This window comes from Noviherbaspirillum album (assembly GCF_035916955.1).
GTDB classification, from domain to species: Bacteria; Pseudomonadota; Gammaproteobacteria; order Burkholderiales; family Burkholderiaceae_D; genus Noviherbaspirillum; species Noviherbaspirillum album.
Genome location: NZ_JAWIIV010000029.1, coordinates 1 through 56,781 on the forward strand (window position 1 = coordinate 1; position 56,781 = coordinate 56,781).

53 protein-coding genes, 1 tRNA gene and 1 pseudogene (1 of these 55 only partly in view) are annotated in these 56,781 nt (G+C 59.1%); 37 read left to right on the forward strand and 18 right to left on the reverse strand.

What is annotated here, in order from left to right; genetic code table 11:
• Positions 1 to 79 precede the first annotated feature (79 nt).
• Together RY831_RS24640 and RY831_RS24645 are read right to left on the reverse strand one after the other, a co-directional pair.
• Positions 80 to 505, reverse strand: a pseudogene (locus RY831_RS24640) (response regulator); the annotation flags it as partial.
• Positions 502 to 1,668: a sensor histidine kinase gene (locus RY831_RS24645; RefSeq protein WP_326509026.1), complete on the reverse strand. Its 1,167-nt coding sequence runs from the start codon at positions 1,666 to 1,668 to the stop codon at positions 502 to 504. The gene RY831_RS24645 and the pseudogene RY831_RS24640, both read right to left, overlap by 4 nt.
• Before the next feature lie 441 nt (positions 1,669 to 2,109).
• Here RY831_RS24645 and RY831_RS24650 point away from each other — a divergent pair, with 441 nt between their 5' ends.
• Positions 2,110 to 2,568: a DUF2721 domain-containing protein gene (locus tag RY831_RS24650; protein WP_326509027.1), complete on the forward strand. Its 459-nt coding sequence runs from the start codon at positions 2,110 to 2,112 to the stop codon at positions 2,566 to 2,568.
• Positions 2,569 to 2,608: 40 nt separating this feature from the next.
• Here the strand turns inward: RY831_RS24650 and RY831_RS24655 are convergent, their stop codons facing one another.
• The 3 genes from RY831_RS24655 to RY831_RS24665 form a co-directional block, all read right to left on the reverse strand.
• Positions 2,609 to 3,583 carry a peptidase U32 family protein gene (locus tag RY831_RS24655; protein WP_326509028.1) on the reverse strand — a complete coding sequence of 325 codons (975 nt, stop codon included), beginning with the start codon at positions 3,581 to 3,583 and terminating at the stop codon, positions 2,609 to 2,611.
• An 857-nt stretch (positions 3,584 to 4,440) separates the two neighbouring features.
• Positions 4,441 to 4,516: transfer RNA gene (locus RY831_RS24660), tRNA-Asn, on the reverse strand.
• Between the two features lie 204 nt (positions 4,517 to 4,720).
• Positions 4,721 to 5,935 (reverse strand): amino acid aminotransferase, encoded by a 1,215-nt coding sequence (locus tag RY831_RS24665; protein WP_326509029.1) that lies wholly within the window; start codon positions 5,933 to 5,935, stop codon positions 4,721 to 4,723.
• Positions 5,936 to 6,052: 117 nt separating this feature from the next.
• On the opposite strand from RY831_RS24665, the gene uvrB reads away from it, so the two are divergent.
• From uvrB to iscX, 12 genes are all read left to right on the forward strand, one after another.
• A complete protein-coding gene (gene uvrB, locus RY831_RS24670; RefSeq protein WP_326509030.1) occupies positions 6,053 to 8,146 on the forward strand; it encodes an excinuclease ABC subunit UvrB in 2,094 nt (697 codons plus the stop codon).
• 94 nt (positions 8,147 to 8,240) lie between these two features.
• Positions 8,241 to 9,032, forward strand: a complete 792-nt coding sequence (locus RY831_RS24675) for a uracil-DNA glycosylase family protein (protein WP_326509031.1) — start codon at positions 8,241 to 8,243, stop codon at positions 9,030 to 9,032.
• A 195-nt stretch (positions 9,033 to 9,227) separates the two neighbouring features.
• The gene (locus tag RY831_RS24680; RefSeq protein WP_326509089.1) at positions 9,228 to 9,761 is read left to right on the forward strand and encodes a low molecular weight protein-tyrosine-phosphatase; all 534 of its coding nucleotides are present in this window, start codon (positions 9,228 to 9,230) and stop codon (positions 9,759 to 9,761) included.
• A 287-nt stretch (positions 9,762 to 10,048) separates the two neighbouring features.
• Positions 10,049 to 11,032, forward strand: coding sequence for a hypothetical protein (locus RY831_RS24685; protein WP_326509032.1), 984 nt, complete (start codon positions 10,049 to 10,051; stop codon positions 11,030 to 11,032).
• Positions 11,033 to 11,358: 326 nt separating this feature from the next.
• Positions 11,359 to 11,832: a Fe-S cluster assembly transcriptional regulator IscR gene (gene iscR / locus RY831_RS24690; RefSeq protein ID WP_326509033.1), complete on the forward strand. Its 474-nt coding sequence runs from the start codon at positions 11,359 to 11,361 to the stop codon at positions 11,830 to 11,832.
• Between the two features lie 15 nt (positions 11,833 to 11,847).
• Complete coding sequence (locus tag RY831_RS24695) at positions 11,848 to 13,101, forward strand: IscS subfamily cysteine desulfurase (protein WP_326509034.1); 1,254 nt, start codon at positions 11,848 to 11,850, stop codon at positions 13,099 to 13,101.
• Positions 13,102 to 13,128: 27 nt separating this feature from the next.
• On the forward strand, positions 13,129 to 13,530 hold the full coding sequence (iscU, locus tag RY831_RS24700) for a Fe-S cluster assembly scaffold IscU (RefSeq protein WP_326509035.1): 402 nt from the start codon (positions 13,129 to 13,131) through the stop codon (positions 13,528 to 13,530).
• Positions 13,531 to 13,579: 49 nt separating this feature from the next.
• Complete coding sequence (gene iscA / locus RY831_RS24705) at positions 13,580 to 13,903, forward strand: iron-sulfur cluster assembly protein IscA (protein ID WP_326509036.1); 324 nt, start codon at positions 13,580 to 13,582, stop codon at positions 13,901 to 13,903.
• Positions 13,904 to 13,987: 84 nt separating this feature from the next.
• A complete protein-coding gene (gene hscB / locus RY831_RS24710; protein ID WP_326509037.1) occupies positions 13,988 to 14,503 on the forward strand; it encodes a Fe-S protein assembly co-chaperone HscB in 516 nt (171 codons plus the stop codon).
• 54 nt (positions 14,504 to 14,557) lie between these two features.
• Entirely contained in the window at positions 14,558 to 16,423 is a 1,866-nt protein-coding gene (hscA, locus tag RY831_RS24715; RefSeq protein ID WP_326509038.1) for a Fe-S protein assembly chaperone HscA, read from the forward strand.
• Positions 16,424 to 16,468: 45 nt separating this feature from the next.
• Positions 16,469 to 16,807 (forward strand): ISC system 2Fe-2S type ferredoxin, encoded by a 339-nt coding sequence (gene fdx / locus RY831_RS24720; RefSeq protein WP_326509039.1) that lies wholly within the window; start codon positions 16,469 to 16,471, stop codon positions 16,805 to 16,807.
• 14 nt (positions 16,808 to 16,821) lie between these two features.
• Positions 16,822 to 17,016 (forward strand): Fe-S cluster assembly protein IscX, encoded by a 195-nt coding sequence (gene iscX, locus RY831_RS24725; protein WP_326509040.1) that lies wholly within the window; start codon positions 16,822 to 16,824, stop codon positions 17,014 to 17,016.
• 70 nt (positions 17,017 to 17,086) lie between these two features.
• Here iscX and RY831_RS24730 read toward each other — a convergent pair whose 3' ends face one another.
• From RY831_RS24730 to RY831_RS24755, 6 genes are all read right to left on the reverse strand, one after another.
• A complete protein-coding gene (locus RY831_RS24730; protein WP_326509041.1) occupies positions 17,087 to 18,796 on the reverse strand; it encodes a PAS domain-containing sensor histidine kinase in 1,710 nt (569 codons plus the stop codon).
• A gap of 86 nt (positions 18,797 to 18,882) precedes the next feature.
• Complete coding sequence (locus RY831_RS24735) at positions 18,883 to 19,578, reverse strand: outer membrane lipoprotein (RefSeq protein WP_326509042.1); 696 nt, start codon at positions 19,576 to 19,578, stop codon at positions 18,883 to 18,885.
• Positions 19,579 to 19,903: 325 nt separating this feature from the next.
• Positions 19,904 to 21,430 carry a lysine--tRNA ligase gene (gene lysS / locus RY831_RS24740; RefSeq protein ID WP_326509043.1) on the reverse strand — a complete coding sequence of 509 codons (1,527 nt, stop codon included), beginning with the start codon at positions 21,428 to 21,430 and terminating at the stop codon, positions 19,904 to 19,906.
• 60 nt (positions 21,431 to 21,490) lie between these two features.
• A protein-coding gene (gene prfB / locus RY831_RS24745; RefSeq protein ID WP_326509044.1) for a peptide chain release factor 2 occupies positions 21,491 to 22,595 on the reverse strand; the annotation gives its coding sequence in 2 pieces (ribosomal slippage) (positions 21,491 to 22,513 and positions 22,515 to 22,595; 1,104 coding nt in all).
• A gap of 95 nt (positions 22,596 to 22,690) precedes the next feature.
• Positions 22,691 to 24,385, reverse strand: coding sequence for a single-stranded-DNA-specific exonuclease RecJ (recJ, locus tag RY831_RS24750; protein ID WP_326509045.1), 1,695 nt, complete (start codon positions 24,383 to 24,385; stop codon positions 22,691 to 22,693).
• A complete protein-coding gene (locus RY831_RS24755) occupies positions 24,382 to 25,503 on the reverse strand; it encodes a hypothetical protein (protein WP_326509046.1) in 1,122 nt (373 codons plus the stop codon). The genes recJ and RY831_RS24755 overlap by 4 nt, the downstream gene beginning before the upstream one ends.
• A gap of 71 nt (positions 25,504 to 25,574) precedes the next feature.
• Between RY831_RS24755 and RY831_RS24760 the strand changes: the two genes are divergently transcribed.
• The 10 genes from RY831_RS24760 (at position 25,575) to ftsB (ending at position 37,387) form a co-directional block, all read left to right on the forward strand.
• Positions 25,575 to 26,840: a lipoprotein-releasing ABC transporter permease subunit gene (locus RY831_RS24760; RefSeq protein WP_326509047.1), complete on the forward strand. Its 1,266-nt coding sequence runs from the start codon at positions 25,575 to 25,577 to the stop codon at positions 26,838 to 26,840.
• 16 nt (positions 26,841 to 26,856) lie between these two features.
• Complete coding sequence (lolD, locus tag RY831_RS24765; RefSeq protein ID WP_326509048.1) at positions 26,857 to 27,543, forward strand: lipoprotein-releasing ABC transporter ATP-binding protein LolD; 687 nt, start codon at positions 26,857 to 26,859, stop codon at positions 27,541 to 27,543.
• A complete protein-coding gene (locus RY831_RS24770) occupies positions 27,533 to 28,330 on the forward strand; it encodes a TatD family hydrolase (RefSeq protein ID WP_326509049.1) in 798 nt (265 codons plus the stop codon). The genes lolD and RY831_RS24770 overlap by 11 nt, the downstream gene beginning before the upstream one ends.
• 6 nt (positions 28,331 to 28,336) lie before the next feature.
• Entirely contained in the window at positions 28,337 to 30,832 is a 2,496-nt protein-coding gene (locus tag RY831_RS24775) for a DNA internalization-related competence protein ComEC/Rec2 (protein ID WP_326509050.1), read from the forward strand.
• Positions 30,833 to 30,924: 92 nt separating this feature from the next.
• Positions 30,925 to 31,731 carry an alpha/beta hydrolase gene (locus RY831_RS24780; RefSeq protein WP_326509051.1) on the forward strand — a complete coding sequence of 269 codons (807 nt, stop codon included), beginning with the start codon at positions 30,925 to 30,927 and terminating at the stop codon, positions 31,729 to 31,731.
• 40 nt (positions 31,732 to 31,771) lie between these two features.
• A complete protein-coding gene (locus RY831_RS24785) occupies positions 31,772 to 32,680 on the forward strand; it encodes a lipid A deacylase LpxR family protein (RefSeq protein WP_326509052.1) in 909 nt (302 codons plus the stop codon).
• Positions 32,681 to 32,828: 148 nt separating this feature from the next.
• Entirely contained in the window at positions 32,829 to 34,490 is a 1,662-nt protein-coding gene (pyrG, locus tag RY831_RS24790; protein ID WP_326509053.1) for a CTP synthase, read from the forward strand.
• Positions 34,487 to 35,341 carry a 3-deoxy-8-phosphooctulonate synthase gene (gene kdsA, locus RY831_RS24795; RefSeq protein WP_326509054.1) on the forward strand — a complete coding sequence of 285 codons (855 nt, stop codon included), beginning with the start codon at positions 34,487 to 34,489 and terminating at the stop codon, positions 35,339 to 35,341. The genes pyrG and kdsA overlap by 4 nt, the downstream gene beginning before the upstream one ends.
• Before the next feature lie 333 nt (positions 35,342 to 35,674).
• Entirely contained in the window at positions 35,675 to 36,958 is a 1,284-nt protein-coding gene (gene eno, locus RY831_RS24800; RefSeq protein ID WP_326509055.1) for a phosphopyruvate hydratase, read from the forward strand.
• Positions 36,959 to 37,063: 105 nt separating this feature from the next.
• Positions 37,064 to 37,387 carry a cell division protein FtsB gene (gene ftsB, locus RY831_RS24805; protein WP_326509056.1) on the forward strand — a complete coding sequence of 108 codons (324 nt, stop codon included), beginning with the start codon at positions 37,064 to 37,066 and terminating at the stop codon, positions 37,385 to 37,387.
• Positions 37,388 to 37,577: 190 nt separating this feature from the next.
• Here ftsB and hslO read toward each other — a convergent pair whose 3' ends face one another.
• Positions 37,578 to 38,501 carry an Hsp33 family molecular chaperone HslO gene (hslO, locus tag RY831_RS24810; RefSeq protein ID WP_326509057.1) on the reverse strand — a complete coding sequence of 308 codons (924 nt, stop codon included), beginning with the start codon at positions 38,499 to 38,501 and terminating at the stop codon, positions 37,578 to 37,580.
• Positions 38,501 to 39,025 carry a gamma carbonic anhydrase family protein gene (locus RY831_RS24815; protein WP_326509058.1) on the reverse strand — a complete coding sequence of 175 codons (525 nt, stop codon included), beginning with the start codon at positions 39,023 to 39,025 and terminating at the stop codon, positions 38,501 to 38,503. The genes hslO and RY831_RS24815 overlap by 1 nt, the downstream gene beginning before the upstream one ends.
• 54 nt (positions 39,026 to 39,079) lie before the next feature.
• Between RY831_RS24815 and RY831_RS24820 the strand changes: the two genes are divergently transcribed.
• The 3 genes from RY831_RS24820 (at position 39,080) to RY831_RS24830 (ending at position 41,655) form a co-directional block, all read left to right on the forward strand.
• Positions 39,080 to 39,907 carry a ferritin-like domain-containing protein gene (locus tag RY831_RS24820; protein WP_326509059.1) on the forward strand — a complete coding sequence of 276 codons (828 nt, stop codon included), beginning with the start codon at positions 39,080 to 39,082 and terminating at the stop codon, positions 39,905 to 39,907.
• A 217-nt stretch (positions 39,908 to 40,124) separates the two neighbouring features.
• Positions 40,125 to 40,379 (forward strand): hypothetical protein, encoded by a 255-nt coding sequence (locus RY831_RS24825; protein WP_326509060.1) that lies wholly within the window; start codon positions 40,125 to 40,127, stop codon positions 40,377 to 40,379.
• Positions 40,380 to 40,629: 250 nt separating this feature from the next.
• Complete coding sequence (locus tag RY831_RS24830; RefSeq protein ID WP_326509061.1) at positions 40,630 to 41,655, forward strand: patatin-like phospholipase family protein; 1,026 nt, start codon at positions 40,630 to 40,632, stop codon at positions 41,653 to 41,655.
• Between the two features lie 5 nt (positions 41,656 to 41,660).
• Here the strand turns inward: RY831_RS24830 and RY831_RS24835 are convergent, their stop codons facing one another.
• Positions 41,661 to 43,358, reverse strand: coding sequence for an acetate--CoA ligase (locus tag RY831_RS24835; protein ID WP_326509062.1), 1,698 nt, complete (start codon positions 43,356 to 43,358; stop codon positions 41,661 to 41,663).
• A gap of 114 nt (positions 43,359 to 43,472) precedes the next feature.
• Here RY831_RS24835 and RY831_RS24840 point away from each other — a divergent pair, with 114 nt between their 5' ends.
• The 10 genes from RY831_RS24840 (at position 43,473) to RY831_RS24885 (ending at position 52,599) form a co-directional block, all read left to right on the forward strand.
• A complete protein-coding gene (locus tag RY831_RS24840; RefSeq protein WP_326509063.1) occupies positions 43,473 to 44,351 on the forward strand; it encodes an alpha/beta fold hydrolase in 879 nt (292 codons plus the stop codon).
• 141 nt (positions 44,352 to 44,492) lie between these two features.
• The gene (locus RY831_RS24845; protein ID WP_326509090.1) at positions 44,493 to 45,332 is read left to right on the forward strand and encodes a 3',5'-nucleoside bisphosphate phosphatase; all 840 of its coding nucleotides are present in this window, start codon (positions 44,493 to 44,495) and stop codon (positions 45,330 to 45,332) included.
• A 139-nt stretch (positions 45,333 to 45,471) separates the two neighbouring features.
• A complete protein-coding gene (gene htpX / locus RY831_RS24850) occupies positions 45,472 to 46,353 on the forward strand; it encodes a protease HtpX (RefSeq protein WP_326509064.1) in 882 nt (293 codons plus the stop codon).
• Positions 46,354 to 46,401: 48 nt separating this feature from the next.
• Positions 46,402 to 47,025, forward strand: coding sequence for an L-threonylcarbamoyladenylate synthase (locus RY831_RS24855; protein ID WP_326509065.1), 624 nt, complete (start codon positions 46,402 to 46,404; stop codon positions 47,023 to 47,025).
• Between the two features lie 116 nt (positions 47,026 to 47,141).
• Entirely contained in the window at positions 47,142 to 47,798 is a 657-nt protein-coding gene (locus RY831_RS24860; protein WP_326509066.1) for a site-2 protease family protein, read from the forward strand.
• A 10-nt stretch (positions 47,799 to 47,808) separates the two neighbouring features.
• The gene (locus RY831_RS24865) at positions 47,809 to 49,017 is read left to right on the forward strand and encodes a tryptophan--tRNA ligase (protein ID WP_326509067.1); all 1,209 of its coding nucleotides are present in this window, start codon (positions 47,809 to 47,811) and stop codon (positions 49,015 to 49,017) included.
• Between the two features lie 43 nt (positions 49,018 to 49,060).
• Positions 49,061 to 49,645: a class I SAM-dependent methyltransferase gene (locus tag RY831_RS24870; RefSeq protein WP_326509068.1), complete on the forward strand. Its 585-nt coding sequence runs from the start codon at positions 49,061 to 49,063 to the stop codon at positions 49,643 to 49,645.
• Between the two features lie 79 nt (positions 49,646 to 49,724).
• Complete coding sequence (gene dapA / locus RY831_RS24875) at positions 49,725 to 50,603, forward strand: 4-hydroxy-tetrahydrodipicolinate synthase (protein ID WP_326509069.1); 879 nt, start codon at positions 49,725 to 49,727, stop codon at positions 50,601 to 50,603.
• 73 nt (positions 50,604 to 50,676) lie between these two features.
• Positions 50,677 to 51,801 (forward strand): NlpB/DapX family lipoprotein, encoded by a 1,125-nt coding sequence (bamC, locus tag RY831_RS24880; protein ID WP_326509070.1) that lies wholly within the window; start codon positions 50,677 to 50,679, stop codon positions 51,799 to 51,801.
• An 18-nt stretch (positions 51,802 to 51,819) separates the two neighbouring features.
• Positions 51,820 to 52,599: an MBL fold metallo-hydrolase gene (locus RY831_RS24885; RefSeq protein ID WP_326509071.1), complete on the forward strand. Its 780-nt coding sequence runs from the start codon at positions 51,820 to 51,822 to the stop codon at positions 52,597 to 52,599.
• Positions 52,600 to 52,703: 104 nt separating this feature from the next.
• On the opposite strand, the gene RY831_RS24890 is transcribed toward RY831_RS24885, so the two are convergent.
• Positions 52,704 to 52,985, reverse strand: coding sequence for a hypothetical protein (locus RY831_RS24890; RefSeq protein WP_326509072.1), 282 nt, complete (start codon positions 52,983 to 52,985; stop codon positions 52,704 to 52,706).
• 234 nt (positions 52,986 to 53,219) lie between these two features.
• Positions 53,220 to 54,341 (reverse strand): JmjC domain-containing protein, encoded by a 1,122-nt coding sequence (locus tag RY831_RS24895; protein WP_326509073.1) that lies wholly within the window; start codon positions 54,339 to 54,341, stop codon positions 53,220 to 53,222.
• An 86-nt stretch (positions 54,342 to 54,427) separates the two neighbouring features.
• On the opposite strand from RY831_RS24895, the gene RY831_RS24900 reads away from it, so the two are divergent.
• Complete coding sequence (locus RY831_RS24900) at positions 54,428 to 54,979, forward strand: FKBP-type peptidyl-prolyl cis-trans isomerase (protein WP_326509074.1); 552 nt, start codon at positions 54,428 to 54,430, stop codon at positions 54,977 to 54,979.
• 115 nt (positions 54,980 to 55,094) lie between these two features.
• Here the strand turns inward: RY831_RS24900 and RY831_RS24905 are convergent, their stop codons facing one another.
• Together RY831_RS24905 and mutS are read right to left on the reverse strand one after the other, a co-directional pair.
• Complete coding sequence (locus RY831_RS24905) at positions 55,095 to 56,036, reverse strand: hypothetical protein (RefSeq protein WP_326509075.1); 942 nt, start codon at positions 56,034 to 56,036, stop codon at positions 55,095 to 55,097.
• Positions 56,033 to 56,781: the 3' portion of a DNA mismatch repair protein MutS gene (gene mutS, locus RY831_RS24910; RefSeq protein WP_437126328.1), read on the reverse strand. It continues 1,948 nt past the right edge of the window; 749 of the gene's 2,697 nt are visible here — the last part of the coding sequence; its start codon lies off the right edge, out of view; it ends in the stop codon at positions 56,033 to 56,035. Before mutS ends, RY831_RS24905 begins: the two co-directional genes overlap by 4 nt.

Here is a 56,781-nt window from a genome sequence, read left to right on the forward strand (position 1 = left end):
TTCGCCATCATGTTCGGTGAGCGCTTTACCAACGCCATCAACTAAACCGACCTCGCACACAGAAATCCTGACACGTCCCTTCATTGGCCGGCATGACGTCCATCGCCAACTGCTCTGCAACTTCAAGGCTGATATAGGGACGTCCAGAAGCGACTTTGCGGATTGCGCTGACCAACTGCGTACCGGCACTCTCTTTGGTGAGGTAGCCGCGTGCGCCCGCACGGATGGCGCGGACTGCGTATTGCTCTTCTTCATGCATGGTCAGAATCAGGATAGGGAGTTTAGGAACTTCATCCTTGATCTGCCGAATCAATTCGACTCCGCTGCGTCCTGGCATTGACAGGTCCAGCATCAGCAAGTCGAACCCGCCTTTGCGCACATGTGCCAGTGCTTCGAAACCGTCGACGGCTTCACCGACTACCTCAATGTCGTCAGCTCCATCGAGAATGCGCTTCAGTCCTTCACGCATAATAGTGTGGTCGTCGGCGATTACAATTCGAATCATAGGCTGCTTGCGGGTGGTGTATTCGGTTGTTCTATGGGAAAAATAGGTTCAATGGGTATTGAAGCTTGGATTATTACCCCATGTGGCTCGGCATTACGTATGCTGATTGTACCTCCCAACACAAAGATGCGTTCTTGCATCGCAATCAAGCCATAGCAATCTGGTTTATGTTCGTTTCCAGGCTCCATGCCAATTCCATCATCCTGAATCATAACATTGAGTTGGTGGTCTGTATGTGCAAAAGCAATTTTTGCCGTCCCCGCATGGGAATGCCTTTCGATATTCGACAGGCTTTCCTGGATAACACGGAAAACAGCGGATTCGATTGCATCATCAAGTTTCTGAAACTTGCCTGTGGTTTCCACAGTGCAAGTAATCCCGCTTCTTTTCTGAAAACTATCTGCCATCCATTCGGCCGCTGCAAGTAGACCGAAGTCGTCAAGAAGAGGAGGGCGCAACGCAGACGCCATGCTCTTTGTCATCGTAATGACGTTGTCCAGCAATCCTTGCATTTGGGCTACCCGGGCGGGCAAGCCGCCATCGGTATCCGGAAGACTGTTTTCCAGCCAGTCGAGATCGAGCTTGAGTACGCTCAGGCGCTGACCGATATCATCATAGAGTTTCTTCGAGAACCGGCGCTTTTCCACCTCCGTCGCTTGCTGGCTCGAAGCCGCCCATTTCCTCAAGTCTGCTTGGCCGACGGGGCGCTGGTTGAGTTCATTCGGCGGGCGCCGGGCAGTTGCGGTGTGCAGGATCAGCGCAAGGTACACTTCTCCATGCACGGCCACTCGCGTAATGCTGGTATCCATGACCAGCTGCTCGCCATTCGCATGCACGCCCTTGAGCTCCACCCTGGCACGTCGCTCGTTGAATCGTGCAGACGACAGGCGATCAATGCGACGCTTCTGCTCGTTGCCGAGTCTGTGCGGCAGCAGGATGTCAAGGGATTTGTCCATTAGGTTGTCTGCGCTATAGCCAAAGATGCGTTCCGCTTTTTGATTCACCAATACGATATGGCGCTGTGCATCGACGACGATGACTCCGTCCATGGCTGATTCGATGATTGACAATAGCGATGGATCGACTTTATTTGCGGGGAAGCGGGCAAGAGTGGTTATGAAATTCGGTAGTTGCCCGGGATTGGATTCCAAGTAAGTTGTCATCACAATTTCTCTATTGCCTAGTAAATGTTTGCCAACTTTCGATGTCAGCAGTAGATGCCGGACGAAAGACTACGTGATAGGGACAGGCTAGCCGCGCTGAATTGCCCATCCGATCGATCGGCGCTTCTGCCCAAGTTACGGCACGACAAATCGGGAGATCTCTTCCTAACATTCAAATCGATCATATCGAGTGGAAGATTCAAAGGTTTGATGAAAACAATATCCTCGAACGGTGGGGTCTAGGATACGCAGGGTCGGACCGCGAAAAAAACGGATCGACTGATTAAAATCACATGAGGTTGAGGACGCACAATCCCGCGGTTGCTATATAGTAAGCGTCATCCTTCAACGGTTCCGCGAGGTACCAACCCGTTTGCGATCGCTCAATCCGTTCTGTACGGATCAAGGCTGCGGAGCTAAGGTTTTCTTTCGACCAACACCATGAACGTTGATATTCAACTGGGCGAGATCAGCCATATCATTCAACTGGCCATTGCGCCTGTTTTTCTCCTGACTGGCGTCGGCACGAAGCTGTCGGTGCTTACCAGCCGCCTGGCGCGCATTATCGACCGGTCGCGAATTCTTGAAGATAGGATCAATGCCACGACGGCGGCCGATCATGCGGATGCCTACGTGGAACTCGACTATCTGTACCGTAGGGCGCACCTGATCAATCGTGCCATCACGCTGAGTACTTCCTGCGGCTTGCTCGTCTGTATCGTGGTGGCTTCACTGTTTATCGGCGATGCGCTCAATCTGGGCCTTGCAGGTTTTATCGGTTTCTGTTTCGTGCTCGGAATGTTTGCCTTGATCGGCAGCTTCGTTTATCTTCTGCGTGAAATTTTCATCGCAACCAGAACCATCTCCATTCGCAATACGCGTATTGCAAAAAAGACGTAGCCTGCAAAAAAGCAGCCTCTATCAGGCAAGTCCTTCAGGCTCAATGCGAGGATGAAAGATTTCTGAGTTCGGCCAGCCATGCAGGACGCACATTGAAGTGCTGCGTATCATGCAGGCATTCATCGATAGCTTCCCGCCAAACACGTGTAAGCCGAGCGAGCTTGGAAGAGGAATGCTCCTGCAGTTCGATTCTCAAAGCCCGTACGTGGATGGCCGCCAATTGCGGCAGGACGTTCAGCGCGTGCCATTCGTCGGAATGCTCGAGGTGGAAAAGCTGATCGTTCATCGCCGGTCCGGGCAAACCGCAAGCTTCAGTGCCACCATCGAGCGGCGTGGCGGAATGGAAGGAACGTTGAGAAATCCTTTCAATCGCGGCAGGACACCCCGGCAGGGTCGGAGTGTCCGGAGTGTCATGTGGCGCGACCCGAGGCGTAAGGATGGTGCAGCCTTTACCGAACCCGACAAGTTCGACGCCGATGCCCGGTATCCTGGAAATTTCCTCGATCTGGGCCACGGAGACTACGCGCGGCAAGATTACGCGAGTAAATGGAATATTACGTTTCAAATGCCTGATTGCGTTCGCCTCAAGCATCGACTGGGGCGCCATGTAGTGCATGGCGAGTCCAGGGTAATGCGCTGCGGTGTACAGCATAAGTGCCGGATCCGACAGCGTAATTGCGTCAATACCCAGTTTCGACGCATCTCTTATCATCGCGATCGAGGCTGTCCAGGGGTCTGCATCCACATGGGGTTGAGACAGTGAAAGTACAACTTTGGCTTTATGGGCATGTGCATAGCGGATGCCTTTTCGTAGCGCTGCATCATGAGCGAGTAACGACCGCAAATGAGGATGCAAACCGGCGGGGCGATATTCGATATAAATTGAATTGGCCCCGTTTTCGACTGCCGCCTTCAAACTCGTTAAGTTATATGCCGGGCATGCCAGCTCAAGCCTTTCTGTTACTGGCTCCGATGCCCTCCGAAGTGAAAACACCTGTGCAGAAACTTTACCCATGTCTGCTCCTTTCGGAAATTACATCTTAGCATTAGGATCATTGAATTCAGGTAACTTGAATGCTGCCTGCCATACAGGTTCGCCTGACTCCGACCTTTATTTTCCTAATTGCAATGATTCCAATCTAGCAGACGATTCTTTGTGGAAATTGATATTACTCAAACTACATTGCGCATAGGAATCTTTGTTGCGAGTTTGAAGCAGGGACCAGGGCGAGTACTGCTGTTCGGATTTAACTAAACAAAAGTTTCTTCGCCATGCTTTGCGCTGGAATGATCCTGGGAAAAGCAATAAGAAAAGGTGCCGGACAGCAATAATGGACCCCGAAATCCTTTAGCACGCGAAGGATCAGTCGTAGCTCAAGAACATCGTCCTGGCGCCGACGGGTCTGCTCGACCAAGTCACTGATGATCGATGGAAGGCTCCATGTGCAGAATGACGTGGAAAGAGCTTGGCGAAAAAGGTCGAGTAAACGATATCGATACGATCCAGTGCCTTGTTAGTCATTTCTCATCCAATTCTTTGAATTAACTTTGAATTAACTTTGAATGAGTGGAATGCGCCTACATACGGTTCCGAAGACCTAGAGCGTTTTCGGCTTGACTGTACTGACGATGTCGGAATATTTGCCCGCAGTACTGCGTTATGTCTCCTTGCCTTGGCCCCGCCATGTCGCGTCATCACGCCTTGTCCTGCGGGCAAGTGTTCTCGGCCTCGCCTAATCCAGTCAAGCCGAAAACGCTCTAGCCGCAAGAATTTGCTTGTGGCGCTAGTTACATGCTCAGGGTAGTGAAGGGAAGGCTCAAAAACGGGAAAAGCCAGATAAGGCTGTGAAGACTTATCTGGCTTTTGAATTTTGGCTCCCCGACCTGGACTCGAACCAGGGACCTGCGGATTAACAGTCCGTCGCTCTACCGACTGAGCTATCAGGGAACAGAGCAGCTATTATAGGCCGATCTTTCCACAGATGTCAAAGACTTGAGCGGGCTTCGCGCAGATGGACTGTCCTGCTTCCATGCGCATCCACNCAGCTATTATAGGCCGATCTTTCCACAGATGTCAAAGACTTGAGCGGGCTTCGCGCAGATGGACTGTCCTGCTTCCATGCGCATCCACCCGCCCATAGCAAGAAGGTCTTTACAGCACCTTCGCTATCGCATCGACGACGGCGTCAATATTCTTCGAATTGAGCGCGGCTACGCAGATGCGACCGGTATCAACTGCATAAATCGAATACTCGTCCCGCAAACGTGCCACCTGCTCCTTGGTAAGGCCGGAATAGGAAAACATGCCACGCTGCTTGATGACGAAATCGAAATCCTGACCCGGCGCCTTGTCCTTCAGTTTCTCCACCAGGGCCTGGCGCATTTCGCGGATGCGTACGCGCATGCCTGCCAGTTCATCTTCCCAAAGCTTGCGCAATTCCGGGCTGGAAAGGGTGGAGGCAACCACTTGGCCGCCATGAATCGGCGGGTTCGAGTAGTTTGTCCGAACCACGCGTTTCAGTTGAGAGAGTACGCGACCGGCTTCCTCGGCGCTGACAGCGGCAATGCTCAGCGCGCCTACGCGTTCACCGTACAGCGAAAATGACTTGGAGAATGAATTGGAAACCAGCAGCGGGCCGCCTGCCTCAGCGAATCGGCGCACGACCTTGCCGTCTTCCTCGATGCCGTCGCCAAAGCCCTGATAGGCCATGTCGAGGAAAGGAACAAGTCCGCGCTGGGATACGACGCTGATGACCTCCGTCCACTGCTCCTGCGTCAGGTCGGCACCGGTCGGATTGTGGCAGCAAGCGTGAAGCAGCACGATGGAGCCGGCCGGCATTTCCTTGAGCGCATTGAGCATGCCGCTGAAGTTGACGCCGCGGGTCGCCGCATCGTAGTACGGATAGTTGTTGACCACGAAACCGGCGGCCTCGAACAGCGCACGATGATTTTCCCAGCTGGGATCGCTGATCCATACCTGCGAGTTCGGGGAGAAACGCTTGAGGAAATCGGCGCCGATCTTCAGTGCGCCTGTGCCACCGAGTGCCTGCACGGTCACTGCACGTTTTTCTTGAACTACCGCGCTGTCGGCCCCAAATACGAGTTCTTGCACCGCCTTGTCGTATGCGGCGAGACCGTCGATCGGCAGATAGCTGCGCGGCGTGGGCTTTTCCATCAGTTGTGCTTCTGCCTTGCGAACGCAATCGAGCAGCGGAACCTTGCCGTTGTCATCGTAATAAACGCCGACACCGAGATTGACTTTATTCGGGTTTTTGTCAGCGTTGAAAGCTTCGGTAATGCCGAGAATCGGGTCTCGCGGTGCCATTTCGATAGCGCTGAACAGAGATGCGGGATGGGATTGGCTCATCGTGATAACATGAAAAATTGGCTGCAGAAGTAAGCATGATGCAACCGGGTTGTAGTCATTTCGGGCAAGGCCTCGAATCAGGGTGCAACTTAATATTTTACCAAAGGTCGAACTGAGATGGCAGATTTATCCCAGGTTTCTAGTCCCGTTGACGAATCGAAAATCGTCACTTTTCCCGATTCGCCATACAGGCTCTTTCAGCCCTTTCCTCCCGCCGGCGATCAGCCAGCGGCAATTGCCAAACTGGTGGAAGGTATCGAGGACGGATTGTCGTTTCAGACCCTCCTTGGCGTAACCGGTTCGGGAAAAACGTACACGATGGCCAACGTGATTGCCCGGCTTGGACGGCCGGCAATCATTTTCGCACCCAACAAGACTCTGGCGGCGCAGCTTTACAGCGAATTCCGCGAATTCTTCCCGCAGAACGCGGTGGAATACTTCGTCAGCTACTACGATTACTATCAGCCGGAAGCCTACGTCCCGCAGCGGGACCTGTTCATCGAAAAGGATTCCTCGATCAACGAGCACATTGAGCAGATGCGGCTGTCGTGCACGAAATCTCTGATGGAGCGCCGGGACGTGGTGATCGTGGCAACCGTATCCGCGATTTACGGTATCGGTAACCCGAACGAATACCATAAGATGATCCTGACCTTGCGCGCCAAGGACAAGGTCAGTCAGCGCGACGTGATCGCGCGCCTCATCCAGATGCAATATTCGCGCAACGAAGTCGACTTCGGCCGCGGTACGTTCCGCGTGCGTGGCGATACGATCGATGTCTTCCCCGCCGAACATGCGGAGCTGGCCTTGCGTATCGAAACCTTCGATGACGAAATCGACAGCCTGCAGTTGTTCGATCCGCTCACCGGGCGCGTCAGGCAGAAAATTCCGCGTTTCACCATCTACCCCGGTTCGCATTACGTGACCCCTCGTTCCACAGTCCTGCGTGCGATAGAAAGCATCAAGGAAGAGCTTCGCGAGCGCCTCGACTTCTTCCGCAAGGAGAACAAGCTGATCGAGGAGCAGAGGCTCGAGCAGCGCACCCGCTTCGACCTGGAAATGATGCAGGAAATCGGATTTACCAAGGGTATCGAAAACTATTCGCGTCATTTGAGCGGCGCGAAACCGGGTGAGCCGCCGCCGACCCTGGTGGATTATCTGCCGCAGGACGCCCTGATGTTCCTCGACGAATCGCATGTGCTGCTCGGACAGCTTAACGGCATGTACAACGGCGACCGCGCTCGCAAGACCAACCTGGTGGACTACGGCTTCCGCCTGCCGTCCGCGCTTGACAACCGTCCGCTCAAGTTCCTGGAATTCGAGGCGAAGATGCGGCAGACGGTCTTCGTATCTGCAACTCCCGCCGAGTATGAAGGCCAGCATTCCGGGCAAGTCGTCGAGCAGGTGGTGCGGCCGACCGGACTGGTCGATCCGCAGATTTCCGTGCGTCCTGCAAGCACCCAGGTCGACGACCTGATGTCCGAAATCTCGGAGCGCATCAAGAAGAACGAGCGCGTGCTGGTCACTACGCTGACCAAACGCATGGCCGAGCAGCTGACGGAATTCCTGGGCGACAACGGGATCAAGGTCCGATATCTGCATAGCGATATCGATACGGTGGAGCGCGTCGAGATCATTCGCGATCTCCGCCTTGGCACGTTTGACGTCCTCGTCGGCATCAACCTGCTGCGTGAAGGACTGGACATTCCCGAAGTGTCGCTGGTTGCCATTCTGGATGCGGACAAGGAAGGCTTCCTGCGTTCGGAGCGCAGCCTGATCCAGACGATAGGACGGGCCGCCCGCAATCTGAACGGCACGGCGATTCTGTATGGTGACAAGATCACGGATTCCATGCGCCGCGCCATCGACGAAACGGACCGGCGCCGGACCAAGCAGATCGCTTTCAATACCGCGAACAACATAACACCGGCCGGCGTCAGGAAGGAAATCCGCGACCTGATCGACGGAGTCTACAGCCCGCAGGAGGCGCGTGGCGAATTGCTGGTCGCGCAGGAGCAGGCCAAGTACGAGTCCATGAGCGAAAAGCAGGTGAGCAAGGAAATCAAGCGCCTCGAAAAACTCATGGTGGACCACGCGAAGAATCTCGAGTTTGAAAAGGCCGCTAAAATTCGGGACCAGTTGCATCTTTTGAAAGAGCAGCTGTTCGGTGCTCCCGGCATGGATAACGTCATCCCTTTAATCAGCAAGTAAGCTTGCCGGCGGTGGCGTATGCCTCCGCCATTTCAGCTTTGGGCTGTTGATGGTGGCGGGAGCAATGGTCTTCAATTCCTGACGATTTTTGCCTATGCCTTCATTTCTGCCAGCTTCCCTGAGCCAAGCCTTGCAGCTTGCGCATGCATCATGGCAGCCGATTCTGACCGAAGGTTTGCAAGCGGTTGCTGCTGCGGACCCGGCCTACCTTCCATCGCTGGCCGAAAACAATTATCTGCCTACGCAGGGACGCATATTCGCCGCCTTTGCCAAGCCGCTTGACGAGGTCCGGTTCGTGCTGGTCGGGGAAGGGCCGTATCCGCGCGAGGAGAGTGCCACCGGCGTGTGTTTCATGGACGGCGCCGTGGAATCGCTTTGGTCGGAGAAAGGCTTGTCCAAGCCGGTCAATCGCGCCACTTCGCTGCGGAACTTCGTGAAAATGCTGCTGGTCGCGGATGGCTTGCTTGTCGCGGAAAACACGTCGGGCGAGGCCGTTGCCGAAATATCGGCGAAGGCGCGTGCGATCGGATCCCCATTCATACAGACGCTGACCGAATTGCAGGCCAATCTGATGCGGCACGGTTTCCTGCTGCTGAACGCAAGCCTGGTCTTCCGGTCGGAGGTTCCTCCACTGCGCGACGCAAGGGCTTGGCGGCCGTTCCTCGAAGTGGTCCTCAATGCCCTGCTGGCACATTTCAAGGACCGGAACCTGTCTCCGCCAACCCTTGTTCTCTGGGGGAAGATAGCCGAGCAACTGGGTGCGCTTGAGGCCACCCCGCTTTTTCCCCGCGCCGTTTCGGAGCATCCTTACAACCTTTCCTTTATCAATAACAAAACGATGCAGCACTTGTTCGCTCCCATGCGATTGCTGCAACAGCAAAAGTAGCTGTCCCGGCGCGGCCTGCTTTTGCCGAGCAGAATTATTGTGATTTCCATCAGAGCTTGGTCGCCTGCCCTGACGCCGGTAGAAAAATTTTGTCCAAAATCATGGCGTGGCAAATCCAATTCGCCAAGATTGGATTCATCTTTTCGTTCGGTCATGTTCGCCAAGTCAGGCGCAGCCATTGGTGGGGGCAGAAATATGGATACGACGCGCGTTCTCTTCGTTTGCATGGGCAATATCTGCCGCTCGCCGACTGCGGAAGGCGTATTGCGCCAAATGGCATTCGCTGCGGGCTTGCATCAGTACGTCCTGATCGATTCCGCCGGCACGCATGGCTACCATGTCGGCGAAGCGCCTGATCCGCGCGCCCAGGTTGCCGCCCGCAAGCGCGGTTACGACCTGAGCCGGCTGAGGGCAAGAAAGATCGAGGTCCGCGACTTCTCCCGCTTTGATTTAATTTTGGGCATGGATTTCAACAACCTGGAAATCTTGCAGAGCCAATGCGACCCCGAACATCACCACAAAATAAAGCTGCTGATGTCGTATGCGGAGGAGCATGCAGCGTCGATCGTGCATGATCCTTACTATCGAAGCGCAAAGGACTTCGAACTTGTGCTCGATTACATTGAAGATGGTTGCCGTGGCTTGCTTAAATCAATCCTGCAGGGCGGCAGCGCAAAGACATATCCGAATGGGATTGAATCGACCCGGCACATTTCGGGACATTTATAAACTTCGGGTCACTTCCTGCTAAAGCTGAAGCATTGCGTCCGAGCATTCGCGTAGCAAATGCGCATCGGAATAGGATAGGTATTACCAACCTAAATGCAAATTTGACAATTTCATAAAGAGTATAGCAGCGTGTAAAAACTTCAATGCAGAGCAAGTTTGTCAGTCTGGTATTGCAATTCGGCTCCTGTAATTACCAGCCTTTCCAGTTTTAAGGAAGTTATGATTAATGCAATAAACTGGTATAAAGATTGCTAGGGTTAAAGTACCTTCAGCAATGACATGACATCATGAAAATCTTCCTGCCGGTATTGATTTCGATGGGGTGCCTTGTATCAAGCGCGGTGACTGCCCACGCCGCGGTGGCCGAACGGGAAGACGAGCAAGGCTTGCATAATTTCTCCTCGCAGGATCAGGTATTAATAACGGCAATGCATGATCGACCTGGCGGCGGTCAATCTCCGAATCTGCAATCTTTGTCGGCTGATCAGGGCGCCGGTATAAAACCACCACATACGCCTGCCCCACAAGGATTTTATGTTGATGTGAAGAGGCCGGTCATGTCGGGTACGATTGACGATCGTACTCTCTGGCCCGATAGCGAACCGTTGCGACTGATGTCCCCGGTGGATGATCTCTATGCCAGTGGCCAGCGATTCATGCTGGGATATCGATGGAAGCGCTTGAGTATCGAAGGCACCGCGCTGCAGCCTTCAAGACAGTCTTATGAGAATGCAGCTCGACAGCAAGGCAGCGAATTGCGCGCTAACTGGCGGTCGACCCGCTTGTCTTTCAGCCCGGCGGAAAACTGGCTTATCAAGCTGAGCAGGGGAGCCGTCAGCAATCTCGACAATCTGGTTCCCGGCGAGCAGGTGCGGCGTACGGCCCTTGCCGCGACGTACAGCCGTCCATTTTCAACAGGGGGCTGGGAAACCACTTTCGCCTGGGGACGCAACGCGCGCAAGAATCGGGAAAGTCATTCCGGGTACCTGCTCGAATCGACGCTGCGGTTCGCCGGCGTCCATTCAATGTTCGGCCGCATCGAGCAGATCGGCAGCGACAGCCTGATGCGGGCGAACGAAGCCCTGCCGCGCCAATTGTTCACCTTGAATCGGGTCACTCTCGGCTATTACCAGGACCTCCGCATCAATGGTCCATTTGGAGTGGAGGTGGGCGCTTTCGTCAGCCGCCATCTTGTGCCCTCGGACATGATGCCTTCCTATGGCAAGGATCCTACTGCTTACATGATGTTCGTCCGGCTGAAGCTGCAGTAACCGGTCATTCCGGCTTCGACCCATCTTCAGGTGGTTTCCTTAACGCCCATGCCGGAACCGCATGGGCTGTCAGCACGTCCATGCAATTTGTGAAATAATTCCTTGCCTGAAACCTCCCCTCTGGAAGCTGTTGCTCTTGCCTGATTGTCTTTTCTTGTCTTTCGCACGGCTCCGGTAAAGATAAATACGGAGCAGCGAATACCAGCTGATCCCATCGTCCTCAATACCTGACAAATTTACTCAACTTTGATATACTTGACTAAATTCTTCGGGTACTAAGTTATTCGGTTTAACAGGTTCGAAGTTCTGCTCTGGAGTTGAGGGATATGCGTCTGACTACTAAAGGCCGTTTTGCAGTAACTGCAATGATCGATCTCGCGTTGCGCGACGACAAAGGGCCGGTGACATTGTCCGCAATTAGCCAGCGGCAAGAAATTTCGCTGTCCTATCTTGAGCAGCTGTTCGGCAAGCTGCGCCGTCATGAGATTGTCGAATCGGTGCGCGGTCCGGGCGGCGGTTACACACTGGCCCGCAAGCCGGAAGACGTCACCGTTGCCGACATCATCATCGCGGTCGATGAACCCATCGATGCGACACAGTGCGGCGGCAAGGAGAATTGCCACAGCCCTGGTCACGAACACGGTAGCCGCTGCATGACACATGATCTTTGGGCGACGCTCAATGCCAAGATGGTCGAATACCTGGATTCCGTGTCGCTGAAGGATCTGGTCGACCAGCAGCGCCAGAAGAATGCCGAACATAACGTGGTGCTGATGCCGCGCCCCCATATAGCCGCCTGATTGGAGTTAGCCAGTATGAACGCCCCTTTGGAAAAAAGCCTGATCGAAACCATCAAGGCACCGCACTTTCCGATCTACATGGATTACTCGGCGACGACGCCGATCGATCCCCGCGTTGCCGAAAAAATGATTCCCTACCTGCGCGAGCAGTTCGGCAATCCGGCATCGCGCAGCCACATGTACGGCTGGACTGCCGAGAAGGCGGTTGAAGAGGCGCGTGCCCATGTGGCGGCACTGGTCAATGCAGATCCGCGTGAAATTGTCTGGACTTCCGGCGCGACCGAGGGCAACAACCTTGCGCTCAAGGGCGCCGCGCATTTCTACAAGACCAAGGGCAAGCACATCATCACCGTCAAGACCGAACACAAGGCCGTGCTGGATACCGTGCGCGAGCTGGAGCGCCAGGGATTCGACGCGACTTACCTGCAGCCGCAGGACAACGGCTTGGTCACGCTGGAGCAACTGCAGGAAGCGATCCGTCCCGACACCATCCTTGTCTCGGTGATGCTGGTGAACAATGAAATCGGCGTGGTCCAGCCGATTCCGGAAATCGGTGAATTCTGCCGCTCCAAGGGCATCATCTTCCATTGCGATGCCGCCCAGGCGACAGGGAAGATGGAGATCGACCTCGAGAAGTGGAAGGTCGATCTGATGACCTTTACTGCCCACAAGACTTATGGACCGAAGGGTATTGGCGCCCTGTATGTCCGCCGCAAGCCGCGCGTGCGTATCGAAGCGCAAATGCACGGCGGTGGCCATGAGCGCGGCCTGCGCTCCGGCACGCTGCCCACGCACCAGATCGTCGGCATGGGTGAAGCATTCCGTATTGCCAAGGAAGAGATGGCTCAGGAAATTGCACGGATCAAGTCCTTGCGCGACCGCCTGGCAAAGGGACTGACCGAAATCGAAGAGGTGTATATCAACGGCGACATGGAACATCGTGTGCCGCACAACCTCAACGTCAGCTTCAACTATGTCGAAGGCGAATCCCTGATCATGGCGATCAAGGACATCGCTGTTTCCTCCGGTTCCGCTTGTACTTCAGCCAGTCTGGAACCATCTTATGTATTGCGGGCGCTCGGCCGCAGCGATGAACTGGCGCACAGCTCGATCCGCTTCACGATCGGCCGTTTCACCACGGAAGAAGATATTGATTTCACGATCAATCTGATCAAGACCAAGGTAGCGAAACTGCGCGAGCTGTCGCCGCTGTGGGATATGTACAAGGACGGGATCGACCTCAGCACGATCCAATGGGCTGCGCACTGACCTTTAAAAGATACAAGGAGCAAGAAAATGTCTTACTCGGAAAAAGTTCTCGATCATTATGAAAACCCGCGCAATGTCGGCGCATTCGACAAGGGCGATGACTCGGTCGGCACCGGCATGGTTGGCGCGCCCGCCTGCGGCGACGTCATGAAGCTCCAGATCAAGGTGGGTGCTGACGGCGTCATTGAAGATGCGAAATTCAAGACCTACGGCTGCGGTTCGGCGATCGCTTCGTCGTCGCTGGTGACCGAATGGGTCAAGGGCAAAACGCTGGACGAGGCAATGTCCATCAAGAATACGCAGATTGCGGAAGAACTGGCGCTGCCGCCGGTGAAGATCCACTGCTCGATCCTTGCCGAAGATGCAATCAAGGCGGCTGTGCTGGATTACAAGACCAAGCATGGCAGCGATGCCAAGGAAGCGGCCTGATCCGGTGCCGCTGTCTCGATAACGGATACGAGAAGGAAACTGAAGCGTTATGGCAATCACATTGACCGAAAAAGCTGCAAAGCACATCAATCGCTATATTGAACGGCGCGGCAAGGGCATTGGTTTGCGCTTCGGCGTACGCACGACCGGCTGCTCCGGTCTTGCGTACAAGCTGGAGTATGTGGACGAAAACGCGCCGGAAGACAGCGTGTTCGAATCGCATGGCGTGAAGGTTTTCGTCGATCCCAAGAGCCTGCCGTACATCGACGGCACCGAACTGGATTTCGCACGCGAGGGCTTGAACGAAGGCTTCAAGTTCAATAATCCGAATGTGAAGGACGAGTGCGGTTGCGGCGAAAGCTTCCGTATTTGATCGAACCGGATAACTTCTCCCGTCATGGAGAATAGCCCTGTCCAAGCCTGTTGAAGTACAAACAGGCTTTTCTTTTAGGCGGTCATGCAAAATCACTTTGAGCTTTTCCAGCTGCCGCAGCGCTTCGCGATAGACAGCGCGGCCCTCGATGCCGCGTATCGCGAAGTGCAGAATCGCGTGCATCCGGACAAGTTTTCCAATGCGAGCGGGTCCGAGAAGCGGGTGGCGATGCAATGGGCAACGCGCGCCAATGAGGCGTATCAGACCTTGAAGAATCCATTTAAGCGCGCTGCGTATCTGTGCGAATTGAATGGCGTCGATCTGCAGATCGAATCCAATACGGCAATGCCGACGGCGTTCCTGATGCAGCAGATGGAATGGCGGGAAGCGCTGGAAGACGCGAGGGCAGGGAAAGATCTGGCCGCGCTCGATCGCCTGGACCAGGAATTGCGCGCTGCACGCAAGGAAGAGCTCTCGGATATCGGGGTGATCCTGGAGGCGAAGAATTTCGCGGAGGCTGCGCAGCGCGTGCGGCAGTTGATGTTTCTCGAGAAGTTTGCGGAAGAAGTACAGGCAGTTTTTGAACAACTTGAAGGCTGACGATCGATAGTGACCGCATTGCGGACGTGACCGTGCCGATACCGAAAATCTACTATGGCTTTACTTCAAATCTCTGAACCGGGCATGTCCACCGCGCCGCACCAGCACAGGCTGGCTGTGGGAATCGATCTCGGCACCACCAATTCGCTGGTCGCAACGGTGCGCAGCAGCATTCCCGAAGTGCTCAGCGATGAAGAAGGGCATACCCTCCTGCCTTCCATCGTGCGCTATCTGCCCAATGGCCATGCCCACATCGGATACAAGGCGCAGGCCGCGCAAACCACGGATCCGAAAAATACGATCGTCTCCGTCAAGCGGTTCATGGGCCGCGGACTCAAGGATATCGCTTACGCCGAAAACCTGCCTTACGACTTCGTCGATGCGCCCGGCATGGTGCAGCTGAAGACCGTTGCCGGCATTAAAAGTCCGGTCGAGACGTCGGCGCAGATTCTTGCGACGCTGCGCCAGCGCGCCGAAGACGCGCTCGGCGACGAACTGGTCGGCGCAGTGATCACGGTGCCGGCCTATTTCGACGATGCGCAGCGCCAGGCTACCAAGGATGCGGCCAAGCTGGCCGGCCTTAACGTGCTTCGCCTGCTCAACGAGCCGACGGCCGCGGCGATCGCGTACGGTCTCGACAACAGTTCTGAAGGGGTATATGCGGTGTACGACCTCGGCGGCGGCACGTTCGACATCTCGATACTGAAGCTGACGAAGGGCGTGTTCGAAGTGCTCGCCACCGGCGGCGACTCCGCTCTTGGCGGCGACGACTTCGATCATCGCATCCTTTGCTGGATTGTCGAGCACGGCAATCTTGCGCCCCTGTCCGACAAGGATATGCGCATCCTGATGGTCAAGGCGCGCGAAGCCAAGGAGCTACTGTCGACCCAGGCGGAAACGCATATCGATGCCGTTCTCAATTCCGGGGAGGAAGTGCATCTGACCCTCTCGGCGGAAACCTTTACTCAGATTACCCAGCATCTCGTCGCCAAGACCATTACGCCGTGCCGCAAGGCCCTGCGCGATGCCGGCCTTGCCGTGGATGACGTCGACGGTGTCGTGCTGGTCGGCGGCGCAACCCGCATGCCGCACGTACGGAAAGCGGTTGGTGAGTTTTTCCAGACGACGCCGCTGGCCAACATCGATCCCGACAAGGTGGTCGCGCTGGGTGCCGCCATCCAGGCCAATCTGCTGGCCGGCAACCGCGCGCCGGGAGATGACTGGCTCCTGCTCGATGTGATCCCGCTGTCGCTGGGCATCGAGACCATGGGAGGACTGGTCGAGAAGGTTATCCCGCGCAACTCCACGATTCCTTGCGCACGCGCACAGGAATTCACGACATTCAAGGATGGCCAGACGGCGATGGCCATTCACGTAGTGCAGGGCGAGCGCGAACTGGTTGCGGACTGCAGGTCGCTCGCGCGCTTCGAACTGCGCGGCATTCCACCCATGGCGGCCGGCGCCGCGCGTATCCGCGTCACCTATCAGGTCGATGCCGACGGCTTGCTGTCGGTTTCAGCGAGAGAGCAGCATTCCGGCGTGGAGGCGTCGATTGCAGTCAAGCCATCCTATGGTCTCGGCGATGAGGACATCGCGAAGATGCTGCAGGATTCCTACAGTTCTGCCGACATCGACATGAAGCTGCGGGCATTGCGGGAAGAGCAGGTGGAGGCGGAGCGCATCCTGCTGGCAACCGGCTCCGCGCTGGATGCGGATGCCTCATTGCTGTCGGAGCAGGAGCGCGCGGACATCGCCGGCCTGATGGCGACGGTGCAGGAGTGCCTGCAGGGCGACGATCATGCTGCCATCAAGGCCGCCGTCGATGCGCTTGCCAGGGGCACTGAAGAATTCGCGGCCCGGCGCATGGATCGCAGCGTTCGTGCCGCGCTCGCCGGCAAAAAGCTCGACCAGATCGCATAGGCGTTTTTCATCGTATTGAATTCATATTTTTGCAAGGAATCCCAAGTGCCCCAAATCGTTGTACTCCCTCACGCAAGCTTGTGCCCGGAGGGCGCAGTCATCGAAGCACCGGCAGGCAAGTCCATCTGCGATGCCTTGCTCGAACACGACATCGACATCGAGCATGCCTGCGAAAAATCGTGTGCCTGCACCACCTGCCATGTCGTGGTGCGTGAAGGTTTCCAGTCGCTGAACGAGCTGGAGGAGAAGGAAGAAGATCTGCTAGACCGCGCCTGGGGCCTTGAAGCCACGTCCCGCCTTTCATGCCAGGCTATTTTGGCGGAAGAGAATGTGGTGGTCGAAATACCAAAATACACGATCAACCATGCGAGCGAAAATCACTGAACGGAAGCGCAGACATGAAGTGGACTGATACGACCCGCATCGCCGAAGAGCTGTACGACAAATTCCCCGATGTGGATCCGCTGACGGTGCGATTCACCGACCTGCACAAATGGGTGTGCGAGCTGGACGGTTTCGATGACGATCCGCAACGCTCGGGAGAAAAGATCCTGGAAGCGATCCAGATGGCGTGGATCGAGGAAGCCCAGTAGCTTCCCCATTGGGCAATTCCTGAACAGGCTTTTGTGACAGCGTCGCTTACACCGCGCGTTCATGCAGCGTTCATACCGCATTGAGCGGCAGCGACACGATCAGGGTCGTGCCGCGATCCGGTCTGCTATCGATGGTCATCTCGCCGCCGAGCGCGTTAATTCTTTCTTCAATGCCGACAAGTCCGAAAGAATTTGCCTTTCTCCTGCAATCCGGATAAATGCCGATGCCATTGTCCGCGACGCGCATGATCAGCTGCCCTGACTCCTTGTACAGTTCGATCTCGACCTGACTTGCCTGCGCATGTCGGATCACATTGTTCAGCGACTCCTGCAGGATGCGAAACAGCGCTGTCGCGCGGCTGTCGTCCAGGCTGATATCGTCTTCCATCGCCAGCTCGCAGGCAATGCTGCTGCGGCGCTGGAAATCCTGCACCTGCCATTCGATTGCCGCTGACAGTCCCAGGTCGAGGACGGTAGGCCGCAGGTTATTGATGGCCGCGCGCACTGCCTTCATGGTTGCGTCGATATGGTTGAGCGCGACGCTGACGCGTTCATTCAGTTTGGGGTGCGCTGAGCCGGTGCGGGTGTGCAGCATGGAGACGTCGATTCGCAACGCCAGCAGGTTCTGGCCGAGATCATCATGGATCTCACGCGCGATCCGCTTGCGCTCATCCTCCCGCACTCGTTCCTGGTAAGACACCAGATGCCGCAGCATCTGCCGCGAATGGCGCAACTGCTCTTCCGTTTTTTTGCGTTCGGAAATGTCGGTGCAGCTGCCGATATAACCGAGAAAGCGGCCTGAGGGCGAGCTGCGCGGAACCCCGTGCGCCAGCATGTAGTGATGATGTCCGTCGTGCCTGCGCAGCCGATACTCCACGGTGAATGGACGGCGCTCGGCAAACGCCGACGACTGCTCCGCGACGCAGGATTTCAGATCCTCGACATGAATGCCTTCGGTCCAGCCGTGTCCCAATTCCTGTTCTAGGGTCCGGCCGGTGAACTCCAGCCACATTTTATTGAACCACACATATTCCTGGTCCGGACCGGTGATCCAGATGAGCACCGGCGCGGAATCGGCCATCAGCCGGAATCGCTCTTCGCTTTCTATCAATGCCAGTTCAGCCTGCTTGCGTTCGCTGATGTCGCACAATACGATGCGACAGGATTTGCCGTCGGCATCGGCATTGGCTTCCACATGCGCGAAGAACGGCTTTTTCCGGACGTCGAGGAACGTCAGTTCGCAGGTAATCTTGTTGCTGCTAGGGAGGACTTGCCTGAGAAAATCATGAAAGACGTCGTGCATGTCCAGCGACACGAAATCGACCAGGCTTCTGCCGCGAAGCGTGTCACGTGAAATGCCCAGCAATCCCGCGCCGGTCAGGTTGACTTCCTGAATGGCGCCGCTCTGGTTCGTCAGGAAGTAGGCAACCGGAGCCAAGTCATATAGGTCTGCAAACAGGCTCTTTCGGGTATCCGTTCGCTTCTCGTTGAGGTATTGCGCAGACGCGTCAGAGCTGCGGCCTATGATGTTGGTTTCCGATAGGTAACAGTCCAGGCGAGTTTCATCCGTTAATTTTGCCCGATCGTTACGGCGGCGCATCAGCGGTCGTTGCATGGGTTGTTTGTCGTTGCCGTATTCCACAAGCAGTTCTCTCCGCGAGTCGAAAAGCAAATGAAAATGCCGAAAGCCAAATGTGCGGTCACAGAGAACTGCTGGCAAGCGAGCCGGCTTCGGGAACCTGCTTGGCCGGCTTGGTAACGCCTGCGCCAAAACGAGCATATTCTTGCGCCGACGAACGAGCCGAATCGTCTACCCGGAGGCAATGCTCCTGTCGCCCGGCAAACCAGTGACAGCGGTGCGGGTCATCACGCGCGTGCAGCAAGTCGTCCCTTGACGATGCGGACCCGGTCTCCCGCACTCCATGACGGCTGTTTGGTAAACGGAAAGGTGCGTACGGCACCGTTCTCCATCCGCACCCTGACGTGGTACGACGTGTTCGCCCGGGTGCGTTTTTCGACTTCGTTGCCAGCGTAGCCTCCACCGACCGCACCGGCGACGGTTGCAATCTTTCGGCCGCTGCCGTCTCCAATCTGGTTGCCGAGTACGCCGCCAAGTACGGCGCCGGCTAACATGCCGATGCCGCTGGATTCAGCCGCTTGCTTGATAATCTGAACCGATTCCACGTGTCCGCAGCTTCTACAGGCGGCTGGCGCCTTTGCGACGGTGGAGGGCTGAGCGGAATTCTGGCGTCGTGTTCCAGCCAGCGCACTGGACGGCGGAGCATCGCTGTCGTCCACGAGCCGTCCAGGCGCCTGAGGAAGGACGCTATCCGCCTGTTCCCGGTCCGGTTCGCCTTGCAGCAATGCTGCGGGCGACGTGGCCGCCGCCGCCTCGCCAATCGAACTGCCGAGGCTATTGCCCGATGGGGATGTGATGGAACCATGGGAGTTGGGAAGCATTCCCGTCATTGCCGCTACACCGGTCAGACTAACCACCATGACGGAAACGGCTGCTCCGGCGACGAGCGGGTGCATGCGGTTTGCTGTCTTGTTGCTTTCCATGCTGTCCTCCTTTGAAATGCGCTGCCCGATCCACTGATGGACGCGGCGGCAGCGTCAATTCATTATCCGAATTGGACGTTGGAAATAAAACAGTGCGTGTGTGTAAGCTGTAATGCTTTGTAAGCCGATTGATATGGGTCAATCGCGGGCGGGAATAAAGTCCCTGGCGTGTGTCATAGATGCAAAACCAACGACGATCGTGGAGAAAGGGGAGTGGTCTGGTGGCCCTGATGGGCAGGATCCGCAGGAAAAGCGAACGCAGGGCGTCCGTGATCTACCTGGGCAGGGCAACGGATTGCCCGGCGCCGGGCAATCCGTAATACGCTCAGTCTTCCTTGCGGAGATGCGGGAAAAGAATGACGTCGCGGATATTCGGGGAGTCGGTGATCAGCATCATCAGGCGATCGATGCCGATGCCGCAGCCGCCGGTGGGAGGCAGGCCGTATTCGAGCGCGCGGATATAGTCCGCGTCGTAATACATGGCCTCTTCATCGCCTGCATCCTTTGCCGCCACCTGTGCCTGGAATCGCGCCGCCTGGTCTTCCGGATCGTTGAGCTCAGAAAAGCCGTTGGCGATTTCGCGGCCGGTGATGAAAAGCTCGAAACGCTCGGTGATGCCGGGTACGGTATCGGACGCGCGGGCCAGGGGAGACACTTCAATCGGATAGTCGATGATGTAGGTCGGCTCCCATAACTGCGACTCGGCCGTCTCTTCAAAGAGGGCCAGTTGCAGCGCGCCCAGGCCTGCCGTGGCGAGCGGTTCCACGCCGAACTTCTTGAGTTCGGCCTTGACGAAGGCGGCATCCTGCAGCTGTGCATTGGTGTAATGCGGCGCATACTTGTTGATGGCCTCGACGATGGTCATCCGGTGGAAGGGCTTGCTGAGATCGAGCTCTTTTCCCTGGTAGGTGAGCTGGGCGGTGCCGTGCGCATCGATCGCCGCCTGGCGGATCACTGCTTCGGTAAAGTCCATCAGCCACTTGTAATCGACATAGGCGGCATAGAACTCCATCATCGTGAATTCGGGATTGTGCCGCGGCGACACGCCTTCGTTGCGGAAGTTGCGGTTGACCTCGAACACGCGGTCGAAGCCGCCCACCACCAGTCGTTTCAAGTAGAGCTCGGGCGCAATGCGCAGGAACATCTGCATGTCGAGTGCATTGTGATGCGTGATGAAAGGCTTGGCCGCGGCTCCGCCCGGGATCGGATGCAGCATCGGCGTTTCGACTTCCATGAAGTCGTGCTCGGACATGAAGCGGCGGATCGACGACATCGCGGCGGTACGGGCCTTGAAAGTGCGGCGCGTCTCTTCGCTGGTGATGAGATCGACGTAGCGCTGGCGATATTTAGTTTCTTGGTCCGACAGGCCGTGGAACTTGTCCGGCAGCGGGCGCAGCGATTTTGTCAGCAGGCGCAGCGCCGTCACCTTGACTGACAACTCGCCGGTCTTGGTCTTGAACAGCACGCCTTCGGCGCCAAGCAGATCGCCCAGGTCATAGTGCTTGAATGCCGTATGCGAGGCTTCACCAGCGTTGTCGTTCGTGATGTAGAGCTGGATGCGGCCTTCGGCATGGCGGCCTGAGCCGTCCTGGATCGTCGCGAACGAAGCCTTGCCCATGACGCGCTTGAGCATCATGCGTCCAGCAACGCTGACCCTGACCGGATTGGCTTCGAGCTGTTCGTTGGTCATTTCCCCATACTGCAAATGCAGCGCGGCGGCCTTATGTTCGGGGCGGAAGTCGTTCGGGAATGCAACGCCTTGTTCCCGCAAGGCGGCCAGCTTGGCGCGGCGCTCGGCGATGATGGAATTTTCATCCTGTGCCGGCGCGGCGTTTTCTATTTGATTGTTCATTTGAAGTTTGCGTGTTTGGACAAGTGGCTCGGACTCGGTGCACGGATTGGACGCGCGGCCTCAGACACCCTGTTTCAGAGATGCAGCGATGAAATCGTCCAGGTCTCCGTCGAGCACGGCCTTGGTATTGCCGACCTCGTGGTTGGTACGCAGATCCTTGATGCGCGACTGGTCCAGCACATACGAGCGAATCTGGTGCCCCCAGCCGATGTCGGTCTTGGACTCTTCCATCTTCTGCTGCTCGCTCATGCGCTTTCGCAATTCGAGCTCGTACAGGCGCGACTTCAGCATGGCCCATGCTTCGGCGCGGTTGCGATGCTGGCTGCGGTCGTTCTGGCACTGCACGACGATTCCTGAAGGAGCGTGCGTCAGCCGCACCGCGGAGTCGGTCTTGTTGATGTGCTGGCCGCCCGCGCCTGAGGCGCGGAAGGTGTCGATGCGCACGTCGGCCGGATTGATGTCGATCTCGATCGACTCGTCGACTTCCGGATAGACGAAGACGCTCGAGAACGAGGTATGGCGCCCGTTGGCCGAGTCGAACGGCGACTTGCGCACCAGGCGATGCACGCCGCTTTCGGTGCGCAGGAAGCCATAGGCATACTCGCCCTCGACCTTGATGGTGGCGGTCTTGATGCCGGCGACTTCGCCCTCCGATTCTTCGAGAAGCTCGGTCTTGAAGCCCTTGCGTTCGCAATAGCGCAGGTACTGGCGCAGCAGCATCGATGCCCAGTCCTGAGCTTCGGTTCCGCCGGCGCCGGCCTGGATGTCAATGAAGCAATTGTTGGGATCCATCGGATTGGAAAACATCCGGCGGAACTCCATGCCTTCGACCAGCTTGCGCAGTTCATCCGCATCTTGCTCGATGGCTTGCAGGGTGTCTTCGTCCTGCTCTTCCCTTGCCATCTCGAACAGGTCGCGCGCATCCGCGAGATCCGCGTTGATCTTGGTCAGGTTGAGGACGATGGCTTCCAGCGACTTCTTTTCCTTGCCGAGATCCTGCGCGCGCTTGGGATCGTTCCAGACGCTGGGATCTTCGAGTTCGGCATTGACTTGTTCGAGTTTCTCCGACTTCACATCGAAGTCAAAGATACCTCCGAAGTTCTGCTGCACGGGTGGACAGGTCCGCGAGCAGCGCGGAGAGGGAGTTGAGGCGTTCGGCTTCCATGGCAGTATCTCTTGCAATCAAACCTTACATTATACCCGAGCGGCAAGGCACCCAAGGCAAACGCAGCCTGATTTTTAAGTTGCATTCAATTGTCTTCAGGCTGCCTGGGCATGCTCGACCAGCAGTTGCACCCGCGTTATCCCATTGAATTCGTTCGCATCGAGGCGATAGGCGACAATTGCGCGTTCCGGCAGGTCGTCGGTGCGTCCGAACCAGATTGCGTCATAGCGCTGTCCGCCTTTCTCGAGCGTCAGCTTGAGATGTTTTTCTTTCAGGATACGCTGGCTGATGATACGGAACTCGTCGCAAAATACCGGCGGCGCAAATCCCTGGCCCCATACTTGGTCGTCAATGAGTTCGATGAACTGCGGCGTGAAATAAGCTTCTTCCAGCGGGCCGTCCGTTTCGATAATGCGTTCGAGCTGATGTTCGGTCAGCCAGTCGCGCCCGACCGCTTCGAAGGCGCGGGAAAAGGCGTCAAAGCTTTCCGCCGGAATGGTCAGGCCGGCCGCCATGGCATGGCCGCCGAATTTCTGGATCAGGCTGGGCGCTTGCTTGGATACAAGATCCAGCGCGTCGCGCAGGTGGAAACCGGCGATCGAACGCCCGGAGCCCTTGATCACACCCTCGCCACCCGGGGCGAAGGTAATGGTCGGCCGATAGAACTTGTCCTTGAGGCGCGAGGCGACGATGCCGATCACGCCCTGGTGCCAGGATTCGTCGAACACGCTGATGGTCGTGCTGTTCGCCGGCTCGAACGTGTCGAGCAGGCTCAGCGCGGTATCCTGCATGCCGGCTTCGATATCGCGCCGCTCGCGGTTGATGCTGTCGAGCTGCTGCGCAATGGCCCATGCCCGCCCTTCGTCGTCGGTGGTCAGGCATTCGATGCCCAGCGACATGTCGGCCAGGCGGCCGGCGGCATTCAGGCGCGGTCCCAGCGCGAAACCGAGATCGAAGGGCGTGGCCCGCCGGGCTTCGCGGGAGGCAGCGCGAAACAGCGCGGCGATGCCCGGCTGCATGCGGCCGGCGCGCATGCGCTTGAGGCCCTGGGCCACCAGGATGCGGTTGTTCGCGTCCAGCTTGACCACGTCGGCCACCGTGCCGAGCGCCACGAGGTCGAGCAGGCTGTCGAGCTTGGGCTGTGACTGGGCATCGAACAGGCCGCGCCTGCGCATTTCCGCGCGCAGGGCGAGCAATACATAAAACATCACGCCGACACCCGCCAGGTTCTTGCTCGGGAAACCGCAGGACGGCTGGTTGGGATTGACGATCACGCGCGCATCCGGCAAGCGGTCGCCGGGCAAGTGGTGATCGGTGACGACGACGTCAATGCCGCGCCGCTTGGCTTCCTCGACGCCGTCGATGCTGGCGATGCCGTTGTCTACGGTGATGATGACATCCGGCGATTTTTCTCGAATGGCAAGTTCGACGATCTCGGGCGTCAGCCCGTAACCGTATTCGAAACGGTTCGGTACGATGTAATCGATGCGCGCTCCGAGCGAGCGCAGGCCGCGCAGCGCTACTGCGCATGCGGTGGCGCCATCGCAGTCATAGTCGGCGACGACCACCATCTTCTTTCCTGCGCCGATGGCATCGGCCAGATAGCTTGCCGCCGCATCGATATGCAGCAGGCCGGAGGGCGTGATGAGCGAAGCGAGCTCGCTCGACAATTCTCGCGCGTCGAGCAGGCCGCGTGCTGCATACAGGCGCGCAAGCACCGGATGCACGCCTTGCTGGTGCAGCATTTCGGCGTGGCGGAAGGAATAATTGCGGGCTGCGATGCGGGTCATGTGCTCAATAAGGCAAGATTGGGTTTGATCCAGAATTTTCGCAGCGACGATCGGGATGCGGTAGACCGGAAAAGGCGAGCGTCATTGGTAAGTATCAAGGACAGCGCCTCCATTTTTCCGGATTTGAGGCACTCTTGCAATGGTGCGAACCAGTCATTTTCCAGGCGCTTGAAGACGGTTATCCATGCCGCCCAGTCATTCGACAGCACGGGTTCCACCAAGTCTTCCAGCACTAGCAGGGCCGGCTCGTTACCATGACCTGCCGCCAGGTCAGCCGCCGACGCCGCCTTCAAATGCCGCGGCGCACTTTCCGCGATGGCGGACATCCATCCGCCAAGATTGAATACGGCGCCGTATGGCGATGCGCCGTTGGACGGTGCGGCATCGGAACCGCCCCACAGCCACAGGGAATTGATCGGATTGAGGCCGCGTGCTTCGCGTTCATCGTTCAGAGGATGCTGGAACCAGTGCATCTGCACTTCGTTCTGCACCTTGCGCCAGTCGCGTTCGCCCGGCCCGCGCGGCATCCACAGATCGATATTGTGTCCGCCAGCAGCGTCGGGAGACGAGGTTTTCAGCTCCGCCCAATCATCGGATCGCAGCAACCAAGTGCCTGCATTGCAAAATCGCAAATCGCGGCCGTCTTCATCGAACAAGGGTTTTGCGATTTCAAACAGGTGGCGTGACTCCGTTTCCGTTAGCATTAAGCGGCGCGGGTCGGTGAGAACAAGGTGGTCGCGCGCGATGTGGATGTGCACTGGATGCATGACGAACCAGGTGCCTGTGCCGGCTGCCTCGTCCTTTATACCCGCTGCACGGAGCATCTGGGCACCAACCGGCGGGCTGCCGCCGCGCTCCAGCCGGTCGAGCAGCCCAAATCGGTGCGCCAGCCAGACTTCGTGAGGCAGCGCGCGCGAGTACTCGTCGAAGCGCTCATGCCGGACTGCCGCCGGCTCCGACTTCGAGCGCGCAAGCAGCATGGCGAGGGCGGGTGCATCGATCTCACGAAACAGGTCGGCGGCAAGTTCGGCTGGCGGCAGGGCGAAGGGGATCAGGATATCGAGGTGACTCATGCCTGAATTGTATGGCAAACTGCGCACTTCATCGGATGTTGCCATTCCATCTACACCGTTCCGGCGGTGCCGGGCGTGCAGCCCGCGATGAGCGACTTCTAACAGGGAGTAATTTTTTGAGCATTGTCAAGAATATGCCGTTCGAATGGTTGGTCGGCCTGCGCTACACGCGGGCCGGGCGGCGCAGCGGCCGCAACAGCTTCATTTCCTTCATTTCGCTGATCTCGATGGCGGGCATCGCGCTCGGCGTCGCTGCGCTCATCGTGGTTCTATCGGTGATGAACGGTTTTCAAAAGGAAGTGCGGGACCGCATGCTGTCGGTGCTGTCGCATATCGAAGTCTACGACGCCACCGGCAGCCTGCCCGACTGGCAGGTGACGGCGACGGAAGCGATGCAGGTGCCGGAGGTGAAGGGATCGGCTCCCTATGTCGCCGCGCAGGCCATGATGACGCGCGACGATACCGTGCGGGGCGTGATCATCCGCGGCGTGCTGCCGGAGGAAGAGCCGAAGGTGTCGGATGTCGCCTCGCAGGTGAAGGATGGCAGTTTCGGCAACCTGCGTTCGGGCGAATTCAACATCGTGCTGGGCCGCGAACTCGCGCGCGGCCTTCGCGTCAATGTCGGCGATAAGGTGACCATGATCGCGCCGCAGGGCCAGATCACGCCGGCCGGCGTACTGCCGCGGCTCAAGCAGTTCACGGTCGGCGGCATCTTCGAGGCCGGGCATCATGAGTACGACTCCGGGCTGGCTTTCATCCACATCGACGATGCGATGCGCATGTTCAAGCTGGAGGCGCCATCCGGCCTTCGCCTGCGCGTCGAGGACATGCAGCGCGCGCCGGAAGTAGCGCTGACGTTGTCGAAGGTCCTCAACGGCAATCTGTATATCCTCGACTGGTCCAAGCAGAACCGTACCTGGTTCGCGGCGGTGCAGACCGAAAAGCGAATGATGTTCATCATCCTGACGCTGATCATTGCAGTGGCCGCCTTCAACCTGGTTTCGACCCTGGTCATGACCGTGACCGACAAGCAGGCAGATATCGCCATCCTTCGCACGCTCGGCGCCTCGCCCGCATCCATCCTGAAGATATTCATGATCCAGGGGGCGATGGTCGGCCTGCTTGGCACGGCGATCGGCGTCGGTCTCGGGGTCCTGGTAGCGCTCAATATCGACGTCATCGTGCCGTTCATCGAACGCCTGCTCGGCGTGCAGTTCCTGTCGAAGGAAATCTACCTGATCACCGAACTGCCGTCGGATCTGCGCTGGCCGGACGTCTGGACCATCGGCGGCGTCGCCGTGGTACTTGCCTTCGTTGCCACCCTGTACCCAAGCTGGCGCGCGGCCAATGTACGCCCGGCCGAAGCGCTGCGTTACGAATGACGATAGGGCAATGAACATGGATCAAACAGTATTGTCTTGCCGCGGCCTCTCGAAAACCTATGCCCAGGGCAAGTACTCGGTGAGCGTGCTCAGGGATATCGACTTCAGCGTCTCCCGGGGAGAGCGTGTCGCCATCGTCGGCGCCTCCGGTTCGGGCAAGTCGACGCTGCTGCACCTGCTGGGCGGACTGGATACGCCCAGCAGCGGCAGCGTCACGCTGCTCGGAAAGGATTTTGCCGGCATGAGCGAAAGCGCACGCGGCGCAGTTCGCAACTCATCGCTCGGTTTCGTTTACCAGTTTCACCACCTGTTGCCGGAATTCTCCGCGCTCGACAATGTCGGCATGCCGCTCATGATCCGGCGTACCGCCCGCGCCGATGCGCACGAGGCAGCGCAGAAGGTGCTGGCGCGCGTCGGCCTGGCGGCGCGGGTGTCGCATGTGCCCGGCGAACTGTCCGGCGGCGAGCGGCAGCGCGTGGCGCTGGCGCGCGCACTGGTCACCCAGCCGGCCTGCGTGCTGGCCGACGAACCTACCGGCAATCTCGACCGCGCGACCGCGCACAAGACCTTCGACCTGATGCTGGAACTATCGCGCACGCTTGGAACCGCGTTCGTGATCGTCACGCATGACATCGAACTCGCGCGCCATTGCGATCGCGTGCTGCGCCTGTCGGATGATGGCTTGCATCCCTATGTGGATTGACACGCATTGCCACCTCGACGCTGCCGAATTCGCCGGCGATGCGGCCGGTGTTGCCTCGAGGGCAGGTGCGCAGGACGTATCGATGATCGTCATCCCCGCCATTGCCGTCGACAATTTCGAGACGGTGCGCAGACTTGCGGCGGATAACGCGAATTGCAGCTATGCGCTTGGCATCCATCCGATCTTCGTGCCCCAGGCCGAGGAGGGCGACCTTTTGAAACTGCGCAATGCGGTTGAGGCGGCGATGGATGATCCGCGCCTGGTAGCGATAGGCGAGATTGGACTGGACCTCTTCATTCCCGCGCTGACCCGAAGCCCGCTGCGCGAAAAGCAGGAGCATTTCTACAGCGAACAGCTGAAGATCGCGCGCGATTTCGATCTTCCGGTGCTGCTTCACGTACGTCGCTCGCAGGACCTCGTGCTCAAGTACCTGCGGCGGATCGCCGTGCAAGGCGGTATCGCCCACGCCTTCAACGGCAGCTTCCAGCAAGCGGAAGAGTTCATCCGGCGCGGCTTCAAGCTCGGCTTCGGAGGTGCGATGACCTTTACCCGTGCGCTGCAGATCCGACGGCTGGCGGCCGACCTTCCGGAAGATGCGCTGGTGCTCGAAACCGACGCGCCGGACATCTCGCCGGCCTGGCTGCATCCCGCGCGCAACAGCCCCGAGCAGTTGCCGGCGATCGGGCATGTGCTGGCGGAGCTGCGCGGCGTGGATGAGCGGCACATCGCCGGTGTGACCGCAAGGAACGCGCACGCCGCACTGCCCAGGTTGTCGGCGATTCACTGAGCCCGCATGCGCAGTTCGCTCCTCGGGTTCGCGGCCGGCGCTGCGTTGCTTCAGCACCAGGCATCGCTGGTTCGGCCGCAATGGCTGCTCCTCGCCATTGCCTTGGCTGTCGCCATTCTCTTCCTGGTTCGCATCGCAGGCCGCATAAATGCCGCTGGCAGGTGCCTACTGAAACTCGCATGCGGCGCTGCCATCGGATTCGCATGGGCCGGGCTGCTGGCGCATCACCATCTTTCCGACGAACTCGCAAGAGATTGGGAGGGACGGGATGTGACGGTGGTCGGCACGGTCGACAGCCTGCCTTATGCATTTGCGCAGGGCGTGCGCTTCAACCTGGCCGTGGAAAAGGTGGTGCAGCCCGAAGCCGCGGCGGGTGCCGTGCCGAAACGCCTGGCGCTGTCCTGGTATGCGGCATATCGCGCGGACGATGGACGGCGGATGACCCCATTGCAACCAGGAGAGCGCTGGCAGTTCACTGTGCGTCTTCGCCGGCCGCATGGCAATGCGAATCCATACGGATTTGAATACGAAGCGTGGCTGCTGGAGCAGGGCCTGCGCGCCACAGGTTACGTGAGGGATGACGCGAAATCATTAGTCAAAAACCAGCGCCTTGATAGTTTCGTGCCCGGCGCCGGGAATGCCATCGAGCGCAGCCGGGCATGGCTGCGTTCACGTATCGAGACGGCACTGGATGGCAGGGAATACGCGGGCGTGGTCGTCGCGCTTGTGATCGGGGACCAGCGGGCGGTGGCCCAGGATGACTGGCAGGTGTTCAACCGCACCGGCATCGGCCACCTGATCTCGATCTCCGGCCTGCACATCACCATGATTTCCGGCCTGGCGGCCGCGCTGTTCTCGGCGCTCTGGAGGCGCTCCTTCTTCATCGGAAACCGGCTGCCGTTGCTGCTTCCGGCGCAGAAGGCAGCCGCGCTGGCGGGGCTCGTGGTTGCCTTGCTGTACGTGCTTCTTGCCGGCTTCGGCGTGCCTGCGCAGCGCACCCTGTACATGCTGGCGGTCGTGGCGCTGGCGCTATGGTTGGGGCGCATCACCGATGTGTCGCATGTGCTGTGCATGGCCCTCGGCGTGGTCGTGCTGCTCGATCCCTGGGCTGTGCTTTGGCCCGGATTCTGGCTGTCGTTCTGCGCCGTGGCCATCCTGTTGTTCGCATCCACCGGAAGAGCGGCTTCAAGCCCCGGCTCCGCCGGCGATATCCACGCGCGGCTGGCAAGCGGATTGAAATCGGCGGGCCGGCTGCAATATGTCGTTACACTGGGACTGGTGCCGTTTACCTTGCTGCTGTTCGGCCAGATCTCGCTGGTGAGCCCGCTTGCCAATGCCATTGCGATTCCTCTCATCAGTTTCGTCGTGACGCCATTGTCGCTGGCGGGCGCGATAGTGCCCGCCGCGCCGGGCGACTGGATGCTGATCGTGGCGCACGCCTGCATCGCCTGGCTGGCGGAAATCCTGACATGGTTCAGTGCATCTTCCCTTGCCGTATGGAGCACGCCTTCGCCGCACTGGTGGGCGTTTGCCATCGCGCTTGCGGGCACCCTCTGGCTGCTCGCTCCGCGTGGCTGGCCGCTGCGCTGGATGGGGGCGATCTGCCTGCTTCCGGTGCTGCTGGCCGTGCCCGCGCGCCCGCGCGAGGGTCAGGTGTGGATCACGGCATTCGATGTCGGGCAGGGCACTGCGGTGCTCATCGAGACCCCGCGCCACCGCATGCTGTATGACACCGGACCAAGCTATTCCGCAGACTCCGACGGAGGTAATCGGGTCGTGCTTCCCTACCTGGCGAGCCGGGGCATCCGCCGCCTCGACATGATGATGGTCTCGCACAGCGACAACGATCATTCCGGCGGCGCACTATCCATACTCGATGAAATCGTTGTCGATAGGGTTTCCTCGTCGCTGCCGGCCGATCATCCCATCGCGCTGCGCAGCGGCCGTCACAGCCGCTGCGAGCAGGGCGACTCATGGACCTGGGACGGTGTCCGGTTCGAATTGCTGCACCCCGGTGAAGCCAGCTACAACTTCAGCAAGCTCAAGCCGAATGCCCGCAGCTGCACGCTCAAGATTAGCCTTGGCAAGCATGCGGTGCTGCTGCCTGGCGATATCGAGGCTGCTCAGGAACTTGCACTGGTCAGGCACGATCCAGAACGCCTTCGAGCATCGATCCTGCTGGCGCCGCATCATGGCAGCGGCACATCCTCGACGCCGCAATTCCTCGCAGCGGTCGATCCGGAACTTGCCTTGTTTCAGGTAGGTTACCGCAACCGATACCGCCATCCCAAGGCCGAAGTCTACGAACGCTACGGAGAACATGGCATACGGCGCCTGCGCAGCGATGAGTCGGGTGCGGTCAGAGTCGTGATCGACGATCGCATCCAGGTGGAGGAGTACCGTCGCGTACGTACCCGCTACTGGTACGATGCACCCGTGTCAAACCGAATTGCATCCCGCACGCTCGGGAGCGCCCCCAGGCAGGACGGTGAAACGGATTGACGTAACCGAATTACAATCGAAGTCTTTTCCGACGTCCGGCGCATCGGGCTTTTCGGACTGCGACTCCCGGATTTACCATATTGATTTTGCCGATGAAACAACGACCTTACCTGCATTTCGCTCACGCAAACAGTTATCCGGCAGGTACCTATCGCGTCTTCTTCGAGCATCTGCAGCAGCACTACGAGGTGCAGGCGCTCGACATGCATGCTCACAATCCGTCCTATCCGGTCACCAATGGCTGGCCTGCGCTGGTGGAGGAACTGATCGACGAACTCCAGTCCCGCTACGACGAGCCCGTGATCCTGGCAGGCCACTCCCTGGGCGGCATGCTGAGCCTGATGGCAGCCAAGGCGCGGCCGGACCTGGTGCGCTGCGTTGTGCTGCTCGACTCCCCGGTGGTCGCCGGCTGGCGGGCAATGTTGCTGCGTGTCGCCAAGAAGGTTGGCGTTGACAAGAAATTTTCCCCCGCCAGATTTTCCGAAAACCGGCGCAACCGCTGGGCGGATGCGGAAGCCGCCTATGAGCACTACGCCTCAAAGCCGATGTTCGCCGCATGGCCGGAAGCCGTCCTGCGCGACTATATTGCGCACGGTGTCAAGCCTCATGCGGAGGGCGGAGTCACGCTCAGGTTCACCCGCGAGGCCGAAACGGCGGTCTACCGCAGCCTGCCGCATCATCTCGGCCGTCTGGTTCGCCGGGGCTTTCCGGTGCCGGTCGGATTCATCGGAGGAAAAGAGTCGGTCGAGTGCCGGCAAGCCGGTTTGCAAGCGACGCGCCGCCTGGTGGGCCGGCATTTCCGCCAGATTCCCGGCGGTCACCTGTTCCCCATGGAGTCGCCCGCGCTGGCAGCTGGTACCTTGCATGAGATGATCAAAACCCTACTTCATTCATCCTGAGAGAACTATGCGCACCCAGTACATCAGGCGGTTGGTTGGAATGGCAGGACTTCTTGCGGCCGGTTTCGCACAGGCCGGCGCTTTGTCGGACTTTTTCGATGACTTCGCTAGAGCCCGGACGGAAGGCCGAACCTCGCATGTGGTCGGCATCGACAACGACACGCTGCTGCTGAACCGCGACGACGGCTTCTACTCCAGCGGCATGAGCTACGGCCAAGCTTCGACCTTGCGCGGTGCGGACGGCTCGGTCACTTATGGCTGGCGCGTCGCCCAGGAACTCTATACCGCCTCGGACATCAAGCTTCCGCCTGCCCAGGTCCGGCCGCCCGATCATCCGTACGCCGGCTGGCTGTACGGAGGCGTGTTCAGGGAGATGAACCGCAACGACGGCACATCCATGGGCTACGGCCTGGATCTCGGCTGCCTGGGCCCTTGCGCGGGCGGGCGCTGGACACAGACCAATTTCCACCGCGTGATCGACCAGCCGCTGCCGCAGGGCTGGTCGAGGCAGGTCAGAAACGAGGCGGGTGTCGTTTTGCATGGTGAAATCACGCCGGTGCGCTGGCAGGCCGGAAATGCCTTCGATCTGGCGCCCACGCTGCGAGGACGCCTGGGCAATATCTTTACCGATCTGGGTATCGGCCTGACTGCTCGCGCCGGAAGGCTGAACGTTCTGCCGCAGCAGCCGGCACTTTACGGATTCCTGCGCGCCGATGCACGCGCGGTCGGCTACAACGCCACGCTGCAGGGCGGACTTTTTTCGAACAACAATCCGCATACCGTGGATCCGAAGCGCATCGTCGGGGAGATGGAGGCCGGGCTTGTCTGGATCGGCCAGAGCTTCGGTGCCAGGCTGGGACTGGTTCGCAGGAGTAATGAAATCCGCGATCTGCCCGATTCGGCCGGCGCGCAAAACTTTTTACGGCTGCAATTCTCTTACACCCCGTAACTCGCCATGACATTGCCGCGGCGATGCCATGGCGGTGACCAATGTGGCCCGGTCCGGAAACATAAAATCCGGCAAAGAGCAGGATTGCAAAACCGGATTGGGGTATAATTTGAATTTCCCGCACGTGCCGTTCGGCACATCTCCAGCAATGACCAAGTTTGTATTCGTTACTGGCGGCGTTGTTTCATCCCTCGGTAAAGGGATTGCAGCCGCTTCTCTCGCTGCGATCCTCGAATCGCGCGGCCTCAAAGTCACCCTGATCAAGCTCGATCCCTACATCAACGTCGATCCCGGAACGATGAGCCCGTTCCAGCATGGCGAAGTATTCGTCACGGACGACGGAGCGGAAACCGACCTTGACCTTGGTCACTACGAGCGATTCATCACCGCGAAGATGAGGAAGCTCAACAATTTCACCACCGGCCAGATCTATGAATCCGTCATCCGCAAGGAGCGGCGCGGCGAATACCTGGGCAAGACGGTACAGGTGATTCCTCATATCACCAATGAAATCCAGGACTACATCCATCGCGGCGCGGAAGGCTTCGATGTGGCGCTCGTGGAAATCGGCGGCACCGTCGGCGACATCGAATCGCTGCCTTTCCTGGAAGCCGCCCGCCAGCTGAGCCTGCGCGCAGGCCGCAATGCAGCGGCGTTCGTGCACCTGACGCTGGTTCCCTACATAGCGTCTGCCGGCGAACTCAAGACCAAGCCGACCCAGCACAGCGTGCAAAAGTTGCGCGAGATCGGCATTTCGCCCGATGCGCTGCTTTGCCGCGCCGACCGCCGCATCCCTGACGACGAGCGGTCCAAGATCTCCCTGTTTTCCAATGTGCAGGAAGACGCGGTCATTTCGGTATGGGACGCGGACACTATCTACAAGATCCCCCAGATGCTGCATGACCAGGGGCTTGACCGCATCGTCTGCGAAAAGCTCGCGCTCGATCCCAAGCCGGCCGACTTGTCGGTCTGGAACAAGCTCGTCTTCGCGCTCGAGCATCCGAAGGCTGAAGTCACCATCGGCATGGTCGGCAAATACGTGGATCTGACCGAGTCCTACAAGTCGTTGACCGAGGCCTTGCGCCATGCCGGCATCCATACGGAAAGCCGCGTCAACATCGAATATATTGACTCGGAAGAGATCGAGGAACGCGGCACCGCGGCGCTGGAAAAGTACGACGCCATCCTGGTGCCGGGCGGTTTCGGCAAGCGCGGCGTGGAAGGCAAGATTGCCGCCGCCCGCTATGCACGCGAGAACAAGGTGCCTTATCTGGGCATCTGCCTCGGCATGCAGGTCGCGCTGATCGAATTTGCTCGCAACAAGGCCGGGCTCGCCAATTCGAACTCGACGGAATTCGATCCCAACACCGATCATCCCGTCGTGGCCCTGATCACCGAATGGCAAAACCATGACGGCAAGGTCGAGAAGCGGGATGCCAATTCCGACCTCGGCGGCACCATGCGCCTCGGCGCGCAGACCTGCGCCGTCAAGCCGGAAACCATCGCCGCCGAAATCTATGGCCGCGAAGTGACCGAGCGCCATCGTCATCGCTACGAAGCCAACAACCATTACCTCGGCCGCGTGGAAGAGGCCGGCCTGGTAGTGTCTGCCCGCACGCCGACGGAAAACCTGTGCGAGATCATGGAATTGCCGCGCGCCGGCGAGAATGGCCATCCCTGGTATGTCGGGGTTCAGTATCACCCGGAGTTCAAATCCACTCCCCGTGACGGCCATCCCCTGTTCATCTCCTACATCAAGGCAGCGCTGGCCCGCAAGCAGGCGTCAGCGGCGCAAAGGAAAGCAGCATGAAGCTATGCGGATTCGAGGTCGGCCTGGACCGGCCGTTCTTTCTAATTGCCGGTCCATGCGTGATCGAATCGCAGCAGATGGCAATCGACACGGCAGGACGCCTCAAGGAATTGACGGCCGAACTGGGCATTCCCTTCATCTACAAGTCTTCATTCGACAAGGCAAACCGGTCTTCGGGCACCTCGTTCCGAGGCCTGGGCATGGAAAAGGGTTTGGAAATCCTGGCGGAAGTGAAGCGCCAGCTTGGCGTTCCCGTGCTGACCGACATTCATGAAGTCGACGAGATCAAGCCGGTGTCGGAAGTGGTCGATGTCCTGCAGACGCCGGCATTTCTCTGCCGCCAGACCGATTTCATCCGCGCCTGTGCGCAGTCGGGCAAGCCGGTCAATATCAAGAAGGGCCAGTTCCTTGCGCCTGGCGACATGAAGAATGTCATCGACAAGGCACGGGCTGCCGCCAAGGAGTCAGGACTGGAGCAGGATAACTTCATGGCTTGCGAACGCGGTGTTTCCTTCGGCTACAACAACCTGGTTTCCGACATGCGCTCACTGGCGATCATGCGGGAAACGGGTTGCCCGGTCGTCTTCGATGCCACCCATTCGGTGCAGTTGCCGGGCGGGCAGGGCACTTCGTCCGGGGGGCAGCGCGAGTTCGTTCCCGTGCTGGCTCGTGCCGCAGTCGCCACCGGCATCGCGGGCCTGTTCATGGAAACGCATCCGAATCCGGCCGAAGCCATGTCCGACGGTCCGAACGCCGTGCCGCTCAACAGGATGAAAGACCTGTTGTCCACGTTGATGGAACTGGACCGCGTGGTCAAGAAGGCTGGCTTCATCGAAACCGACTTTTCTTGATCGGAATTTGCGATTTGCCGGGGTGCCGCTCGCCCATCGATGAATAATGCTGCTATCCCGGAAATTTCACCGGAATGCGGTCGCCGCGGACTGCATTGCATCCGCATGCAGCGCTATCCATGCAGCACATGCGCAGGCTTGTCCGCAACGGACAAGCCTGCCGTCCGTCCGATCCCTGGCAATGAACCCGTGCTCGCCGCATGGACTCCGCAGCCGTCGGACCGTCTGCGTACGATCCGGCCTGATAAATTGGCACGGTGACAGGTTAAGTGCAGTAATGAAGAAGGCGCGTACGCCGCGCCCTGATGAATTTTCTTTATTTGGGAGAATTGAATGAGTGCCATCGTAGATATCATCGGTCGCGAAGTCATCGACTCGCGCGGCAACCCGACCGTCGAGTGCGACGTCCTGCTGGAATCCGGCGTCATGGGCCGTGCGGCCGTGCCGTCGGGCGCATCGACCGGCTCCCGCGAAGCGATCGAGCTGCGTGACGGCGACAAGAATCGTTATTTCGGCAAGGGCGTGCTCAAGGCCTGCGAAAACATCAATACCGAAATCTCGGAAGCCATCATGGGCCTCGACGCCAATGAGCAGGCATTCCTGGACCGCACGCTGATCGACCTCGATGGCACCGAAAACAAGGCCCGTCTTGGCGCCAACGCAACGCTGGCCGTCTCGATGGCCGTCGCGAAAGCCGCTGCAGAGGAATCCGGCCTGCCGCTGTACCGCTACTTCGGCGGCTCCGCCGCGATGCAGATGCCGGTGCCGATGATGAATGTCATCAACGGCGGTGCGCATGCCGACAACAACCTCGACCTGCAGGAATTCATGATCATCCCGGTCGGCGCTCCGTCCTTCCGCGAAGCGATCCGCTACGGCGCCGAGGTATTCCACACCTTGAAGAAAATCCTGCACGACAAGCGCCTGACCACGGCCGTCGGCGACGAAGGCGGCTTCGCGCCGTCCGTCGACAACCATGAAGCCGCGATCAAGCTGATCCTGCAAGCGATCGAGCAAGCCGGCTACGAGCCCGGCACCCAGATCGCGCTCGGCCTGGACTGCGCCGCCTCCGAGTTCTACAAGGACGGCAAGTACCAGCTCGAAGGCGAAGGCCTGGCGTTGTCGTCGGCCGACTTCACCAACCTGCTGGCCACCTGGTGCGACAAGTACCCGATCATTTCGATCGAAGACGGCATGGCCGAGAACGACTGGGAAGGCTGGGCGACTCTTACCAATGCGCTGGGCAAGAAGGTGCAGCTGGTCGGCGACGACCTGTTCGTCACCAATACCCGCATCCTGCGCGAAGGCATCCAGAAAAATATCGCCAACTCGATCCTCATCAAGATCAACCAGATCGGCACGCTGACCGAGACCTTCGCCGCGATTGAAATGGCAAAGCGCGCCGGCTATACCGCGGTGATTTCGCACCGTTCTGGCGAAACCGAAGATGCAACGATCGCCGACATCGCCGTCGGCACCAATGCGCTGCAGATCAAGACCGGTTCGATGTCGCGTTCAGACCGGATGGCCAAGTACAACCAGCTGCTGCGCATCGAGGAAGACCTCGGCGACATCGCCAGCTATCCGGGCCGTGGCGCTTTCTACAATCTGCGTTGATAATTCAACCAGCAACGTAGCAGGCAAGCAGCATCCGCTTCGCATCGCAGCAAAAATTGGGGGCTCAGGCCCCCAATTTTTTGAGTACACCACTAGAATGTCGGCATGCGCCTAATAACCCTCAGCCTTGTTGCATTGCTATTCCTGATCCAGTTGCCATTGTGGCTGGGGAAGGGCGGCTGGCTGCGCGTGTGGGACCTCGACAAGCAGGTGACCGCTGCGCAGAAGAAGAACGAGGAACTCAAGGCGCGCAATGCCAAGCTCAATTCCGAAGTGCAGGATCTGCGCGAGGGTACAGGCGCGGTCGAGGAGCGTGCGCGCTATGAACTTGGCATGATCCGCGACGGGGAAATCTTCGTTCAGGTCCTCGATCCCAACGGGCAGGTGCCCCTCATCGTGGCCGATCCCAAGCAGAAAAGGCCAGACTGACGGACTGAGTTTCCGGTTCCGTGCCGTCCCCACTGCCGCGTTGCCACGCCAGCGCATCCACGGGTCGGCGGAATCGGCATGCATTGCAACCCCGGTCTCATCTGGGCTGTCCCCGCGTGAGACTGGACCCGGTGAGTCTCCGATATTCCCTGCAAGTCCCGCTTCCCCGAACTGCCGGCACATCCGCCAATCAATGCCGCACGCTGCCGGCAGGCTGGATGGCGTCACTGGTGTGTTCGGTTGCAAAAAGCTGTGCGCAGTCGACTTTGTCGAATTCGTAATGCTGGCCGCAGAAATCGCAGTTGATCGCCAGCTTGCCCAGGTCGGCGAGGGCGGAGTCGACTTCCTCCTTGCCCAGCATCTTCAGCATGTTGCCGACCTTTTCGCGGTTGCAGCTGCAGTGGAAGCTCGGATGCCGTGGCTCGAATACCCGGATCGTCTCTTCCCAGAACAAGCGCCGCATCAGCGTCGCGATGTCGGTCGTCAGAATTTCCTCGCGCTTCAGGGTCGAAGCCAGGATCACGCTATGGTTCCAGGCTTCGACCGAATCAACCTCGGTCCCGGTGCCGCCTTCACCGGGCAATTTCTGCAGCAGCAGGCCGCGCGAAACATTCCCGTCTGCCGCCAGCCATAGTTTCGTATCGAGCTGCTCGGAACGCAGCATGTAGTTCTCGATCACCACGGCTACGGAATCGCCGTCCAGCGGCACGATGCCCTGGTAGGGCTGCTGGCCCGGCAGTTTGTCCTTGGGGTCGAGCGTGATAACGAAACGGCCCTGGCCGTGCGCATTGACCAGTTCTTCAAGGCCGGCATCATCCGCGATGCTGACATCGTCGGCCAGCTTGGCAGTGGCGCGTATCTGCAGGTCGGAGTCGCATTCCACGACGAGGAGGCGCACCGGACCGTCGCCATGCATCTGCATCACGAGCATGCCGTTGAATTTGAGATTCGCCGACAGTAGCGCGGCGGCGGCCATCAATTCCCCGAGCAGGTTTCTCACCGCGGATGGATAGGTTTTGCGTGCCAGCACCTGGCGCCAGGCGTCGGAAATCTCGACGAGTTCGCCACGCACCGAGGCGTTCTCAAAAATAAATCGCTGCAAGGTATCCATCATTAACCAACTCTCTTTAATTCTTTCTTGAAAAGCTGACCGCGCTTGACATAGTTGCCGGTGTTGCGATGCATGCGTGCTATGTCTTCTTCGGTCAATGTACGCGCCACTTTGGCGGGTGAGCCGATGATCAGGGAGTTGTCCGGGAATTCCTTTCCTTCGGTCACGAGCGCGCCAGCGCCGACCAGGCAGTTCCTGCCGATTCTGGCGCCATTGAGCACGACAGCCTGGATGCCAATCAGCGAACCCTCGCCGATCGTGCAGCCATGCAGCATTGCCTGGTGACCCACGGTTACGTTTTTCTCCACGGTAAGCAGATAGCCGGGATCGGTATGAAGGATGCAGCCTTCCTGCACATTGCTGTTTTCCCCGACCGTGATCAATTCATTGTCGCCGCGTATGGTGACGTCGAACCAAATGCTCGCATTGGCTTCGATCTTCACTTTGCCGATTACGTTCGCGGTGTCGGCAACGTAGGACGATGGATCAATCTGCGGGACATGTTCGCCTAGTTGGTAGATAGCCATGGATTTTTCGTAGAATGTGAGGTTTGGTCGAGTCGACATTTTAACGCTGCTTGCATGAACCCATCATCCGCACCGAACCCGGACATTCCCAAGGAGTTGCGTCGAGCCGCGCTGCATTGGCTGCGGGAGACAGACGCAGGCATGAAGGCGGACGGCGTCCGAGCGCTGGCTCGGACATGGGCGGACGGTCGGATGATGCTTGATGTAAATAGCGGCATCGCGCCTGCCGGCGACATACCGGGACGTCCCCCGCGCCCGGCGCTAGTTGCTCCTCGCGAAGTGAAGCACCGCTCGATGCGCACGGTGGAAGGTCGCTCCGCGATGATCCATGCTCTTGCGCATATCGAATTCAATGCCATCAACCTGGCGCTAGATGCCCTGTGGCGTTTTCCTGGAATGCCCGCAGATTATTACGCGGACTGGTTGAAGGTGGCGTCGGAAGAAGCCTTGCATTACTCTCTGCTGGCTGCGCATCTCGCCACGCTCGGCCATGCCTATGGCGACTTCTCCGCTCACAATAGTCTATGGGACATGGCGGAGAAGACCAACGCCGACGTGCTTGCTCGCATGGCCCTGGTGCCGAGAACGCTGGAGGCGCGCGGCCTCGATGCGTCTCCAGCGGTACGGGCGAAGCTGGCCCAGGCTGGCGATGAGGCAGGCGCATCCATTCTGGACATCATCCTGCGCGACGAGATTGGTCACGTCGCCATCGGAAACCGCTGGTATGCATGGCTCTGCAGAGATCGCGGCCTGGAGCCCCTTGCCGCGTATGCCGAATTGGCGGCGCAGTACAAGGCGCCGCCGCTTCGCGGACCTTTCAATCTCGATGCGCGGAGAGCGGCAGGATTCACCGACGCGGAAATCGCCGCACTGCCGACCTGATCCTTCCCTGCCGGCGTCCAGGCAGCCGTTGCATGATGGCAGGAGTTGCTCTACTGCGCCGCATCAAAAACGGAAACTAACGCATGCTCGAACAGTCTTTGTGCGTAGGGGGTCAGCAAGGGCTGACATAAGACTGCATTGCCGCGAGACATGTCATAACAAGACTATGGCCCTTGTAGACCGCATGCAAATGGTTTCCTTGTAAAGGGAGTACGTCATGTTGGTTAGATTCAATTTCATACGCGCCGCGCTTGCCGCCGGCGTGCTGATCGCGGGCTTGTCTGCCTGCGAGAAACAGGAAACTGCGGCTGAAGGACCGGGTCCCGCGGAACGGGCCGGTCAACAGATCGACCAGGCAGCCAAGCGCGCCGGCGAAGAATTGAACAAGGTTGCTGAAAAAGCCGGCAAGGGGTTGCAGGAAGCCGGCGCCAAGCTGGAAGACAAGGCACAGGAAGCGCAGAAAAAGGAATAGCGCCTTCCATCTTCGCGCTCGCCTCACCGCGATGGCGGTCAAGCCGTGAGCTTTGTCGCCAAAGCACCTTCCACTCTCATCCAGCCCGTTTTCGCCAACGCCAGCGGGCGGCGCCGAACTCGTACCTGCATGCGCCTGATATGAGCTCATTCGCGCCCATCGCGCCTGCATGTCGGTCGTGATCCGGTGATATCTGGTGCTATCCGGCACTGTAGCGCAATAGACGCTGCTGACAACAACGGCGGGAGCCATGCATAAAAAGACTATTACTCTAGCCCTGCAGGGAGGTGGAGCCCATGGCGCATTTACCTGGGGAGTGCTCGACCGCCTGCTTGAAGAGGAGGCAATCGGCATCGAAGCACTCAGCGGCGCCAGCGCCGGCGCGATGAATGCGGTGGTGATGGCCCATGGGCTGACCACCGGCGGGCGTGACGGCGCGCGCCAGGCGCTGAAGGATTTCTGGGACAGCATCAGCTTGCGTTTGCCGTTCAGCATGGTTCAAGACCATCCTGGAGCCGCGAGCGACATCGCCGCCCATTCCGAACTGCCGGCAAGCTTGCGGCCGCTATTGGCACTGCCGCGCTTTTTCTCGCCTTACCAGCTCAACCCCTTCGATATCAATCCGCTGCGCGAGGTGCTGCTTCGCCAGGTCGACTTCGAACGCTTGCGCGCCGCGTGCCCGGTCCGGCTTTTCATCGCCACCACGCAGGTCAGCACCGGCACGCTGAAGCTGTTCCGCAACCGTCAGCTGTCCATTGACGTCCTGTTGGCATCGGCCTGCCTGCCGCTCCTGCACCACGCCATCGAAATCAACGGCGATGCCTACTGGGACGGAGGATTGACATCCAATCCTCCGTTGTTCCCCTTGATCAGCAAATGCGCCGCGCGCGACATGATGGTCGTTCTGCTCAATCCCGAACCGACACTCAAGGTGCCCAAAACCGCCGCCGAAATCCGGCATCGTCTCACCGAGATGGGATTCAGTTCCAGTTTCTTTACCGAGCTGCAGGCCTTGACGCTGGCGCAGCGTGAGGCCAGGCGTGGCTGGCTGGCCTTCGGCAGGGTCGAGCGCCGGTTGCGCCAGCTCAACCTGCATGTGATCGAATCACGGCAACTGATGAGCCAGCTCGACCGGCACAGCAAGATGAACGCAAAGCCGGCATTCCTGCTCGGGCTCCACGAGGAGGGCAGGGCTCGCGCCTCGCAATGGCTGGAGATCAACGCCCGCGCGCTCGGGGTGCGTTCCTCGTTTCGCCTGTCGAGGCTGCTTGCCTGACAAGCTCAAGCTGCTGCGCTGCGCTCCTGTTCGAGCAGGCGCAGCACGCGGCGCTGCACCTTGCCGGTGGTCGTCATGGGCAGCTCGTCGATGAATTCGATTTCCTTCGGATATTCGTAAGGCGCAAGCTTGCCGCGCACATGCTCCTGCAGTCTTGCAACGAGTTGCGCATCGCTCTCCGGCGCCCTCGGCGTATCGGGCGTGAGCACGATAAAGGCCTTCACGATATTGCCCCTTTCCTTATCCGGCTTGGGCACGACCGCAACATTGGCCACCGCGGGATGCTTGACGAGGCAGTTCTCGATTTCCGACGGGCCGATGCGGTAGCCGGCGGCCTTGAACATGTCGTCGGCGCGTCCCTGGTACCAGAGGTAGCCATCGTCGTCGACGGAGGCAAGGTCGCCGGTGCGGCACCAGTCGCCGGTGTACTTGCTGCGGGTTGCTTCGGGATTCTTCCAGTATCCGAGGAAAAAGATCGGATCCGGATCGCCATGGATATCGGTCCGGTTGAGCGCGACTTCGCCGGTTTCCCCGGCTTTCACCGGCCGGCCTTCGTCGTCGATCACGGCAACCCGATGACCGGGGTAAGGGCGGCCCATGCTGCCGGGTTTGGCCGGCCAGCGCTGTGAGCTGTTGCCGACGATGTAGTTCATCTCGGTTTGCCCGAACATTTCGTTCGGCGTGACACCCAGTGCGGATTCACACCAGTTGAATACCGCATCTCCCACCGCTTCGCCGGCACTCATGATCGCGCGCAGCTTCAGCGAAAACTGGCCGCGAGGTTCCGGAAAGGCTTTCATCATCATCTTCAGCGCGGTGGGGAAGAGGAAGGTGTTGGTGACGCCGTATTTCTGCAGAAGGCCGAACGCCGTCTCGGGCGAGAATCTGCCACGATAGCCGACGATGGGCATGCCGAAATACAGGCTGGGCAGCAGCGCATCCATCAGGCCGCCGGTCCAGGCCCAGTCAGCGGGTGACCAGAAGACGTCGCCCGGCTGGGGAAACCAGTTCTGCGATGCGACGAAACCGGTCAGGTTACCGATGATGGCGGAGTGGGGAATCAGCGCGCCCTTGGGTGCTCCGGTCGTTCCGCTCGTATAGATGAGCACCGCCGGGTCGCTTGCGGCAGTTTGCTCGGGAGTGAATTGATCGCTTGCGGAGGCCAATTCCGCGGGCCAGTCGAGCAGACCGGAGTCGGCAGAGCCGGCGGATGCGTTGCAATCGACACCGATCAGATGCTTGAGCGCCGGACAGTTCGGACGCGCGTCACGGAGATTTTGCAGCCCCGCCTGGTCGACGATCGCGACCGAAGCATCGCTGTGCTGCAAGCGATATTCCAGGGCTTCCGGCCCGAATAGGATGGAGAGCGGCATGGCGATGGCGCCAAGCCGGTAGCACGCCATGTGCGCAACCGCGGTTTCCGGCCGCTGGGGCAGCACGATGGCAACGCAATCTCCCTTGCCGACGCCGAGCGCGCGCAGCCGGTTCGCCAGGCGGTTTGCATCTTCATGCAGCTGCCGGTAGGTTACGCTGGCCGTGTGCCCGGCATCGTCCTCATAGTGGATCGCAATGCGCGCATCATCCTGTGCCCAGCGGGCGCAGCACAGCTCCGCGATATTCATCCGCTCCGGCACATGCCAACGGAACCTGGTGTAGAGCTCTTCGTAAAGATCAACCTGCGCTTGTCTTTGTGTTTGAGGCATGCAGTCTCCAGTATAATTATCGAACGATCGTGCTATTAACCGCTTTTCAGGTTTGGCTTTGCACGTAATTATGCCTTTAACAGCAGTATTTTCCATTGACGCCGGTGCACCGCCATGAAAACTTCCCGTTCCGAATTCATTCCCGTCCGCGGTCTTCAGTACCATGTAAGGCACTGGGGCGATGAGGATGCGCCTAAACTCTTCATGGTGCACGGCTGGATGGACGTGTCGGCCTCGTTCCAGTTTGTCGTCGACTGCCTGAAGCAGCGCTGGCATGTGATCGCTCCCGACTGGCGCGGCTTCGGGCCGACCAGGACCCCCGGTGCGGACTGCTACTGGTTTCCGGATTACATGGCCGATCTCGATGCCATCCTTGCCCATTATTCGCCCGATCAGCCGGTCGACCTGCTGGGGCATAGCATGGGCGGCAATGTGGTGATGCTGTACGCCGGCGTGCGGCCGGCGCGTATCCGCAGGTTGATCAATCTCGAAGGCTTCGGCCTGCCGTCCACCAAGCCGGAACAGGCCCCGGGGCGCTATGCAACCTGGCTGGACGAACTGCGCAATCCTCCGCGCATGCGCAGCTACTCAACGCGGGCCGAGGTGGCCGCGCGCCTGCAGAAAACCAATGCCCGCCTGAGCGACGAGCGCGCCGAATTCCTGTCGCATCACTGGTCGGAGCAGAATGAGCGCGGCGAATGGGCGATCCTGGGCGATCCTGCCCACAAGCTGGTGAGTCCGGTCCTGTATCGGGTCGATGAAGTCCTGGCGTGCTGGCAGGCGATTTCGGCGCCGGTGCTTTGGGTCGAAGCCGACGACACCGAAGCCTGGCGCTGGATGGGGCCGAAAGACACCGCCCGCATCGAAATCGACCGCCGAATCAAATTCATTCCCCGGGTAACGACGGCATTGATCAAGGATGCCGGCCATATGCTGCACCATGACCAGCCCGAGGAACTGGCCGCCCTGATTGAAGGATTCTTGCAGAACTGACAGGCATGGCGGAAATGCCGACGTGCCGGAATCCGCGGCCGGTAGCGCACATCTTCTGCGCTATGTCGGCGCAGCGTCAGTCCGCTTCGGCGTACAATGAATCAAATTGCATTCCCACACCGCGCACTTTCCAAGATTCCCATGCTTAACGTCGATCTGCACTGTCATTCCAACATCTCAGACGGCGCCTTGCCGCCAGCCGAAGTTGCCGCGCGTGCGCGCTCAAATGGCGTCGATGTCTGGGCTCTGACGGATCATGATGAAATCGACGGCATCCCGGAGGCAAGGGAGGCGGCACGTGCGCTCGGCATGCATTACATCACCGGAGTCGAGATCTCGGTGACCTGGGCGTCGCAGACAATTCATATCGTCGGCCTGCAGTTCGATGAACGCAACGAGGATCTGAAGCAGGGCCTGATCCGCACCCGCTCCGGTCGCGAGCAGCGCGCGCGTGAAATGTCGGAACAGCTGGCGCAGGCAGGCATTCCGAACGCATTCGAAGGCGCGCTCAAGCATGTCGGCAATCCGGACCTGATTTCCCGTACGCACTTTGCCCGCTACATCATCGAAATCGGTGTATGCAAAGATGTCAGCGAAGTCTTCAGCAAGTATCTGATCGAGGGCAGGCCGGGCTATGTGCCGCATCGCTGGGCTACCCTGAAGGATGCGGTCAGCTGGATCCGCGGCGCGGGCGGCATCGCCGTCGTCGCGCATCCGGGGCGCTACGACCTCGGCGACATCGCGCTCGACGCCTTCCTCGGCGAATTCAAGCGCTACGGCGGCGTAGGAATGGAAGTGGTGACCGGCAGCCACACGCCCGAAGAATTCGACGAGTACGCCAATGTGGCGCGCAAGTACGGCCTGCTGGCGTCGCGCGGTTCGGATTTTCATGCGCCGGGCGAGTCCCATACCGAACTGGGTGGATTGCCGCCGCTGCCGTCGTCGCTGACGCCGGTTTGGCACGATTGGCGCCTGGGATGACCCGGTACGATGAGCCTAGTCCCGGTTCCGCAGTTTCTTTCCATCGTGCATGGTTCTGAAATGACTTTGTGGCATCATGTCGCCTCTTGATTTTCAATGGCAGGCACCTATTTAGGTTCTGTCTTGTGGAGGCAAATTAATGAAAAGAATATTCCTGTTCGTCGCGACCAATCTCGCCGTCATGCTGGTCATGTCGGTCGTGTTGTCGCTGCTCGGCGTGAACCGCTATCTGACCGGATCCGGCCTGAACCTGGGCAGCCTGATGGTGTATTCGCTGGTGGTCGGCTTCACCGGCGCCTTCATCTCGCTGCTGATGAGCAAGCCAATGGCGAAGTGGTCGACCGGCGCGCATGTGATCGAGGCTCCATCATCGTCGACCGAGCTGTGGCTGGTGGATACCGTGAAGCGCCTGTCCGACCGCGCCGGCATCGCCATGCCGGAAGTGGCAATCTACGAGGGCGAGCCCAATGCATTCGCCACCGGCGCCTTCAAGAACTCCGCTCTGGTCGCGGTATCGACCGGCTTGCTGGAAAGCATGACCAAGGATGAAGTCGAAGCGGTGCTCGGCCACGAGATTGCCCACGTCGCCAACGGCGACATGGTGACACTGACCCTGATCCAGGGTGTCGTAAACACCTTCGTGGTCTTCCTGGCGCGCGTGGTCGGCTACCTGATCGACAAGGCGGTGTTCCGCAACAGCGATGACCGCGGCCCGGGTATCGGCTACATGGTCACGGTATTCGTCTGCGAAATCCTGTTCGGCATACTCGCCTCCATCATCGTCGCCTGGTTCTCGCGCTACCGCGAATTCCGCGCCGATGCCGGATCGGCCAAGCTGCTGGGTTCGCCGCAGCCGATGGTTAATGCGCTGGCCCGTCTTGGCGGCCTGGAACCGGCGGCTACCCTGCCGCAGAATTTCCGCTCGTTCGGCATCAATGGCGGCGGCTCGGGTTTCGCCGCGTTGTTCTCGAGCCATCCACCCATCGAACAGCGCATTGCCGCACTACGCAACGCGCAGTAATCATTCCTGTTACGGTAACGGCGGTCCGATAGGCCGCCGTAGTTTTTTATGAGCCAATTTTTTCAGATCCATCCGGAAAATCCTCAGCTTCGCCTGATTAAGCAGGCGGTGCAGATCATCCATGGCGGCGGCATCGTCGCGCTTCCCACCGACTCCTGCTACGCGCTGGTCTGCCAGCTCGACAACAAGGGAGCGGTCGACCGGCTGCGCCGCATACGCGGCGTTGACGATAAGCATCATCTGACGCTGCTGTGCCGGGACCTCAGCGAGATCGCGCTCTATGCTCGTGTCGACAACCGCCAGTACCGGATGCTCAAGTCGGCCACGCCCGGGCCGTTTACCGTCATTCTCGAAGCCACCAAGGAAGTGCCGCGCCGCCTCAGCCATCCATCGCGCAAGACCATCGGCTTGCGCGTGCCGGAGAACGCGATCGCGCACGCCGTGCTCGAAGAACTGGGCCAACCGCTGCTGGGTACCACGCTGATCCTGCCCGATGACGAGGATCCGCTCACCGATCCCGACGAGGTGCGCAACCGTCTCGAGCGCCAGGTCGAACTTGTGATCGATGGCGGCGCATGCAGCCTCGAACCCACGACGGTGATCGATTTGACTGATGAAGAGCCGCAACTGATCCGCCAAGGAAGGGGAGATCCGGCCGTCTTCGGCCTGTAATGCCGGATGCGCCATCCCGCCCGTCCGCGGTAGGCGGATGGCAAGCCGCTCACGCGGCTCCGGGACGCCGGGCCGTTCTTTCCGGCGCTCATCGACCCCTCTGTTAAAATCCCTCCATGGAAGATCTCATTCAGACTATTGCCGTCTATGCATTGCCGGTGCTGTTCGCCATCACCCTGCATGAAGCCGCGCATGCCTACGCCGCCCGCTACCTCGGCGACTCGACCGCCTACATGCAGGGGCGCATGAGCCTCAATCCGGTGCGGCACATCGATCCCTTCGGCACCATCGTCATTCCCATCCTGCTCTACGTAGGAACGTCCGGAAACTTCCTGTTCGGGTACGCGAAACCGGTGCCGGTGGACTACGGCAACCTGCGCAAGCCCAAGCGCGACATGGCATGGGTCGCGCTCGCCGGTCCCGCGTCCAACTTCTTCATGGCCTTCCTGTGGCTCGTATTTGCGATCTTCCTCAGTGTGGCTGGAGTTGGCGAAGAGTTTTTCATGCGCATGGCGCAGGCCGGCATCCTTACCAACCTGGTCATGTTTGCGTTCAACCTGTTTCCCATCCCGCCGCTGGATGGCGGCAGGGTGCTTACCAGCCTCCTGCCGAACAGGTATGCTTACAGGTTCGCGCAGATCGAACCTTATGGCTTCTTCATCGTCATGGCCCTGGTCCTGTTCAAGGTGCTGTATTTCTGGATGGTGCCGGTCATGACCGCGGCCCATTCGCTGCTGCAGCTGATCGCCACTCCTCTTAAATTATTTCTCTAAGCTGAACACTATGTATCCCGACCGCGTTGTTTCCGGCATGCGTCCGACTGGGGCGATGCACCTTGGCCATTATCACGGTGCCCTCAAGAACTGGGTCAAGATGCAATCCGAATTGCCTTGCCTGTTCTTCGTGGCCGACTGGCATGCGTTGACAACGCATTACGACGATCCGAGCATCATCGAAACCAGCACGTGGGACATGCTGATCGACTGGCTGGCCGCCGGAGTCGATCCCTCCCAGGCCACCTTGTTCATTCAGTCCAAGGTGCCCGAGCATGCCGAGCTGCACCTCCTGATGTCGATGGCAACTCCGCTCGGCTGGCTCGAGCGCGTCCCGACCTACAAGGATCAGCAGGAAAAGCTGGCGGACCGCGATCTTGCGACGTACGGCTTCCTCGGCTACCCGCTGCTGCAGGCGGCGGATGTGCTGATTTACCGCGCCAGCCTGGTCCCGGTTGGCGAGGACCAGGTGCCGCACATTGAAATGATGCGCGAACTGGCGCGCCGCTTCAATCACCTGTACGGCCGGGAAAAGGGTTTCGAGGAAAAGGCGCAGGAAGCCATCAAGAAGCTCGGCGGCAAGCGAGCACGCGCCTACACCGAACTGCGCACCGATTACCAGCAGCAGGGCAATGCCGAGGCGCTGGAGCAGGCCAGGGCGATGCTCGACGAAGCGCAAAGCCTGTCCACGAGCGATCGCGAGCGGCTGTTCGGCTACCTGGAAGGCAGCCGCAAGCTGATCCTGGTCGAGCCGCAGGCACGCCTGACCGAGGATTCGCGCCTGCCCGGCCTGGATGGCCAGAAGATGTCCAAGAGCTACGGCAATTCGATCACCCTCCGCGAGGACAGGGAATCCGTGACAAAGAAGATCCGCACCATGCCGACCGATCCTGCCCGCGTGCGCCGCACCGACCCTGGCGAACCGGAGAAATGCCCGGTATGGCAGCTGCACAAGGTGTATTCCGACGAGCCGACCAAGGATTGGGTGGTCAAGGGTTGCCGTTCCGCCGGCATCGGTTGCATCGAGTGCAAGCAGCCGGTGGTCGATGGCGTACTGAAGGAACAGGAACCCATGCGCGAACGCGCGCAGAAGTACCTGGATGATCCTTCGCTGGTGCGCGCCATCGTCGCGGACGGTTGCGGCAAGGCACGCAAGCTCGCGCAGGAAACCATGCGCGACGTGCGCGAGGCGATGGGCCTGGGCTACAACTCCCTGTGACCGCGCGTCGAATGCTCGCACACCGCCGAATGTCCGCAAGCTCATGAGCCCGCATCCTCCGAGCGAACAGGCTTCCGTATGGGTCAGGCGGTTCGCGCCGCTGATCCCTCCCGGCGAGATACTCGATCTCGCATGCGGAAGCGGCCGGCACGTCCGGCTGCTGGCAAGGGAAGGGAACCCGGTGCTGGCGGTCGACCGCGATCCCGAAGCGCTCGCCAGTGCCGCCGGCAGCTTCACCACCACCTTGCAGATGGACCTCGAGGCTCATGGCCCGCACGAGCCGCCGCACTGGCCGTTCGAGAAGGATCGCTTTGCCGGCATCGTGGTGACCAATTACCTGCATCGCCCGCTGCTTCCCTGTCTATTTGCCAGTCTCGCGCCGTCCGGGATTCTGCTGTACGAGACCTTTGCTGCCGGCAATGAACGGTTCGGCAAACCGTCAAATCCTGCGTTCCTGCTTCGACCCGGCGAATTGCTGCAGTTCGCAATGCAATTTGCCGACCGCGGCTCGCGCGTCGTGGCGTACGAGGATGGCTATGCCGCCGCTCCCAAACCCGCGATGGTTCAGCGCTTGTGCCTGGTCAAGGGCGAGGCCTTGACAGGACTGGAAGGACTCAGGCTGTTTTGAGCCGCTGCGCCTTGAGATTGCCCACGGGGGGCAGGCTATCCGCTACAATCAATCTTTTCTATTCTTACCGAATATCATCATGATCCAAGGCAGCATAGTCGCAATCGTCACCCCCATGCACGCAGACGGCAGCATTGACTTGCCTGGCTTGCGGAAACTGATCGACTGGCATATTGCTGAAGGCACCGATGGCATCGTCATTGTAGGAACCACCGGCGAGTCCCCGACCGTATCGGTGGAAGAGCACTGCGAGCTGATCCGGGTCGCTGTCGAGCATGTCGCAAAGCGCATTCCGGTCATTGCCGGCACAGGCGGCAACTCGACCACGGAAGCGATCGAACTGACGCGCTACGCGAAAGACGTCGGCGCCGATGCGTCGCTGTTAGTGGTCCCGTATTACAACCGCCCGACCCAGGAAGGAATGTACCGGCACTTCAGGAAAATCGCCGAATCGGTCGACCTTCCCGCGATTCTCTACAATGTTCCCGGCCGCACGGTGGCAGACATGTCCAATGACACCATCCTGCGCCTCGCGCAGGTGCCGGGAATCGTCGGCGTTAAGGATGCGACAGGCAATATCGGTCGGGGCACCGACCTGATTCGCCTCGCGCCGAAGTCCTTCGCGGTCTATTCCGGCGATGATCCGACTGCGATGGCGCTGATGTTCTGCGGCGGCAAGGGTAACATTTCCGTGACAGCCAATGTCGCCCCGCGGGCAATGCATGAGCTGTGCGTCGCCGCGATGAGCGGACGCGTCGAGGAAGCGGTTGCCATCAACAACCGCATGCTGCCCTTGCACAACAAGCTCTTTGTCGAGCCGAATCCGGTTCCGGTGAAATGGGCATTGACCCAGATGGGCATGATGCCCGAGGGTATCCGCCTGCCTCTCGCCCCGCTTGCCGCCGAATATCATGAAGTCGTCCGGGCTGCGCTGCGCGAGTCTGGTGTATTACAATAGGCGCCGCTCGTTGCCACGCAGCTAAACATTTCACCTTTTCAGCATCGACATGACTATTCGCAAGCATTCTCACATGGCTCAACGTGGACTTATCTATGCAATGGCGCTGGCCGGCATGGTGGGTTGCGGTTCGATCGGCAATCTCCTCGAACCCGACCGGGTGGAGTACAAGAGCGCCGGCAAGGCTCCCTCGCTCGAGATTCCGCCCGACCTGACGCAGCTGCAGCGTGAGAACCGCTATGCGATTCCCGAAGCCAACCGCGGTACCGCGACGGCTTCCGGCTACACCATGCAGCAGAGCGCCCGCCCGGCCGCCACGACCACGGTGGCGCCTGCGTCTTCTGCGGACATGCGCATCGAGCGGGCCGGAAACCAGCGCTGGCTGGTGGTCAAGCAGGCGCCGGAAGTGCTGTGGCCTCAGATCAAGGATTTCTGGCAAGATTCCGGTTTCCTGCTGGTGCAGGAAACTCCGCAGGCCGGCATCATGGAAACCGACTGGGCGGAAAACCGCGCAAAGATTCCGCAGGATTTCATCCGCAATGCTTTGGGCAAGGCGCTGGATTCCCTGTATTCCACTGGCGAGCGAGACAAGTTCCGTACCCGTCTAGAGCGCGCCGCGGACGGCTCCACCGAAATCTACATCAGCCATCGCGGCATGCAGGAAGTGCTCGTCGGCGCCCAGAAAGAATCGACAACCTGGACTCCTCGTCCGGCGGATCCGGAACTGGAAGCCGAATTTCTGTCCCGCCTGATGGCGCGCATCGGCTCGGAAGAGGTCAGGGCGAAGGCAACTGTCGCCAACGCGATTGCACAGCCGTCGCGTGCGAAACTCGTCAAGAGCGCGAACGGCGGCTATGTCGAAGTGGATGAAGGCTTCGACCGTGCCTGGCGCCGGGTTGGCCTGGCACTGGACCGTGTCGGCTTCACCGTTGAAGATCGTGATCGTACCCAGGGGCTGTATTTCGTGCGCTATGTCGATCCCGATACGGACCAGAAGCAGAACGACAAGGGCTTCTTCTCCAAGTTGTTCACTTTCGGGTCGAACAGCGACAAGGCCAAGACCGCTCCCCGTTATCGGGTGTCTGTCAAGGGCGCAGGAACCAGCAGCCAGGTCGCGATCCTGAACAATGATGGCCGGCCTGAAACCTCCCAGACCGCTGACCGCATTCTGTCGTTACTGAACGAGCAACTGAAGTAATCAACCAAGTCCTATCATTTGAAGTTTGCAAGTCTAGGTAGTGGCAGTGAAGGCAATGCACTGCTGATTTCAACCACATCCGGCATGACAAGCACGACGGTCATGCTGGACTGTGGCTTCAACATCAAGGAAACCGAGCGTCGGCTTCTGCGCCTCGGCATGGGCCCGGCTGACATTAGCGGCATCGTGGTGACCCACGAGCACCAGGACCATGTCGGCGGCGCTCTCAAATTCGCTCGCCGTCACCGTCTTCCCGTCTGGCTGTCCTACGGAACCTATCAAGCGGTTCGAAAAGACTGCGACGGCGTCGCATTTCATTTTTGCCGGGATGGAGAACCCCTGAACATCGGTGATCTCGAATTGACTCCCTATACCGTACCGCATGACGCCCGCGAGCCGGTTCAATACGTGATCAAGGATGAGCGTTTCAAGTTGGGTGTGCTGACCGACGCCGGACAGGCAACGCCGCATCTGACACACAGCCTGAGCGGCTGCGATGCCTTGGTGTTGGAGTGCAATCACGACCGCGGCATGCTGGCCAACTCCGCTTATCCTCCGTCACTTCGGAGCAGGATAGGCGGTGCCTACGGCCATCTATCCAACGAAACGACAGCGGAAATTCTGGCGTCACTCGACCGCTCCCGGCTCAAGGTCGTTATCGGTGCGCATTTGAGCCAGCAGAACAATACGCCGGAGCTGGCGCGTGCGGCATTAAGCAGGGTTTTGGAACAGGAGACGGCACGCGTGATTATTGCGTGTCAGGCGGATGGGTTTAATTGGATTACGATCGAGGGGTAACGGATGATGCGCGATATGACCTGGATCGATGAGGATTTCCGGTATTCAGCAGCCCCAAGAAAAAAGCCGACCTGAGGTCGGCTTTTTTTGCAAGCAATCGTTGATTACTTGGATGCAGCCGGAGCGGCAGCGGAGTCAGTAGCGGCAGGTGCAGCCGGTGTAGCAGTGGAGTCGGTTGCAGCCGGAGCGGCAGCGGAATCAGTAGCAGCAGGAGCTTCAGCAGCAGGTGCGGCCGGAGCAGCAGCAGGAGCTTCAGCAGCAGGTGCGGCCGGAGCAGCAGCAGGAGCTTCAGCAGCAGGCGCCGCCGGAGCAGCAGCTTCTTCTTTCTTGCCGCAAGCAGCCAGAGCAACAGCCAGGAGGGAGGCGATCAGCAGAGTCTTTTTCATGAAATTTTCCCTTAAAAAATAAATTTATTATCAAAAATCGTGGCGATGAATAATTACCGGTAATTATCGCTCGGTAGGTGTTTTCCCCCGTGCCGCATTTTTGTTGCATTGCACTGTTTGAAAACTTCCTAACTCGCAATTATAGCGTTTTTTGCGCGCCGCAGCAGCGGTCAATTACCTTTTAGTAAGTGTGTTGTAAGTAAATGTAATGTTTGCATGCGAGCATCACGCGCATCACCAAAGCGTTAGCCAGCCATCCGTATACCAGAGGTGCAGGGCTTCTCTCATATCCTCTGAAGCTTCCATCACTTGTGATCCCTCGAGCTTGCGAGCGTCAGCAAGCAATGCAAGCAGCTTTCGGTCCGACGCGCCGGCGGCAAAGGACTCGCCATTGATGAAAATATATTTTCCCTTGTAAAGCATGCGCGTCTTTCGCGACAGCTTGATGCCCCGCTTTTCAGCACCGGCGCTGAAGCGCGAAGGAGGCAGCGGCCGTGCCGGCCTGTCGTAAAACACATTGGGCTTGGGTTCGGAAAGATACTCGCCGAGGAACACAGCGATGTCTTCCTTGGTAAAGCGAACTTTTTCCATTTCAAGCGCAACCTGCTCAAGCATCGCATTGCCGATTTCCGCCGGACGCCGTGATACGGCAAGCCCTGCATCGGCATAGCGACCTGGCAAATCAATGCTGTCGGCCATGAACTGCAGGAAGGCCTCTCCCAGCTCCTGGTAAGACGGGGCACGGAAGCCGATGGAATAGGTCATGCATTCGCCCTCGGCAATACCATCGTGCGCATAGTGCGGTGGAAGATAAAGCATGTCGCCGGGTTCGAGCACATACTCGTCGTCCGCCCGAAAATTCTTCAGGATCTTGAGCGGCATGCCTTCATGAAGGCTCAAGTCCTTTTGCGAACTGATCCTCCAGCGCCGGCGGCCGTGGGCCTGCAACAAAAAGACATCATAGGAATCGAAGTGAGGACCGACGCCGCCGCCATCGGTCGCATAGCTGATCATCAGGTCGTCGAGCCGTGCATCCGGGATGAAACGGAATTGCTGCAGCAACGCGTCGGCGGCATCGTCATGCAGATTCACGCCCTGTACCAGCATGGTCCATTCCTTCTGGGCGAATGAGGGAAGGTCCTGCACCGGGCCATTCTGCATTTGCCACTTGTTCTTGAAATGGGTGATCAGGCGCGTTTCCACATCGTCTCTGGAAGCAAGGGAGCAAAGAGCGTCGCGCGAAAGGATGGGTTGAAACCCCGGGATTGCCTGGCGTATGAGGAGCGGCTTTTTATGCCAGTAATCACGCAGGAACTGTTGCGGTGTCATTCCACCGAGGAGGCTATTGGTTTTCATGCCGGTATTATAGGCGTGGTTACAGGCATGGCAATTGCTCACCGGCGGTTATAATCCGCCACATTCATTCAATGAAAGGAAGCGTCATGAAGATCGCCAAGGATACGGTAGTGACTGTGCACTACACACTTTCAGATGCGCAAGGCAATCTGATTGAAGAAAGCCAAGAGCCGATGGTGTATCTCCACGGCGGTTATGAAAACACGCTCCCGAAGATCGAAGAGGCGCTGGACGGCAAGGACCCGGGTTATGAGACGACCATACAAGTTGAACCGGAAGACGCTTTCGGCGACTATGATCCCAACCTGATCAAGATCGAGCCGCGCAATCGACTGCCTGAACCGGTTGAAGTCGGCATGCAGTTCGAAGGCTCGCCCGACAGCGCGGGAGGTGGCGAGGATTCTCTGATCTTCACCGTCACCGACATTGCAGAAGACAAGGTGGTGTTGGATGGCAATCATCCATTGGCCGGCATTGCGCTGCGCTTTGCCTTGCGCGTGGGAGAAGTGCGGGCCGCCAGTGCCGAGGAAGTGTCGCATGGACATGTCCATGGTCCGCATGGACATGGAGAAGGCCACGACAATGACGATTTCGAAGGTGATGAGGGCGATCACTTCCGCAGTCATCCGGTTCACTGAATCGAATCAAGCGGCTCCGGTTTTTTCTGCCGGAGCCGCCGGTGTTTCGACGCTACGCAGGAACGCCCGATGAATCTCGCCTGCGAACGCAATGCGTGGGCCCGGATTTGTCAATTCAACGAGTTTCCGAGGATGAGGAAACGGAAACGCGTGGCGCCGCGGCCTGCACCGTGAACACCTCATTCCCGGACTGGCTGACTCTGATCTTCACCCATCCCGAGCTTGCGTCCAGTTCCCCCAGATTATTCCGCCAACGTATCGATCCCGCGGCCGCATCGCGGTTGGGCTGGCTATGGATCAGCAGCACCTTGCCCGCGAACTTTTGCGACAAGCCCTGGATAAGTTTTCTCGTCTCCGAGTAGCCATCGCGCTTGATGGCTTTCGATACGGGGGGTGATAGGGGATTGCCGTCGCTGAACAGTACAATGCCATCGAGGCGGCGGCGCGTCGCATAGCTGAATACGCGGTTCAGCCAATCCCGATTTGCCACAAGACGGTCTTCGAATTCGCTGTTGCGCCCGGCATCCAATATGTAATGATTGTTGTTCCGAGGCAGATTCAGCGTGGCAAACATGGTGTTGCCTACTTCCCATCTTGCATTCTCGGGAAAATCGCGAAACTTGGCAATGGTCGATTGCCTGACGAGCGGAATCCTGGTGCCGCCCGCTGAAAATTCGTCCGTGAAAAACAGCTCCCGCAGGAAGTTCAGCTTGCTGACCGCTGCGGGCCTTCCGCCTGCATTCTTGCACTCCGCCCAATCGCTTGCCGACAAGGACACGATGAGGCCATTCTTGGCTTCGTCAAGCAGCGCTTTCCGGCGCTCGTAAACCGCATCCGTGCAGGGTTCGCTGGCGGCCTTGATGCCGCTGGCAACCACGAATGCCAGACTGTCCGCATCGGTCTTCTCGATCGCTTCCTGCAATTCCGGTTCGTCGCCAGGACGCTTGATGACATCCGAAATGACGCTGAAGCTGAAATCCTGGTCCTGTCCCGCAGCCGGCATCCCGCCACCGACAAGAAGGCAGAATGCAAGCCAGCGAATGACCCCGTTCTTCATTTGGCAGCGGCCAGATTTTTCAGGCGATAGAGAGCGTCAAGCGCTTCGCGCGGCGACATGGCATCCGGATCGGTGTCGGCCAGCGCGGCCAGCAGCGCTGCGGCGGTGGTTGATTGCGCCGCTTCTTCCTCATCCTCTTCAGGCAAGCCGGGATCCGTCATGCTCTGGGCAAACAGGTCGAACTGCGGCGTAGGCTGAATGGAATGCGCCTCCAGCGCCGCCAGGTGCTTTCGCGCGGCCTTGATGACGGATTGCGGAACGCCCGCCAGCTGCGCCACCTGGAGACCATAGCTTTGCGACGCCGGTCCTGCCTGCACCGCATGCAGGAAGACAATGCTGTCCTTGTGCTCGACCGCCGACAGATGCACGTTGGCAGCGGTCGGGTAGCTCTCGGGCAGTTGAGTCAGTTCGAAGTAGTGCGTGGCAAACAGCGTGAAGCTGCGGCTGGTCTCGATCAGGTGCCGCGCGATGGCCCATGCCAGGGCAAGGCCGTCGAAGGTTGACGTGCCGCGGCCGACTTCATCCATCAGCACCAGAGAATGCTCGGTCGCGTTATTCAGGATCGCTGCCGACTCGGTCATCTCGACCATGAAGGTGGAGCGGCCGCCTGCGAGATCGTCGGCCGCGCCGATGCGGGTGAAGATGCGGTCGATGGGACCGATCGCGGCCTGGGTCGCCGGCACGAAACTGCCGACGTATGCCAGCAGGGTGATCAGCGCCACCTGCCGCATGAAGGTGGACTTGC

Excerpts from the sequence above, each read along its gene's own strand:
- iscX (WP_326509040.1), top strand. The coding sequence starts at position 16,822 with ATGAAGTGGACTGATACGACCCGCATCGCCGAAGAGCTGTACGACAAA.
- RY831_RS24780 (WP_326509051.1), top strand. The coding sequence starts at position 30,925 with ATGAAACAACGACCTTACCTGCATTTCGCTCACGCAAACAGTTATCCG.
- RY831_RS24900 (WP_326509074.1), top strand. The coding sequence starts at position 54,428 with ATGAAGATCGCCAAGGATACGGTAGTGACTGTGCACTACACACTTTCA.
- kdsA (WP_326509054.1), top strand. The coding sequence starts at position 34,487 with ATGAAGCTATGCGGATTCGAGGTCGGCCTGGACCGGCCGTTCTTTCTA.
- hscA (WP_326509038.1), top strand. The coding sequence starts at position 14,558 with ATGGCTTTACTTCAAATCTCTGAACCGGGCATGTCCACCGCGCCGCAC.
- recJ (WP_326509045.1), bottom strand. The coding sequence starts at position 24,385 with ATGACCCGCATCGCAGCCCGCAATTATTCCTTCCGCCACGCCGAAATG.
- RY831_RS24770 (WP_326509049.1), top strand. The coding sequence starts at position 27,533 with ATGTGGATTGACACGCATTGCCACCTCGACGCTGCCGAATTCGCCGGC.
- RY831_RS24675 (WP_326509031.1), top strand. The coding sequence starts at position 8,241 with ATGCCTTCATTTCTGCCAGCTTCCCTGAGCCAAGCCTTGCAGCTTGCG.
- hscB (WP_326509037.1), top strand. The coding sequence starts at position 13,988 with ATGCAAAATCACTTTGAGCTTTTCCAGCTGCCGCAGCGCTTCGCGATA.
- RY831_RS24860 (WP_326509066.1), top strand. The coding sequence starts at position 47,142 with ATGGAAGATCTCATTCAGACTATTGCCGTCTATGCATTGCCGGTGCTG.
- RY831_RS24735 (WP_326509042.1), bottom strand. The coding sequence starts at position 19,578 with ATGGAAAGCAACAAGACAGCAAACCGCATGCACCCGCTCGTCGCCGGA.
- htpX (WP_326509064.1), top strand. The coding sequence starts at position 45,472 with ATGAAAAGAATATTCCTGTTCGTCGCGACCAATCTCGCCGTCATGCTG.
- lolD (WP_326509048.1), top strand. The coding sequence starts at position 26,857 with ATGGATCAAACAGTATTGTCTTGCCGCGGCCTCTCGAAAACCTATGCC.
- bamC (WP_326509070.1), top strand. The coding sequence starts at position 50,677 with ATGGCTCAACGTGGACTTATCTATGCAATGGCGCTGGCCGGCATGGTG.
- iscA (WP_326509036.1), top strand. The coding sequence starts at position 13,580 with ATGGCAATCACATTGACCGAAAAAGCTGCAAAGCACATCAATCGCTAT.
- dapA (WP_326509069.1), top strand. The coding sequence starts at position 49,725 with ATGATCCAAGGCAGCATAGTCGCAATCGTCACCCCCATGCACGCAGAC.
- RY831_RS24870 (WP_326509068.1), top strand. The coding sequence starts at position 49,061 with ATGAGCCCGCATCCTCCGAGCGAACAGGCTTCCGTATGGGTCAGGCGG.
- iscU (WP_326509035.1), top strand. The coding sequence starts at position 13,129 with ATGTCTTACTCGGAAAAAGTTCTCGATCATTATGAAAACCCGCGCAAT.
- RY831_RS24840 (WP_326509063.1), top strand. The coding sequence starts at position 43,473 with ATGAAAACTTCCCGTTCCGAATTCATTCCCGTCCGCGGTCTTCAGTAC.
- RY831_RS24895 (WP_326509073.1), bottom strand. The coding sequence starts at position 54,341 with ATGAAAACCAATAGCCTCCTCGGTGGAATGACACCGCAACAGTTCCTG.
- RY831_RS24755 (WP_326509046.1), bottom strand. The coding sequence starts at position 25,503 with ATGGCAACATCCGATGAAGTGCGCAGTTTGCCATACAATTCAGGCATG.
- ftsB (WP_326509056.1), top strand. The coding sequence starts at position 37,064 with ATGCGCCTAATAACCCTCAGCCTTGTTGCATTGCTATTCCTGATCCAG.
- RY831_RS24685 (WP_326509032.1), top strand. The coding sequence starts at position 10,049 with ATGAAAATCTTCCTGCCGGTATTGATTTCGATGGGGTGCCTTGTATCA.
- RY831_RS24830 (WP_326509061.1), top strand. The coding sequence starts at position 40,630 with ATGCATAAAAAGACTATTACTCTAGCCCTGCAGGGAGGTGGAGCCCAT.
- RY831_RS24665 (WP_326509029.1), bottom strand. The coding sequence starts at position 5,935 with ATGAGCCAATCCCATCCCGCATCTCTGTTCAGCGCTATCGAAATGGCA.
- iscR (WP_326509033.1), top strand. The coding sequence starts at position 11,359 with ATGCGTCTGACTACTAAAGGCCGTTTTGCAGTAACTGCAATGATCGAT.
- eno (WP_326509055.1), top strand. The coding sequence starts at position 35,675 with ATGAGTGCCATCGTAGATATCATCGGTCGCGAAGTCATCGACTCGCGC.
- RY831_RS24785 (WP_326509052.1), top strand. The coding sequence starts at position 31,772 with ATGGCAGGACTTCTTGCGGCCGGTTTCGCACAGGCCGGCGCTTTGTCG.
- RY831_RS24815 (WP_326509058.1), bottom strand. The coding sequence starts at position 39,025 with ATGGCTATCTACCAACTAGGCGAACATGTCCCGCAGATTGATCCATCG.
- RY831_RS24905 (WP_326509075.1), bottom strand. The coding sequence starts at position 56,036 with ATGAAGAACGGGGTCATTCGCTGGCTTGCATTCTGCCTTCTTGTCGGT.
- uvrB (WP_326509030.1), top strand. The coding sequence starts at position 6,053 with ATGGCAGATTTATCCCAGGTTTCTAGTCCCGTTGACGAATCGAAAATC.
- RY831_RS24890 (WP_326509072.1), bottom strand. The coding sequence starts at position 52,985 with ATGAAAAAGACTCTGCTGATCGCCTCCCTCCTGGCTGTTGCTCTGGCT.
- RY831_RS24650 (WP_326509027.1), top strand. The coding sequence starts at position 2,110 with ATGAACGTTGATATTCAACTGGGCGAGATCAGCCATATCATTCAACTG.
- RY831_RS24645 (WP_326509026.1), bottom strand. The coding sequence starts at position 1,668 with ATGACAACTTACTTGGAATCCAATCCCGGGCAACTACCGAATTTCATA.
- RY831_RS24835 (WP_326509062.1), bottom strand. The coding sequence starts at position 43,358 with ATGCCTCAAACACAAAGACAAGCGCAGGTTGATCTTTACGAAGAGCTC.
- RY831_RS24845 (WP_326509090.1), top strand. The coding sequence starts at position 44,493 with ATGCTTAACGTCGATCTGCACTGTCATTCCAACATCTCAGACGGCGCC.
- RY831_RS24695 (WP_326509034.1), top strand. The coding sequence starts at position 11,848 with ATGAACGCCCCTTTGGAAAAAAGCCTGATCGAAACCATCAAGGCACCG.
- RY831_RS24680 (WP_326509089.1), top strand. The coding sequence starts at position 9,228 with ATGGATACGACGCGCGTTCTCTTCGTTTGCATGGGCAATATCTGCCGC.
- RY831_RS24820 (WP_326509059.1), top strand. The coding sequence starts at position 39,080 with ATGAACCCATCATCCGCACCGAACCCGGACATTCCCAAGGAGTTGCGT.
- RY831_RS24825 (WP_326509060.1), top strand. The coding sequence starts at position 40,125 with ATGTTGGTTAGATTCAATTTCATACGCGCCGCGCTTGCCGCCGGCGTG.
- hslO (WP_326509057.1), bottom strand. The coding sequence starts at position 38,501 with ATGATGGATACCTTGCAGCGATTTATTTTTGAGAACGCCTCGGTGCGT.
- pyrG (WP_326509053.1), top strand. The coding sequence starts at position 32,829 with ATGACCAAGTTTGTATTCGTTACTGGCGGCGTTGTTTCATCCCTCGGT.
- RY831_RS24730 (WP_326509041.1), bottom strand. The coding sequence starts at position 18,796 with ATGCTCGTTTTGGCGCAGGCGTTACCAAGCCGGCCAAGCAGGTTCCCG.
- lysS (WP_326509043.1), bottom strand. The coding sequence starts at position 21,430 with ATGAACAATCAAATAGAAAACGCCGCGCCGGCACAGGATGAAAATTCC.
- RY831_RS24855 (WP_326509065.1), top strand. The coding sequence starts at position 46,402 with ATGAGCCAATTTTTTCAGATCCATCCGGAAAATCCTCAGCTTCGCCTG.
- RY831_RS24865 (WP_326509067.1), top strand. The coding sequence starts at position 47,809 with ATGTATCCCGACCGCGTTGTTTCCGGCATGCGTCCGACTGGGGCGATG.
- RY831_RS24775 (WP_326509050.1), top strand. The coding sequence starts at position 28,337 with ATGCGCAGTTCGCTCCTCGGGTTCGCGGCCGGCGCTGCGTTGCTTCAG.
- RY831_RS24655 (WP_326509028.1), bottom strand. The coding sequence starts at position 3,583 with ATGGGTAAAGTTTCTGCACAGGTGTTTTCACTTCGGAGGGCATCGGAG.